Here is a 56108-nt window from a genome sequence, read left to right as displayed (position 1 = left end):
GATGATGACCGCCCACGGCGTGTTCGTGAGCCCGAGTTCGCTGAACAGCAGGAAGGTCGGCACGGCGAGCGCGGTTCCGGGCACGGCGACCGCGCCGAGCACGATCGCGAACACGGCGGGACGACCGGGGAACTTGTACTTCGCGAGTCCGTATCCGGCCATCGTCGCGAGCAGGGTTGCGCCTCCCGCGCCGACGACGACGTAGAGCAGGGTGTTACCGAGCCAGCGCAGGAAGATGCCGTCGCGGTACTGGAAGGTCGCCGCGAGGTTGTCGAAGAACGCGAAGTCGTCGGCGAACCAGAGGCCGAACGAACTGAACAGGCCCGACTGGGTCTTGGTCGCGCTGAACAGAAGCCACACGAGCGGAATGAGCGTGTACAGCCCGTACACGATCATGACGATCAGCAGGACGTTCGACTTGCGCGGGTTCTGCAGCGTGTTTCGCGTGCGAGAGGGGCGGGCGAGGGGGAGTGCCATGTCAGCGCACCTCCGACTTCGAGCCGCGCAGCTGCACGACGTAGGCGATGACGGCGGTGATGACGCCCATGATGATGGCGATGGTCGCCGCGTAGTTGAACTGCTGACCGGCGAACGAGAGGTTGTACGCGTACATGTTCGGGGTGAAGTACGTGGTGATCACGTTCGGTGCGAGCGGGCGCAGGATGTTCGGCTCGTTGAACAGCTGGAAGCTGCCGATGATCGAGAAGATCGTGGCGATCACGAGCGCACCGCGCACCGAGGGGATCTTGATCGAGAAGATCGTGCGCCACGTTCCCGCGCCGTCGAGCGATGAGGCCTCGTACAGCTCGGTCGGGATGGTCTTCAGCGAGGAGTAGAAGATCAGCATGTTGTAGCCGACGAACTGCCAGGTGACGATGTTGCCGATCGAGACGAGGATCATGTCCCGTGCGAACGGCGCGAACAGGTCGAACCCGAGGAAGTCGTTGATGTTGCCGGCGAGCCCGAACTGGTCGCCGTAGATGTACCCCCACATGAGAACGGCGACGACAGCGGGAACCGCGTAGGGCAGGAAGATCAGGATTCGGAAGAAGGATGCTCCGCGCAGGCGGGCGCTGTCGAGGGCGAGAGCCGCGCCGAGGGCGAGCGCCAGCATGATCGGCACCTGCACCACGAGGAAGATGACGACCCGGCCGAACGCCTCCCAGAACTGGGGGTCGGTGAGCGCGCGCACGTAGTTGTCGAACCCGACGAACGCGTTGCCGCCGACGAGCTTCTCCTGGAAGAAGCTGAGGTACAGCGCGTAGGCGAGCGGGGTGAGGAACACCAGGGCGAACACGACCATGAACGGGCCGACGAAAGCCCATCCCTTCCAGTCGCGCTTCTCGCGGCGGCGGATGCTCAACGCTCCGGGTGCCGCAGTGATTTCAGTCGTCATCGACGGGGTCTTCTCCAGTTCGGGCGTGAGGGGTACGCCATGTGTCTACGTCAACATATGCGACGGACTGCTAGTGTGTCAACGTCAACACATGAACGGATGTGATCGTGTCCTCTGAAGCACCGACAGAGTCGCCGCAGCGCCGGCGGGATCCCTCGATGGAGGACGTCGCCCGCGAGGCGGGTGTCTCGGGCCAGACCGTGTCGCGCGTCGTCAATGCGCGCGGATATGTGGGAGCCGCGACCCGCGAGCGGGTCGAAGAAGCGATGCAGCGGCTCGGGTACCGGCCCAACAGCGCCGCGCGTGCTCTGCGTTCGGGCAGGTTCCGCACCATCGGCGTGGTGATGTTCTCGTTCAGCTCGTACGGGAATCAGCGCACCCTCGACGCGATCGCTGTGCGGGCCTCTGAGCTCGGCTATGCGCTCACCCTCATCCCCGTGCAGTCCAGCGCAAGGGAGACGGTGGCCGGCGCCTTCCGGCGGCTCGAGGAACACGCGGTCGACGGCGTCATCATCGTGATCGAGGCGCATCAGCTCGACGAGGCCGATGTCGAGATCCCGCAGGGGCTGCCGGTCGTCTTCGTCGATTCGAACCGCGGTGGCGAGCATCCGTTCGTCGACACGGATCAGGCCCAGGGGGCCAGGCTCGCCACCGAGCACCTGCTCGATCTCGGGCACGAGACCGTGTGGCACGTCACCGGTCCCGCGCAGTCGTACTCCGCCGAGCGACGTCGTGAGGCGTGGCAGGCCACCCTCGAGGCGAGGGGGCGCGCGGTGCCTGAGGTGATCCCGGGGGACTGGAGCGCCGATTCGGGCTACGAAGCGGGCCTGCGCTTGCGCGAGGATCGCCAGGTCACCGCGGTCTTCGCGGCGAACGACCAGATGGCGATCGGTCTGCTGCGCGCCTTCCGCGAGGCGGGGCGCGATGTGCCGGGCGACGTCAGCATCGTCGGCTTCGACGGTCTTCCGGACGCGGCTCAGCTGTGGCCGCCGCTGACGACGGTGCAGCAGCATCCGGAGCGCGTCGGCGCGCTGGCGGTGGATGCGCTGCTCGCCGAGCTCGATGGAGGGTCACGCGTGGACACGCCCCTCGTCGGCACCGAACTCGTGGTGCGCGAGAGCACGGGGGCGCCCCGGCGCGACTGAGTGCTCTTCCGGTCGCCGCGCAGCGGAGGATTTCTGCGCTGCGGAGGTCGATTCCACCGATTCCGACCTCCGGAGTGCAGAAGACCTCCGAATCGCAGGGCTGAATTCTCGTGCACGGATGCCCGTTCTCGAAGGTTCTCCCCACTTCCCGGTCTCGTAGAGCACTCCGGGCTCGGTGCCCGAACGGATGCTGGCACGCTCGCTGCCATGGACCTGCACGAGTTGATGGCTCCCGACGATGTGGTTCGTACGACTTCTCTGGTCTCTCGCGGCGCCACGAGGCATTCGATCGCGAAGGCGGTCAAGGCGGGCACCGTTCAGCGAGTGCGTCGAGGCTGGCTCGCCGGACCGAAAGCGGATCCGCTACTGGTGTCGGCGGCGACCCAGGGAGTCGTGCTCACCTGCGTCACGCAGGCAGCGCGTCTCGGGTTGTGGGATGTGCACCCGTCGGTTCCGCACGTGGCGGCTCCGCGTCATGCCGGCAGAATCGCCGTGGCTGCGCACGTGCACTGGGAGCGTCCGCCTCTCGCGCGGCACCCGGATGCACTCGCCGATCCGATCGAGAACACCCTTGCGATCGTGGCGCGCTGTCAGCCGCACGACTTCGCGCTGGCGGTGTGGAACTCGGCGCTGCGCGCGGGAGCCGTCGATCTTGATGTGCTCCGCAGACTTCCCCTCTCACCCGCCGCACACGCGCTGATCGAGGAGGCGGAGCCCTTCGCGGATTCCGGACTCGAATCGATCATGGTTCCGCGATTGCGGTGGCTGAATCTCCCGCTGCGGAGGCAGATCTGGATCGCGGGGCATCGTGTGGATCTGCTGATCGGCGAGAGGCTGATCGTGCAGATCGACGGCGGTCATCACGTGGGCGCCCAACGCACGAGCGACATCGAACACGATGCGCAACTGATGCTGATGGGTTACCACGTGATCCGCGTCGGTTACGAGCAGGTGATGCACCGCTGGGCCGACGTGCAGGACCTGATCATGCGGGCCGTGGCCATGGGACTGCACCTGAGGCGCTGAGGAGCCGCGCCTCGGATCTGCGGTTCGGAGGAGATCGGCCTTCGGGAGGTCGGAGCCCTCCGTTTCGTCCTCCGCAGTGCAGATCTCCTCCGAAACGACGGCCGGAGAAGCCGGGTTCGGGGTGGACTCAGCGCCAGATGGCGGCGATCCCCGCGTTCACGAGGGTCAGGATGCCGACGAGCCAGAACATCGCCGACGGCACGGAGCCGGTCTTGCGCTGCTTCGAGGTGCCGATACCGAGCAGGGCACCGATCGCGAGCAGCACCACGAGCTTGGTGCCGATCTTCGCGTAGTTCATCTCGACACCGTCGGGGAGTCCCCACGGAGCTGCGAGAGCGAGGCCGGCGACCGCCGCGATCGACATGCCGATGCTCATCAGCCGCGTGAACTCCCGCTTGCCGCCGAAGGCCTGCACAGCCCAGGCGCCGAAGAGCACGGCGAAGCCGATGAGGTGGACGAACAGCACGATGTGGCGCAGGGTCTCCATGACCTCACGCTACGATTCACCGGCGTGTCGGCGCCACCAAGGACACCCTGACCTGCCGGATGTCAGCCGCGCAGCTCCCGGATGACGATCGCCATGCGCAGCGCAGCGTCCGCCGCCTCGGCACCCTTGTCCTCCTTCGACCCCTCGAGACCGGCCCGGTCGAGACCCTGCTGCTCATCGTCGAGCGTGAGCACGCCGAATCCGACCGGCTTGCCGGCGTCGAGCGACACCCGGGTCAACCCGTCGGTCGTCGCCGAGGACACGTACTCGAAGTGCGGGGTGCCGCCGCGGATGATCACGCCCAGTGCGACGACGGCATCCGCCCCACCCGCGAACGCGGCCTGCGCCGCCACCGCCAGCTCGAACGAGCCGGGAACCCGCACCAGGCGGTGCGAGGCCTGCGCGGCATCGAGCGTGCGCACCGCCCCGGAGATGAGTCCGTCGGTGATCACGTCGTGCCACGTGCCGGCGATGATGACGACGTCCAGACCGCGTCCGTCGATGTCGCCGGTCCGGGGTGCTCCTGCGCCGCTCATGCGTGGTCCTTTCCTTCGGCGAGAGCCTCTGCGAGCTCCGCCTCTCCGATGATGTGACCCATGCGGTCACGCTTGGTCTCGAGGTACTGGTGGTTGTTCGGCCCGACTCCCACGATCAGGGGGACCTGCTCGACGACGTCGAGCCCGAGTTCGCGCAGCTGCGCGACCTTGTCGGTGTTGTTCGTCAGCAGCCTGACCTTCGACACCCCGAGGTCGGTGAGGATGCCGGCTGCAGCCGCGTACTCGCGGGCATCGGCCGGCAGTCCGAGAGCGAGGTTGGCGTCGACCGTGTCGAGCCCCTCCTCCTGCAGGCTGTAAGCGCGCAGCTTGTTGATCAGGCCGATGCCGCGACCCTCGTGCCCGCGCATGTAGATGACGATCCCGCCGTCCTGCTCGATCGCGTCGAGAGCGGCATCGAGCTGCGGGCCGCACTCGCACTTGAGCGAGCCGAACGCCTCGCCGGTGAGGCACTCCGAATGCACGCGAACGAGCGCGGTCTCGCCGGGCTCGCCCTTCACGACCGCGATGTGGTCGGTGCCGCTCACGCGATCCTTGTACGCGAGGAATCGGAACGTGCCGTGCGAGGTCGGCACGGTGGCGTCGGCTCGCAGGCTCACGCGGCGACTCGCCGTGGCGACGGCGCCCTGCGGGTCGATCTCGTTGAGGTGGGCGATGAGCTGCTCGATCGTGATCACCGGCACGCCGTCGCGGGCACCGAGCCCGATGAGCCCCGGCAGGCGCATCATGCTGCCGTCCTCGGCGACGACCTCGGCGATCGCTCCGACCGGACGCAGACCCGCGAGCTTCATCAGGTCCACCGCGGCCTCGGTGTGGCCGCTGCGCTCGCGCACGCCGCCGTCGACGGCACGCAACGGCAGCACGTGCCCCGGCCGGATGAGGTCGGTCGGCACCGACTCGGGGTTCGCCAGCACGTTCAGCGTGTGGGCCCGGTCGTGCGCGCTGATCCCGGTCGTGACGCCATGCGCGGCGTCGACGCTCACGGTGTACGCGGTCGAGCGGGCGTCCTCGCTCGCGGCGACCATCGGCTGCAGGTTGAGGCTGTCGGCCAGGTCCGTGGGCATGGGCGCGCAGATGAATCCTGACGACCAGCGCACGGTCCATGCGACCCACTCGGGGGTCGCGAGCTCCGCCGAGAGGATCACATCGCCCTCGTTCTCGCGGTTCTCGTCGTCGGCCACGAGCACCGGTCGGCCGGCGCGCAGCGCCTCGAGGGCGTCGGAGATGGTGGACAGGCTCATCGTGAGCCTCCTTCCGTTGCGGTGTCGTTCCCGCGGAACGCGAGCAGGCGCTCGACGTGCCGGGCGAGGATATCGGTCTCGAGGTTGACGCGGTCTCCCACGGCCCGACCGCCGAGCGTGGTCGCCGCCAGTGTCTCGGGGATGAGCGAGACCTCGAACCACGGCTCGGAGGCGGAGGGTTCGCTCACCGCGCTGACCGTGAGAGAGGTGCCGTCGACCGAGATCGACCCCTTGTCGACCACGAGGGGCGCGAGGTCGGCGGGCAGCGAGATGCGCAGCACGCTCCACTCGGCGCCGGGGCGCACATCGACGACCGAGCCGACCCCGTCGACATGGCCCTGGACGATGTGACCGCCCAGACGGGCGCCGACCGGCATCGCCTTCTCGATGTTCACGCGGGTCCCGACGGATGCTCCGCCGAGGGCCGCGACGTCGAGCGTCTGCTTCATGACGTCGGCGTCGAACGTGTCCTCCGTGGACCCGACGACCGTGAGGCACACACCCGAGACCGCGATGGACTCGCCGTGCACGGCATCCGCTGCCGCCCTCGGCGCGCGCACCGTGAGCCGCCATCCGTCGCCTGATGGGGCGATCGCGGTGATCTCTCCGATCTCCTCGATGATTCCGGTGAACATCAGGCGTCTCCTTCTTCAGGGGTCTTCTCGGCGGGACGTGCGACGGCGAGCAGGTCGGCGCCGAGCGGCACCCATTCGTCGACGGTCAGCCGCCGAGCGGCATCGATCGTCGGCACGCCGATGTCGGTGAGGGCGAGGCGGTCGCCGCCGAGCAGAACGGGCGCGAGGTAGGCGAGCACGCGGTCCGCCAGGCCGGCGGCGATGAACGCGCTCGCGAGCGTCGGCCCGCCCTCGACGAAAAGGCTCTGGACGCCCTTCGTGTGCAGATCGGCGACGATGCTCGGCAGATCGTGCGTCGCGTAGAAGAGCGGAGCGTGCGGATGCCGACGCACGGCCGCGTCCGCGGGCGTCTCGCGCGCGCCGATCACGACGGGGATCGGCTGGTGGGCGTGGAGCGCGTCGCCGTCGCGCGCCGTGAGGGCGGGATCGTCGGCGAGCACGGTTCCGGTGCCCACCACGATGGCGTCGGCTTCGGCGCGTCGGCGGTGCACGTCGGCCCTGGCCCCAGGCCCGGTGATCCACTGGCTCGTGCCATCGGCTGCCGCGGCGCGTCCGTCGAGGCTCTGCGCCCACTTGACGGTGACATGCGGGCGGCCGAGGCGCTGGGCGGTGAGCCAGCCGGAGATGAGTGCGTACGCGGCATCCCGCTGTTCACCGGATTCGACGTCGACGCCGGCCGCCCGCAGGCGCTCGGCGCCTCCGCCGGAGACCGCTCCCGGATCATCGAGCGCATAGACCACGCGCGCGATGCCCGCGTCGATCAGGGCGACTGCGCAGGGACCGGTGCGCCCGGTGTGATTGCAGGGTTCCAGGGTGACGACGGCGGTAGCGCCCTGCGCTGCGCCGGGGGCGAGCTTCGACAGCGCGTCCACCTCGGCGTGCGGAGTGCCGGAGCCGCGGTGCCAGCCCTCGGCCAGCACCTCGCCGTCGGAGGAGAGGATGACCGCTCCGACCTGCGGGTTCACTCCGCGCGGCCCGTTCGTCGCGAGTGCGAGCGCGCGGCTCATCGCCTGGCGCTCCGCCTCGTTCACTGCCATCCGTCGTCCTCCTTCGAGGCTCCGGCATCATCGATGTGGGAGGGAGGAGGTCACGAAGGACGCACTGCTGCGCCCCGTGCTGCCTCCCTTCCGGACTAGCGAGATGTCTCTCGCATCACCGTCGGTACCGGAATTCCACCGGATCGGCATCTCGGCTTCGCCGAGACGCTCGCGGACTGTCACCGCCGGTTCGGATTCCCACCGACCCCGGAGCACGTGTGTTGATCTGAGTGTAGTCAACGCGTCGGAGCGCATTTCATTCCGCGACATGCAACGACGCATGACGCGGTCATTTCAGCAGCCGTGAGAGTCGTCGATCGGCGAGCACCTTGCCGCCGGTCTGGCAGGTCGGGCAGTACTCGAGCGAGCGGTCGGCGAAGAAGACGCTCCGCACGGTGTCTCCGCATACGGGGCATGCCTCCCCGCGACGGGCGTGCACCTGCATCCCTCGGCGCTTGGCGTCCTTCAGGTCGGCCGGTGGTTTGCCGGACGCAGCGGTCACGGCATCCGTGAGGGTCGCGTGGATCGCGGCATACAGCCGATCGACCTCCTCGTCGTCGAGCTTTCCCGCGATCGCATAGGGAGACATGCGGGCCGCGTGCAGGATCTCGTCGGAGTAGGCATTGCCGATGCCTGCGATCACGGCCTGATCGCGCAGCAGCCCCTTGATCTGCATGCGCCGATCGATGAGCAGCCCCGCGAAGACGTCGCGTGTGAAGCCGTCGTCGAGCGGATCGGGACCCAGCCGCGCGATGCCGGGCACGTCTGCGAGGTCGCGGACGACGTAGACCGCCAGCGACTTCTTCGTGCCCGCCTCGGTGAGATCGAAGCCGCTTCCGTCATCGAGCGCCACGCGAAGCGCGATCGGAGACTTGCCCGGCTTGATCAGGGTGGTGGGCAGCGTCTCGTACCAGCGCAGCCAACCGGCCTTGGCGAGGTGGAAGACGAGATGCAACTCCTCACCGAACGACAGCACGACGAACTTGCCGAGTCTCCTTGCGCCCGTGATCGCGGCGCCGTGGAGCGCATGGATCGGGGGATCGTAGGTCTTGAGTGCGGCGATCGACGCCACGGTCGCGCGTTCGACCGTGCGACCTGCGGTGCGCTCGTCGAGGAATCTGGTCAGGCCCTGGACTTCCGGCATCTCCGGCATGGGTTCATCCTGCCACCGGCCACGGACACTGTCATCGGCTGTCGGTCAGACGTCGACTTCATCGAGCACCTGCCAGGCGACCGGTTTTCGATCATCGGTCGCCAGGAGGCCGCCGATCCAGCCGTCGTGCCGGATCCGCGGGCTCGTGAAGCCCTGTCGGAGGAGCCCCTCGTAGCGGAAGCCGAGCGCCCGCGCGGCACGGGCCGACGGGATGTTGCCGACGAGCGCGCGCCACGTGATCCGCGCGAGCCCGAGCTCGGAGAACGCCCAGTCGACCACGGCCCGCGCCGCTTCGGTCAGGTAGCCGTGACCGCGGGCATCCGCCGCCACCCAGAAGCCCAGTTCGGCCTCGCCACCGGCGTGGTGTGACGTGATGCCGTGGAGCCCGATCGACGCGATGAGCTCTCCTTCGCGGTAGGCGCACCAGACGGTCTGGCTTCCCTCGGCCCACCACTCGCCGACGAGGCGGACGTACTCCTCGGCATCCGTTCGTCCGTAGGGGCTCGGGACGGTGGTCCACCGAGCGATCTCCGGATCCTGGCACGCACGCTCGATCGCGTCCACATCCGCTGCGCTCGGCGCGTGCAGGGTCAGTCGCGGTGTCGTCAGAGTGACCGGTTCCATCCGTCCACTGTAGGGCCACCCGCTTTCCCGGCAGGTCTCGATGTCCGAGGCTGCGGATAGGCTTGACCGGTGACTGTTCCGGGGATTCTGCGCGCCTTGGAAGAGGCGTCTCTGTACCGCGACGCCCTCTCCTGGGCGCGGACCGACGCCGACCTCGGCCTCGTCGACGGACTCGATGCGCCTGCGCTCGCCGGCCTGCTCGCGAGGCGCGCCGCAGACGGCCATCCTGCGGCGCTGCTCGCCGTCGTCCCCACCGGGCGCCGAGCCGAGAGCCTTGCGCAGGCGCTCGCCGCCTATCTGCCCGATGCCGAGGTGCTGACCTTCCCGGCGTGGGAGACCCTGCCGCACGAGCGGCTGAGTCCGAGCCCCGACACGGTCGGTCAGCGGTTGCAGACTCTTCGCCGCGTCACGAGCTGGTCGGGCGAGCATCCCCTCGTCGTCGTCGCCTCGGTGCGGTCCGCGCTGCAGCCCATCGCCGGCAACCTCGGCGACATCGAGCCGCTCGAACTGAGAGTCGGCGGACGAGGGCATGAGCTCGACACCGTCGCGGCGCAGCTCGTCGAGCGCGCATACTCCCGGGTGGACATGGTGTCGCGGCGCGGCGAGTTCGCCGTGCGCGGCGGCATCCTCGACGTGTTCCCGCCGATCTCGGAGCACCCGTTCCGCGTCGAGTTCTTCGGCGACGAGGTCGATCAGATCCGCGCGTTCTCGGTCGCCGACCAGCGCTCGCTGCCCGGAGATATCGACCTCGTCGATCTGCCGCCCAGCCGCGAGCTGCTGCTGACCCCGGAGGTGCGCGACAAGGCGCGCGCTCTGAAGGACGCGTTCCCCGCGATCGCCGGGATGCTGGAGAAGATGGCCGAGGGGATCCCGGTCGAGGGCATGGAGTCACTTCTTCCCGCGGTCGCCGGCCCCCTCGTCTCCCTGGCCGAGTACTTCCCCGAGGGCAGTGCGGCGGCGGTCGTCGACCCTGAACGATCGACCGCGCGCGCGATCACCCTGGGCGACACGAACCGCGAGTTCCTCGACGCCGCGTGGAGCGCCGCCACATCGGGGGCCTCGGCGCCCATCGATCTCGGCGCGGGCGACTTCCTCACGATCGCGCGCTTCCGCGAGGCGGTGCACGACCGCGGAGGCGTCGTCTGGCGGCTGAGTCCGTTCTCCATCGGCGACGCCGACGTCGACGCCTCCGATGCGGCCGTCATCCCGTCGTTCCACGGCAACGTCGACGGCGCGATCTCCTTCGTCGACGGCAGGGTCGCCGACGGGTGGCGCGTCGTGATCGTGGCCGCGGGCCCCGGACTCGTCGATCGCGCGCGCGACGTGCTGTCCGAGCGGGGGATCGGTGCGCGCATCGTCGCCGATCTCGTCGACGCACCGGATGCCGGGGTGGCGACGCTGACGACCGGCTCTCTCGAGGCCGGATTCCAGGTACCGGACGCGAAGCTCGCGGTGCTCACCGACAACGAGTTCTACGGCCGCACGATCGGCGGCGATCAGCGCGTCGTCAAGAAGCTCGCCTCGCGGCGCAAGAACGTCGTCGACCCGCTGCAGCTGAAGCCCGGTGACTTCGTCGTGCACTCCACGCACGGTATCGGCAGGTTCGTCGAGATGACGCAGCGCGAGGTGTCCACGGGGGGACGCAACGCGACGAAGTCCGTGCGCGACTACCTGGTGCTCGAGTACGCGCCGTCGAAGCGCGGTTACCCGGGGGACAAGCTCTTCGTCCCCACCGACCAGCTCGACTCGCTGTCCAAGTACGTCGGCGGCGAGGCTCCGACGCTGTCGAAGATGGGCGGCAGCGATTGGGCTGCGGCCAAGGGCAAGGCCCGCAAGGCGGTCCGCGACATCGCGGTCGAGCTGGTGAAGCTCTACTCGGCGCGCATGAGCGCCAAGGGCTACGCGTTCGGCCCGGACACCCCTTGGCAGCGCGAGCTCGAAGAGGCGTTCCCGTTCGCTGAGACGCAGGATCAGCTGCAGACGATCGATGAGATCAAAGCGGACATGGAGCGTCCGATCCCCATGGACCGGCTGCTGAGCGGTGACGTGGGCTTCGGCAAGACCGAGGTCGCCGTGCGCGCGGCGTTCAAGGCGATCCAGGACGGCAAGCAGGTCGCCATGCTCGTGCCCACGACGCTGCTCGTCAAACAGCATCTCGAGACGTTCACCGAGCGCTTCGCCGGCTTCCCGGTGAAGGTGCGTCCGCTGTCACGGTTCCAGACCGACAAAGAGGCGCGGCTCACGCTCGCGGGGCTGCTCGACGGCACGGTCGACATGGTCATCGGCACGCACCGGATCCTCACCGACCAGGTCATGTTCAAGGACCTCGGGCTCATGATCATCGACGAGGAGCAGCGCTTCGGCGTCGAGCACAAGGACGCCCTGAAGAAGATGAAGACGAACGTCGACATCCTCGCCATGAGCGCGACACCGATCCCGAGGACGCTCGAGATGGCGGTGACCGGCATCCGTGAGATGTCGACGCTCGCGACGCCGCCGGAGGACCGGCATCCGATCCTCTCTTTCGTCGGGCCGCGCAGCGACAAGCAGATCGCCGCCGCGATCCGTCGTGAGATCCTGCGCGAGGGACAGGTGTTCTTCGTGCACAACAGGGTGCAGTCGATCCAGCGGGTCGCCGCGGAACTCGCGGAGCTCGTACCTGAGGCGCGCATCGCGGTCGCGCACGGGCAGATGGGCGAGCACCAGCTCGAGCAGGTCGTCGACGATTTCTGGGAGCGCAAGTTCGACGTGCTCGTCTCGACGACGATCATCGAGACCGGGCTCGACATCTCGAACGCGAACACGATCATCATCGACCGCGCCGACAAGTACGGACTCAGCCAGTTGCACCAGCTCCGAGGCCGTGTCGGGCGAGGACGCGAGCGCGCCTATGCGTACTTCCTCTACGACGACGTCAAGCCGCTCAGCGAGACCGCGGCCGACCGCCTGCAGACGATCGCGGTGAACAACGATCTCGGATCGGGCATGCAGGTCGCGCTGAAAGACCTCGAACTCCGCGGCGCGGGCAACATGCTGGGTGCCGAGCAGGCCGGGCACATCGCCGGAGTCGGGTTCGACCTCTACCTGCGCATGATCGGAGAAGCCGTGTCGACCTTCCGCGGCGAAGAGGTCGAGAGCGGTCAGGAGCTGCGGCTGGAGCTGCCTCTCGACGCGCGCATCCCCGAGACCTACATCGACAGCGAGCGTCTGCGCCTCGAGGCGTATCAGAAGCTCTCGGCAGCGTCGGCGGCGACCGCCAAGGATGAGGCGATCGACCTGGTGATCGCCGAACTCGTCGACCGCTACGGTGCCCTGCCCGAGGAGGTCGAGGGTCTCATCGCGATCGCGCGCCTGCGCCGCCGTGCCGCCAGGGCGGGGCTCACCGACGTGGTGACGATGGGCTCGAACCTGCGGATCGCGCCGGCCCGACTCGAAGACTCGATCAAGGTGCGCATGCAGCGGCTGTATCCGAAGGCGAAGCTCGTGGGCGGGGGAGACGCGCTCGTCGTGCCGATGCCGACCGTGCCGGCCGCCGTGGGCGTCGGCCTCGAGCCGCTCGCGGACACGGCACTTCTCGAATGGGTCGGCCAGCTCTTCACCGCGCTGTTCCCGGAGCCGGTGGCTGCGCAATAGCTCAGCGACTGTTGCGCGTCAACGGGGTGGGACACCCCGCCGCGCCGCGCCAGGCTGACGGCATGTGGACGCTGCTGATCATCCTCCTGGTCATCTGGGCCGGGGTCTCGGTTCTCGGATTCGTCGTCAAGGGCCTGTTCTGGCTGGCGATCATCGGGATCATCCTGTTCATCGGGACCGTGATCTTCGGGATGCTGCGACGCGGCCGCGTGAGGAGCTGACGATGTCGATGAACACGAAGAAGCAGATCAGGAAAGCCGCGGAGCTGACGGCGTGGAACCCGCTGCGGCTGCTGGCGGGGTGGGGCGTGCGCAGCAGCCACGCCTACACCGCGGGCTTCATCTCCATCGGGATCTCCTTCCTGTCATGGATGATCTCCCGCAAGGCCGACGACCCCAAGGCGCAGTCCGACCGTTGGGGTCTTTTCGTCGGCGAGTGGGCCCCGACCTTCTTCGCGATCGGCCTCGCGCTGAAGCACGAAGAGGACTGATCGATCGGCGGATGCCGCCGGATAGGGCGTCCGCGGCATCCGCCGGTCGTTCGAACCCGCGCGCCCTCCAGTGCGCACCCCGCGCGTCGCGCCCCGCCACCCCGCACACGCCGGGTTCCGTGTCGAGCCGCGATCGGGAGACCCCGCGACCCCCGCCGGGGGCGGATGCTGCGCCTGGAGCGGGCGGCCCCACTAGTCTGGCCGCATGCTGTACGAGCACCTGGGGGCTCGGCCCCGGATCCATGACACCGCCGTCATCGCTCCCACCGCCGTCATCTCGGGCGATGTGGAGATCGGTGCGAACTGCCAGATCCTGCACGGCGCCGTGATCACCGCCGAGGGCGGCCCCATCACGATCGGCGACCATGCGATCGTGATGGAGAACGCGCTGATACGTGCGACCGCGGCCAACGCGGTGCACATCGGATCGCACACCCTCATCGGCACTCTCGCGAGCGTCGCCGGAGCCACGGTCGGTGACGAGGTGTTCCTCGCCTCCGGTGCCCGCGTCTTCAACGGCGCGGTGATCGGCGAGCGCTGCGAGGTGCGGGTGAACGCGATCGTGCATCGTAGGGCCGTGCTGCCCGCGGGCACGGTCGTCCCGATCGGCTGGGTCGCGGTCGGAGATCCGGTGCGTCTGCTCTCGCCCGATCGTGATGAGGAGATCGCCGCCGCACAGCCTGAGCTGGACTTTCCCGGCCACGTCTTCGGCGTCGACCGCGACACCCCCGACCTGATGGTGCAGCTCACCGAACGGTACGGCAGCTCTCTCGCACGCCATGCCCACGACACGAGGATCGGAGGCGCCGATGAGCGCTGAACAGGGAGGCGGCCTGGTCCGTCCGGACGTCGATGAGGCGGACGCCGCCACCATCGCGCGGGAGTGCTATGGACTCGAGGCCGTCGCGCGCGAGCTGGGCAGCAACCAGGACCGCAACTTCGTGCTCATCGAGCTGGACGGCGCCCGCAGCGTGCTGCGTGTCGACAACCCGGTCTTCGGCGACGAGGCCCGTGATGCCCAGCACACGGCCCTCGACGCCTACCGACGTGCCGGCGTCTCGGTCCCCGCCGTCCTCCCCGGTCTCGACGGGGAGCTGACGCAGCGCTGGCGAGGATTCGCCGTCCGGCGCAGCCAGTTCGCCGAGGGGGAGCCGATGGTCGACGCCGGGTACTTCGCTCCCGCGGTGCTCGCCGATTTCGGCACGCTCGCTGCGGCATCCGTCAACGCGCTGTCGCACCTCGAGCATCCGGGGCTCGACCGCCCGCAGATGTGGGACATGCGCGTCGCCCATGACGAGACGCTCGCGCTGGAGAACGCGATCACGGATGCCGAGCTCAGGGCTCGCGTGCGCTCCGCGGCCGACGATGCCCAGGCGGTGATCGCCGCCGTGGAGTCCGCGCTTCCGGTGCAGCCCATCCACGGCGACCTCACCGACGACAACGTCACCGGGGTGCGCGGCAGCGATTCGCGACTGCACCCGCGGACCGTGCTCGATCTCGGTGATCTGGGCCTGGGATGGCGGGTCGCGGAGCTCGCCGTCTGCGTCTCGTCGATGCTGCATCACGAGCCGGACCGCCCCCTCCGCGTGCTCGAGACGATCGCCGCATTCCACGCGGATGCACCGCTCAGCGACGCCGAGGCGCGGGCGGTGTGGCCGCTCGTCGTGCTGCGCGCCTCGCTGCTCGTCGCGAGCGGCTGGCGACAGCTCGAGATCGACGGCGACAACGACTATGCGCGCGAACGCATCGCGACAGAGCAGACGATCTTCGACGCCGCGACGCTGCTGCCCCTCGGGGAGATGACCGAGGCGGTGCTTGACCGCCTCGGCGTCGATGCGACGGCCGCGCCGTTCGCCTCCGCCCGAGATGCCGCGCCGCTCGGCCCGCTGCTGCCCGGACTGGACGGCCCTGTGACCGTCCTCGACCTCGGCGTCGAATCACCGGCCCTCGACGAGGGTCTGTGGCTGTCGTCGGATGCCGAGGCGGGGCTCGTGCGCACGGCTCTCGACGACGGCGCCGCAGCGGTCGTCCTCCCTTACGGTGCGTTCCGCCTGAGTCGAGCCGAGATCGACAGCGCCACGGCCGCGCCGACGTGGCCGGTCGAGACCGAGATCCACTTCCGCGCGGGGGGACGGATGCCGGTCGCTTCTCCGCATGCGGGCCGTGTGCAGCCGACCTCGGACGGCGTCCGCGTGATCGTCGACGACGCGTGGACGATCGAGATCCGCGGTGTCGCCGCAGACGCCGCGGCAGACGGAGCGGGAGCGGCACAGGTCGGGCGGGTGGTCGAGCCGGGCGAGGGGATCGGATCGGTGCCCGCCTCTGACGGCATCCGCACGATCGCCGTCGGTATCCGTCGGACGGATGCTCCGGCCGCGACAGGCAGCGCGGCCCAGCTCGTCGAGCCCGAACGGGTCGCCGCCTGGGCGCGGCTCACCGCCGATCCTGCCCCAATGCTCGGCCTCGAGTCGCGGGGTCAACGCGATCACGCGGCGGAGGAGCAGCGGCGACGCGAGCGGTTGTTCGCCTCGGCGCAGGAGCGCTACTACGAGCGCCCGCCCGAGATCGAGCGCGGCTGGCGACATCATCTCGTCGACACCACCGGCCGCGCCTACATCGACATGGTCAACAACGTCGCAGGGCTCGGACACAGTCATCCGAAAGTCGCCGACGCCGCGAACCGGCAGTTGCGCACGCTCGGGACGAACTCTCGCTTCCTCTTCCGCGACCTCGCCGAATACAGCGAGCGTCTGCTCGCGCTGATGCCGGAGGGCAGCGGTTTCGACACCGTGCTGCTGGTGAACAGCGGCTCGGAGGCCGTCGATCTCGCCATTCGACTCGCGCAGGCCGCGACCGGTCGCCGCACCGTGGTCTCGCTCCGCGAGGCGTACCACGGTTGGACGATGGCGAGCGATGCGGTCACGACGAGCGCCTATGACAATCCGTATGCTCTCGAGACCCGGCCCGACTGGGTGCACGTCGCCGATGTGCCGAACGCCTATCGCGGCACCCACCGCGGAGAGGGGGCCGCGGATCGCTACCTCGCGGATCTCGACGACGACATCGCCGGTCTCACTGCGGACGGGCGCGAGATCGCCGCCTTCCTGTGCGAGTCGATCCTCGGGAACGCCGGGGGAGTGCTCCTCGCGGACGGCTACCTGCCGGGCGCGTACGAGCGCATCCGGGCCGCAGGCGGTCTGTGCATCGCGGATGAGGTGCAGGTCGGATTCGGCAGGGTGGGGTCGTCGTTCTGGGGCTTCGAGGTGTCGGGGGTGATCCCCGACATCGTCACGATCGCGAAGCCGATGGGGAACGGCTACCCGATCGGCGGCGTCATCACCACGAAGCGCATCGCGGATGCTCTGGCGACTCAGGGACAGTTCTTCTCGTCGGCAGGAGGCAGCACGGTCAGCTGCCGGGTCGGGATCGCGGTGCTCGACGCCATGGTCGAGGACGACCTGCAGCGCAACGCCCTCGTGGTCGGTGAGCGTCTCGCGAACGGCCTGCGGGAGCTGACGACGCGGCATCCGCTCGTCGGCCCCGTTCACGGCGCCGGTCTCTATCTCGGGGTGGAGCTCGTCCGTGACCAGGACACACTCGAACCCGCCGCCGCCGAAGCCGCAGCGATCTGCGAGCGTCTGCGCGAACTCGGAGTCATCGTGCTGACGACCTCCGAGCGCTCGAACGTTCTGAAGATCAAGCCGCCGCTGTGTCTGACCCCCGAGAGCGCCGATCATGTCGTGCGGATGCTGGATTGGGTGCTGTCCGAAGGCTGGTGATACGCCGGAATCTTCGAATCGCGTATCGAACGTTCGTGTTAAATGCGCATTTCGAATCAGATTTGGGTCTAGTCCTAGGGATTACTCGGGGTACATACTGTTCGACAACGTCGGGCGATCAGAGATCCGACCCTTTCGTGGTCCGCGGAGGAGCAGACAGATGACGATGAAGACCAAGCCGCTCGCCCAGGGGGGTGGAACCCTCAAGCGCAACCTCGGCCTGTGGGCGATCGTCGGCCTCGGCCTGGGGTACATGACCCCGACAGTCGTGTTCGACACGTTCGGCATGGTGGCGCGCGACACCGACAACGCCGTGCCCGCCGCCTACTTCGTGGCGCTGATCGTCATGGTCTTCACGGCCATCAGCTACGGCAAGATCTCGGCAGCGATCCCGAGTGCGGGTTCCGCGTACACCTACGTGCGCGAATCGATCCACCCGAACGTCGGATTCATGGTCGGGTGGACTTCGCTCATCGACTACGTGCTGCTGCCGATGGTGAACTGCTTGATCATCCGCAGCTACCTGGAAGCCATGTTCCCCGACATCCCGGGCTGGATCTGGGTCGTGCTCTACTGCATCCTCGTGACGTCGGTCATCTACCTCACGATGCGTGGCACGTCGAACCTCAACATGATCCTGCTCGTGTTCTCGATCATCGTCATGATCGTGTTCGTCGTCCTGGTCGTGGCCCAGCTCGGCCAGGGGGAGGGCGCAGCGACCGCGATCTCGGCGGCTCCGTTCCTGCATGACGGGGTCACCATGGGCGCCGTTCTCATGGGCGCCACGATCGTCTGCTTCTCGTTCATCGGGTTCGACGCCGTCACGATGTATGCGGAGGAGGCGAAGGACCCGAAGATCATGCCGAAGGCGATCCTGCTCACCGTGCTCATCGGCGGTGGCATCTTCCTCGTCGCCTCGTACGTCTCGCAGTTGCGGTTCCCCGACTGGAACGAGTTCGCGCCGGGTGGCGACATGCAGTTCGTCGAGGACTCGACCCTGCCGATCATCGGTCAGCTCGTCGGCGGCGACGTGCTGATGGCGGTGCTCACCGCCGCCGGGTTCTGCGCGACGCTCGCCTCCGGCCTCGCCTCGCACGCCTCCGTCTCGCGGATGCTGCTGGTCATGGGCCGCAACAACGTGCTGCCGCAGAAGGTGTTCGGCTACATCAACCCGCGCACGCACACCCCGACGTTCAACATCGTGCTCGTCGGGGCCATCTGCCTGCTCGCGATCCCGTTCACCCTCGAGCTCATCGCCGCCTGGATCAACTACGGTGCCCTGATCGCGTTCACCTTCGTGAACATCTCGGTGTTCGCCTGGTTCGCCATCCGCAAGGGGCGCCGCCACACGCCTCGGGACATCTTCAACTACATCGTGATGCCGGCGATCGGAATGCTGCTGACCGGCCTGCTCTGGGTCAACCTGCACCCGGATGCGCTCATCGGAGGCATCACCTGGACCGTCCTCGGCGTGATCTACCTCGCGGTGATCACGAAGGGCTTCCAGCAGAAGGTCGTCGCGTTCGACGAGAACCAGGCGGTGACCGGGTACAACAAGGTCATCAAGGTGCCGATCGACGAGAGCTGACGGCCTCCCGCATGACGACGGCGGCCTCCCTGCGCATGCAGGGAGGCCGCCGTCGTGCGATCCGGTCGGATCAGATGACGCCCTGGGCGAGCATCGCATCGGCGACGCGCTCGAAGCCGGCGATGTTCGCGCCGGCGACGTAGTCGCCCTCGACGCCGTAGCGTTCCGCGGCCTCGAACGACGCGCTGTGGATGTCGGCCATGATGTCGCGCAGCTTCTGCTCGCTCTCGGCGAAGGCCCAACGCTGACGCGAGGCGTTCTGGCTCATCTCGAGCGCAGAGGTCGCGACTCCGCCGGCGTTGGCGGCCTTGCCTGGAGCGAAGAGCACTCCGGCCTGCTGGAAGGCCTCCACGGCCTCGGGGGTCGACGGCATGTTGGCGCCCTCGGCGACGGCGCGGACGCCGTTCGCGATGAGAGCGCGCGCCGAGTCGCCGTCGAGCTCGTTCTGGGTGGCGGCGGGCACCGCGATGTCGACCGGCACCTCCCACACGGTGCCGCCTTCGACGAACCGCGCGCTCGGGCGGCGCTTCGCGTACTCGACGATCCGAGCGCGCTCGACCTCCTTGATCTGGCGGAGCAACCCGAGATCGATACCCGCGTCGTCGACGACATAGCCGGAGGAGTCGGATGCCGTGACGGCGGTGGCGCCGAGCTGGGTGGCCTTCTCGATCGCGTAGATCGCGACGTTGCCCGAACCCGAGACGGCGACGCGCTTGCCCTCGAGGCTCTCGCCGTGCACGGCCAGCATCTCCTGCACGAAGAACACGGCCCCGTATCCGGTGGCCTCGGTGCGCACCTGCGCTCCACCCCAGCCGATGCCCTTGCCAGTGAGGATGCCGGACTCGTGACGGTTGGTGATCTTGCGGTACATGCCGAACATGTAGCCGATCTCGCGGCCGCCGACACCGATGTCACCCGCAGGCACGTCGGTGTGCTCACCGATGTGGCGGTAGAGCTCGCCGATGAACGATTGGCAGAAGCGCATGACCTCGGCGTCGCTCTTGCCGTGCGGGTCGAAGTTCGAGCCGCCCTTGCCGCCGCCGATGCCCTGACCGGTGAGCGCGTTCTTGAAGATCTGCTCGAATCCGAGGAACTTGATGATCGAGATGTTCACCGAGGGGTGGAAGCGCAGGCCGCCCTTGTACGGGCCGAGTGCCGAGTTGTACTGCACCCGGTAGCCGCGGTTGACCTGCAGCTTTCCGGAGTCGTCGATCCACGGCACCCGGAACAGGATCTGGCGCTCGGGCTCGACGAGCCGTTCGAGGATGCCGTTGTCGGCATAGTCCGAGCGACGCTCGAGCACGGGGCCGATCGAGTGCAGCACCTCGTGCACGGCCTGGTGGTACTCGGGCTCGTTCGGGTTGACGGCCAGGACCGTGTCGAAGACCGGCTGCGCCAGGTCGCTCAGGGGGTGGAAGTCGGCGGAAAGATCAGTCACGCGTGTGCTTTCTGACATGGGGGATGAAGGGAACAGCGATCGTGTCGCGTGAGAGCTCGCCGGATCGGGCGAAAGACACACTCTACCTGCCGGCTCGATGAGCCGTTGCGGTCACGCGACGCTCGCGCTCACCCGGTGTTCTGCAGTCCGGCGGCGACGCCGCTGACCGAGAGGAGCAGCAGTCGACGCTGTTCCTCCTCCGAGCCCGAACCCGTGGCCGTCTCCGGCGCGCGCAGTGCACGCAGGGCCCGAAGCTGCAGCAGCGAGAGCGCGTCGACGTAGGGGCTGCGCAGCTGGACGGCGCGCTGCAGGACGGGCTTGTTCACGAGCAGGCCCTCGCCGCCGGTGAGCCGGACGACCCACTGCCGGGTGAGAGCGAGCTCGTCGAGCACGAGCTGGGCGAGGTCGTCGCGGTCGCCGAGTGCGAGGTACTCGCGGGCGATCCGCTCGTCCGTCTTCGCGAGACTCATGGCGACGTTATCGACCATCGTCTGCAGCAGCGGCCATTCGCGGTACGCCTCGGCGAGCAGGGCCTCGTCGCCGACGGCCTCGAGTGCGGTGCCCAGACCGAACCAGCCCGCGAGGTTGATGCGGGCCTGGGTCCAGGCGAACACCCACGGGATCGCGCGGAGATCCTCGAGCGACTCGACCGACAGGCCGCGCCGGGCGGGCCGGGATCCGAGGGCGAGGAGTCCGATCTCCTCCATCGGCGTCACCGTGGCGAACCACGGGGCGAAGCCCTCGGCCTTCACCAGCGAGAAGAAGCGCTCACGCGACGACCGGTCCATGATCGCGGCGATCTCCGCGTAGCGGGCGGCCGCGCCGCTGGTGCGGTTCTCGACGGTCGGGGACGAGGCGAGCAGCGTCGCCGCGGCGACCTGATCGATGTGGCGCATCGCGATGGCCGGCTCGCCGTAGCGGGCGAAGATGACCTCACCCTGCTCGGTGAGCTTGAAGCGACCGTCGACCGAGTGCGGCGGCTGCGCGAGGATCGCCGAGTTCGCGGGACCTCCGCCGCGGCCGAGCGCGCCGCCGCGGCCATGGAACAGGGTCAGCACGATGCCGGAGTCCTTGGCCCAGAGGGCGATCTTCTCCTGCGCCTCGTAGAGAGCGAGGTTCGCGGCGACGGGACCGACGTCCTTCGAGGAGTCGGAGTAACCGAGCATGACCTCCAGGCGGTTGCCGGTGTCGGCCATGCGCGCCTGGAACTCGGGGAACGTCACGGCCTCGGCGAGGATCGCGGGCGCGGCCTGCAGGTCGGCGAAGGTCTCGAACAGCGGCACCACGTCCAGTACCGGGGCATCGTCGCCGAGTGCATGACGGGCGAGGCGGTGCACGTTCGCGAGGTCGGAGGCCGCCTGCGTGAACGACACGACATAGCGACCGGCCGCGCGCAGACCGCGATCGCGCTGGATCTCGGCGATCGCGCGGAACACTTCGAGCACCTCTTCGGTCTGCGCACTGACCGGCTCCCCGCTCTCGAGCTCGGCGAGCGCCTTCGCGTGCACCTGCGAATGCTGGCGCACCTCGAGCTCGGTGAGGTGGAAGCCGTAGGTCTCCACCTGCCAGATCAGGTGCTGCACGCCGCCGAAGGCGTGACGACGCGCACCCGCGTCGAGGAGGGAGGCCTGCACGGTGCGCAGGTCGTCGAGCAGTTCCTCGGGTCGCTGGTAGCCGCGCTCGTCGTTCCTGCGCTTCGCCGCCACGCGGCGGGCGAGCACGAGGAGGGTGCGGCGGTAGGGCTCGCCGGGCGAACGCTTCGCGAGGTCGGAGGCCGCCTCGGGCTCGTCCGCGGCGAAGGCATCCCAGATCGCGGTGACGCCGGCGGACGGCGGGGTGTCCTCCGCATCGAGCGTGAGCGTGCGGCCGATGCGCTCGAGGGCGTTCTCGAGGCCGCGCAGCACGTGGTCGGAGGCGATCTGCGATGCCTCGCGGGTGACGGATGCCGTGACGAACGGGTTGCCGTCGCGATCGCCGCCGACCCAGGAGCCGATACGCACGAACGGAGGGATGATCGGCGCGCTCGATCCGGACTCGTCTCCGCGCAGGGCGTCGTCGATGCGCCGGTAGACGTGAGGCACCGTGGTGAACAGCGTCTCGTCGAACACGGCCATGACGGTGCGCACCTCGTCGGTGGGCGAGGGCTTCTGCGAACGCAGCGGTGCCGTGCGCCACAGGGTGTCGATCTCCTCGAGCATCCGTCGGCGGGCTCGACGCTGCTCGGACCCGCCTTCGCTCGCGGCATCGTGCTGGGTGAGCAGCTCCGACAGGCGGCGGATGCTCGACGACACCGCGCGGCGGCGGGCCTCGGTCGGGTGGGCGGTAAACACCGGGTGGAACCGCAGCCCCTCGAGACGGCGCTGTGCTTCGTCGTCGCCGATCTCCGAGCGCAACTGCGCGTACGCGCCTGCGACGGTGTCGGTGGCGCCGGCGCGCCCCGGCTGACCGGCGCGTTCCCGGAGCACGCGGATGCGCTGGTGCTCCTCGGCGAGGTTGACGAGGTGGAAGTAGCAGGTGAACGCTCGGGCGACCTCGTCCGCTCGATCGACGGTGAACGACTCGGCGATCGCGGCCGCACGCCCGAACGCATCGGAGGTCTCCTCGTCGTACGCCTGGATGGTCGCGAGTCGCAGGCGCTCGACGTCCTCGAAGAGGTCGTCGCCGCCGGACTCGCGCAGCACCTGGCCGAGGAGGGACCCGAGCATGCGGACGTCGGAACGCATGGCATCGGGAATGCCCTGGCCGGCTTCGAATCGTCCGATCACGCGGATCGCCTCGGTGTTCGTGGGCTCGGGGAAAGGCTGTGCGGAGGTCACCCTTCGAGCGTAGCCGGACACGTGGGCGTCTCCGTTCCGCATGACGTACGGCGACGACGTGCGGATGCCGCGCCTAGCATGGAGGCGATGCGCATCTCGGCGAACCCCCTCCGCGGACAGCGGTTCCCGGCTGTCCTGCTGCTCCTCGCTGCGGGGCTCGGACTGCTCCTGGCCAACCTGCCGACGCGCGATGCGGTCTCCGGTGTCCTCGAGACCCACCTGGCGCTTCCCGGCACGGCACTGGACCTGTCGGTGTCGCACTGGATCTCCGACGGCCTGCTCGCCGTCTTCTTCCTCGTCGTCGCGATCGAACTGCGCCACGAGCTCACGCACGGCGAGCTCGACTCCTTCGGCAAAGCGATCCAGCCGGCCGTCGCCGCGACGGGAGGGGTGCTCGTGCCGATCGCGGCGTACCTGCTGATCGCCGGAGGGCCGAGCACGGGGACCGGCTGGCCGATCCCGACCGCGACCGATATCGCGTTCGCACTCGGCGTGCTCGCGATGTTCGGCAGGGGGCTGCCCTCGAATGTCCGCGTGTTCCTGCTGGCCCTGGCGATCCTCGACGACATCATCGGCATCGTCTTCATCGCCGTGCTGTTCGCCCACGACGTGCAGTGGGTCCCGCTGCTGCTCGCTGTCGCAGCCGTCGTCGTCTTCTGGTTGCTGAGCCGCGCCCTGCATGCGGTCGGCCACCCGCTGATCGCGATCGCGATGGCCGTGGTCGGCGTCATGGCCTGGGGGCTCGTCGCCTCGTCCGGCATCCATGCGACGATCGCCGGAGTGGCGCTCGGGCTCGTGATGGCACCGGTTCCGGCGGCACGGATCCGCCATGCCCTCGAACCGATCGTGAACGGCGGCATCCTCCCGCTCTTCGCCTTCACCGCGGCGTTCGTCGTGATCCCCGCCGTCGCGCCGAGTGAGCTGTCGCCGGCGTTCTGGGGCATAGCCGTGGCGCTGCCCGTGGGCAAGATCGCGGGGATCGCCGCGTTCGGCTGGCTCGCGATGCGTCTGCGCCCGCGGGGTGCTGCACCGACGCTCGTCTTCGCCGACCTCCTCGCGGCGGGGGCGCTCGGGGGGATCGGGTTCACGGTCTCGCTGCTGCTCGCGAACCTCGCGTTCGCCGGTGACGCCGGTACCCGGGACCAGGCGATCCTCGGAGTGCTGGTCGGCTCCGCAATCGCGCTGCTGCTCTCGGCCGTTCTCGTGTCGCTGAGGGCAGGATGGTACCGACGGGTCGCCGCGGCGACCTCCTGATGCGAAGGAGCCCCGATGACCGCACCGACCGATCCGCTCCGGCAGGCCGTCGATCCGCTGCGCGCGGCGGCCGAGACCATGCGCGCGGTCCGTGAACGCTGTGTGTGGTCGCAGCGCATCACTCATCGCGACCTCGTCCCGTACCTCATCGAGGAGTCGCACGAGGTGATCGACGCCGTCGAGAACGGCACGCGCGCCGATCTGCGTGAGGAGCTGGGCGATCTGCTGTGGCAGGTGCTGTTCCATTCCGCGATCGCCGCGCAGGACGCCGACGAGCCCTTCGACATCGACGACGTCGCGGCGACGCTCACAGAGAAGATGGTCCGGCGGCATCCGCATGTCTTCGCGGACGCGGTGGCGACGACTCCCGAGGAGGTCCTCGTGCACTGGAACGCGGCCAAAGCGGCGGAGAAGCGCACGCGTCGCAGTGCGTTGGACGGCATCCCGCGCGGCATGCCGGCGCTCGCGCTCGCTCAGAAGATGCTGGGCCGGGTCGGCGAGTCCGCACCTCGTCCTGCGGCGCGGATGACACGTCAGCCCGACTCCGAAGAGCAGCTGGGGGAAGAGCTGCTCGCGCTCGTGTCCCACGCGCGCGAGCGCGGGTGGGACGCGGAGCGCGCCCTCCGCGAGCGCCTGAGGCGGCTCGAGGAGGACGCGACGGCGGCCGAGCGGCGCGGTTAGCGCCGGGCGATGCGGAAGGCGACGGCGGAGATCGCGGTGGCGACGACCATCACGATGCCCAGGGGCAGAGCCGAGTCCTCCCCGCCGATGCTGACCAGGGGCGAGACGACGGCGGCGAGTCCGAACTGCAGCGCGCCGAGCACCGCGGATGCGCTGCCCGCCGCCCCGGGAACGGCGTCGAGGGCGAGCGCGGTCGCGTTGCCGAACACGGTGCCCAGAGAGGCGACGGCGAGGAACACCGCGACGCCGAGCGTCCAGGCGGGCGCCGCGATCAAGGCCAGCACGAGGAAGCCGACGGCGCCCACAGCGACCCCGCCGAGGCCGATCGCGATGAGTCGGCGCGGATGCACCCGCTCCACGAGCTTCGCCGAGACCGCGCTCGATACCATCAGCGCCAGGGCGTTCACGCCGAAGAGCAGACCGTACTGCAGTTCGTTCACGCCCATGAGTGACTGGTAGAGGAACGGCGAGGCCGAGATGTAGGCCATCATCACGGTGAACGCGAAGGCGAACGTGAGGGTGTAGCCGATGTAGTCGCGCGAGAGCAGAGCGCGCAGCGGGGAACCCGCGGACCGCTTCAGCAGAGCCAGCTCCTCACGGCGCGAGCGGGGGAGCGACTCGCGGATGCCGAACGAGACGGCCACGAGCATGAGCACCGCGATGCCGAGGACGACCGCCAGCACGCCGCGCCAGCCCAGGGGCGCGGTGATCGCCCCGCCGACCAGGGGAGCCACGACGGGGGCGACGCCGCCGACGATCATCATGAGGCTCATGGCCCTGGCCACCGCGGGTCCGGTCGCGAGGTCCGAGATCACCGCGCGACCGAGGACCATCCCCGCGGCCCCCGACAGCCCCTGCAGCAGGCGAGCCGCGATCAGGACCTCGAGAGTCGGCGCGAAGATGGTCGCCACGCTCGAGGCGACGAAGACGAGGGCACCGATGAGAAGGGGGAGGCGACGGCCGACCCGATCCGAGAGCGGGCCGAACACGAGCTGCCCCAGCGCGACGCCGATGAGGAAGGCGGTGAGCGTGAGCTGCACCCCGGTCGCGTCGGTGCCGAGCTCCGCGGCCATCACAGGGAACGCGGGCAGATACAGATCGGTTGCGAAGGGCGCCACCGCGGAGAGCAGGGCGAGGATCGCCAGGAGCCCGGCCGTGATCGCCGAGCGGTTCGTCGTGGGAAGAGAGTCTGTCGAGGGAGAGGAAGTCGTCGTCACAATATGTCTATAGTAATAGAACTAGAACTACTTTTCCGAATCGGACCTACGATGGGCGGGTGAGCATCGACGAGGAGGCGCGGAGCGAGGAGAGGCTGGCCGACCTCGCCGATGTCGTGCTGGCTCTCGCAAGAGAGCTCGACTTCCGGCATCCGACCGAGGGCGTCGTCCCGCTGACGGTCAACGAGCGGCTCGCACTCAGAGCACTCGATCGGGAGGGCGAGAGTGCTCCGAGCGCCCTCGCCGCTCGCCTCGGTCTGCAGAGGTCGAATCTCTCCACCGCGCTGCGCGGGCTCGAGAACAAGGGCCTGATCACCCGCGTGCACGAAGGCGTGGACGGGCGGGGAGTCGTGGTGCGCCCCACGGAGCAGTCGAGTGCCAACCTCGCCCGGCTGCGTGCGCACTGGGCGACGACCCTTTCGGGCGCGCTTCCTTCCGGCGCCGACATCGAGACGGCCGTGCGGCTGCTGCGCGCGGCATCGGACGCCCTCGTCGACGATCGCCGGGCCGAGGACTGACGCGCGACCTGGGAAGATGGTCGGGTGGCTACTGTGAACCCGCCGCGCGGCATGCGCGACATCCTCCCCGCTGACAAGGCCCGCCGTGAGCGGGTGCTCTCCGTCATCCGCGACCGCTATCGCTCGCACGGATTCGACGAGATCGAGACACCGGCGCTCGAGGAGTACTCGCGGCTGCATGCGGGGATCGGCGGCGACAACGAGAAGCTCGCCTACAACGTGCTGCGCCGAGGGCTCGATGCCGACACGGTCCGCGGGGCTGCGGACGATCCCGCCGCTCTCGCCGACCTCGGCCTTCGGTACGACCTCACCGTCCCGCTGGCCCGCTTCTACGCGAGCAACCGCGCACAGCTCCCCGGCGTGTTCCGTGCCATCCAGATCGGCCCGGTCTGGCGCGCCGAGCGCCCGCAGAAGGGGCGCTACCGGCAGTTCGTGCAGTGCGACATCGACGTGATCGGCGACGACTCCTCGCGGGCCGAAGCGGAGCTGCTGGTCGCCTCGCTCGACGCGCTCGACGCGCTCGGGCTCGAGGGGGCGACGGTGCGCATCAACGATCGCCGCGTGCTCGACTGGATGCTGGAGAGCTTCGGCTTCTCGGTCGACGAGCGCCCCGGGGTGCTGATCACGATCGACAAGCTCGACAAGATCGGTCCTGAGGGCGTCGCCGCAGAACTTCGCGAGCGCTCGGCCACGGGCACCGCGGTCGATGCGTTCGAGGCGTTCCTGACTCGTCCGCAGACCAGGGAGTTCCACCCCTACGGAGAGCGGCAGATCCGCAAGGCGCTGCCCGAGGCGGCGCCGGACGACATCGTCGCGCACCTCGTCGGCATCGGCGAAGCGGTCGCGGCAGGACGCGGCAGCGATGAGGTCCCTCTGGCCTTCGACCCGTTCCTCGTCCGTGGCATGGGCTACTACACGGGCACGATCGTCGAACTCGCGCATCCCTCGGTGGGCTACTCGCTCGGCGGCGGCGGACGCTACGACGGAATGATCGGCCGGTTCCTCGGCCAACAGGTGCCCGCCGTCGGCTTCTCGCTCGGGTTCGAGCGTCTCGTCGACCTGGTCACGGCAGAGACGGATGCCGTGTCGCGCGCTGTCGTGCTCATCCACGACGCCGACGTCCCGGTCGGCGAGCTCGTCGCGCACAAGACCGCTCTCGTCGCCGACGGCGCACGGGTGCGTCTCGAGCGGCGGACGAAGAACCTCAAGGCATTGCTCGAGCGCTCGGCGGCAGACGGCTATACGTCGTTCGCGACCGTGTCGGCGGGAGCGGATGCTCTGGAGCTCAAGCCGCTCTCCTGAGTCCGCCTGCGCGACGTCTCGTCACTTCGATTCGCTGCGCTCTTCGCTCAACGACCCGGCAGCCCTGGTCGTTGAGCGAGCGCAGCGAGACCCCTGGTCGTTGAGCGAGCGCAGCGAGACGAAACGCCCTACCGTCGAGTTCACGATGCGTTCACGCGGATAGGGTCGAATCGACGCGTGAGCCGCATCCGTCTTCTCACCCTGCTCGTCGTCGGCATCACCGCGTCCGCTGTCGGCGCGCGCGTGCTGCTGACCCGACAGGCGGCGATCGCTCGACGCCGCATCGGAAAGCCGCTGGGGGAGGACTCCGTCGACGCCGACCGCGTCTGGCGCCGAGCACTGGAGGGCGAGCCCCTCGAGCTGCTGCTGCTCGGCGACTCGCTCGCGGCGGGGCTCGGCGCCCAGACCCGCAAGCAGACGCTCGGCGGGCGCCTCGCGAAGACGCTCGGTGCGCGCATCCGCCGACCCGTCCGGCTGCGCACCGGCGCCGTGGTCGGCTCGGAGTCCTCCGACCTCGCGGCTCAGCTCGACGGGCTTCCGACGGACTACCTTCCCGATGTGGCCGTGATCGTCGTCGGCGGGAACGACGTCACGCATCGCATTCCGGTGGCGACCTCGGCGACATACCTGCGAGAGGCGATCGAGAGGCTGCGAGAGCGCGGGGCGCAGGTGGTCGTCGGGACCTGCCCCGACCTCGGTGCGCTGCGCCCGGTGCCGCAGCCGCTGCGTCGCCTGGCGGCGAGCATGTCGCGGCGACTGGCCGAGGCGCAGGCGGACACCGCGCGGGCGACCGGTGCGGAACCGGTCGACCTGCGCCGCGCCGTCGGGCCGATGTTCTTCGACGAGCCGGAGGCGATGTTCAGCATGGACCGCTTCCACCCGAGTCCGCTCGGCTATCGCCGCACCGCGGAGGCGCTCCTTCCCGCGGCGAGCCGTGCGGCGGAACGGGTCACTCCGCGCCTGCGCTGAACGAGGCCGCCCATTCCGCGACGCGGCGCGCGCTCTCCTCTTCCGAGATGTCCTCGACCCTCGTCATCACCGACCAGCGGACGCCGAACGGGTCGCGGATGCTCGCGTAGCGGTCGCCCGAGACGAAGTCCGACGGCGCCTCGCGTACGGTCGAGCCCGCGGCCACCGCCTTCTCGACGACGGCGTCGACATCGGGAACGTAGAGGCCCAGGGAGTAGCAGTCGTCGTCGCCTTCGGGCGCGGGGACCAGGTGGTACTGCGGGTTCGGCTCGCCGATCTGCAGCAGCCCGAGACCGAAGTCGAGGTCCGCGTGCACGACGACCCCGTCGAACTCGGTGATGTCGACGACCCGAGCGCCGAACACGTCCCGGTAGAACTCGATGGCCTGCGTCGCGCGGGGAATGGCCAGGAAGGGCGTGAGCGAGGTCGCGCCGTTCGGGCGACCATCTGTGGTGTGAATGCCTGTCATGACTCCGAGGTTAGGAACGCGATGCCGCCCGCGCTTGAAGATCTGCGACAGGTTCCGCTGCCTAGGCTGGTGGAATGGTCGACCCCACCCGCGGTGTGCTCTATCCCGGTCGCCTCCCGCTGCTCCATCGGCTGCCGGCGGATGAGGAGGCGCGTGACCTCATCGCGTGGTTCTGGGTCCCCGAGTGGGATCTCGAACCCGGGATCGTCTCCCGCCAGCACGTCGTCGGGTATCCGGCGCTCAACCTCGTCGTGGAGCCCGAGGGGGTGACCCTCAGCGGCGCGACGTCGATCGCCACGCACCGGGATCTGGAAGGACGCGGATGGGCGGTCGGCGCTCTTCTCCGGCCGGCGGCCGTCCGGACGCTGACCGAGGCACCGGCCGAGCTCGTCGATCGTGAGATCGCGCTCGCCGCCCCCGAACTGCACACGGCGGTCGTCGCGGCGATGACGACCGACCCCGAGCGTCATCGCCGCGCCACACGTGTCGTCGCGGACTGGCTCCGGCTCCGGAGCGGGCCCATCACGGATGCCGCTCGGCAGGCGAATGCCATGGTGGACGCGCTGGTCGGCGAGGACGCCGCGCGTTCACCGGAGGAGGCGGCGTCGCGCCTCGCCGTGTCTGTGCGCACGCTGCAACGGCTCGCCCACCGGTACGTCGGGGTGGCTCCCGCGGCCATGATCCGCCGACGGCGGCTGCAGGACGCCGCCGACCGACTGCGTGCCGATCCCCGGCAGGACCTCGCCGCGCTCGCCGCGGAGCTGGGCTACGCCGACCACGCCCACCTCTCGAGGGACTTCACGGCCGTGCTCGGGATCGCCCCGAGCGCGTACCGGGTCGTCCCCGCAGGCCGATCAGGCGTGCGCGAGTCGTAGGCGCAGGGCTCGAGCGGCGATGCCGAGCACGACCGCACCTGTTCCCACCAGAGAGGCGAGCACCGGGAGAGTGCTCACGAGCAGCAGGCAGCCGAGAGCCCCCGCGACCTGCAGCGCCCGCGGGTATCGCCGCGCCTCGCCGTGCTGACGGAACGCCGCCGCGTTCGCGATCAGGTAGTAGAGCAGCACTCCGAAAGACGAGAACCCGATCGCATCGCGGACGTCGGCGACCAGAACGATCCCGATCACGATCACGGCGATCGTGATCTCCGCGCGTCGAGGGACCTGCCATCGATCGTCGATCGCCGCCAGGAACCTCGGAAGGTCCGACTCGCGCGCCATCGCGAGGGTCGTCCGGCCGATGCCGGTCAGGAGCGCCAGCAGCGCTCCCAGCGATGCGGCTGCGGCCGCGACCCGCACCACCGGAGCGACGGCATCCCATCCGGCTGCGGCGACGACGTCGGCGAGGGGTGCCGGGCTCGACACAGCACCCGCTCCCAGAACGCCGACGACGGTCAGTGCGACGATCGCGTAGACGGCGACGGCGCCGCCGAGCGCCACGACGATCGCGCGCGGGATGGTGCGCGCGGGGTCGACGACTTCTTCGCCCATGGTCGCGATGCGCGCATACCCCGCGAACGCGAAGAAGAGCAGCCCCGCTCCTTGGAGCACGCCGTAGGCGGTGGCATCCGGCAGGGGTGCGGCAGACGCCGCGTCGTTCGAGACCGCACCCGCGGCGACGACGGTGGCGAGACCCAGCAGGGAGACCACGACGAGGATCCGCGTGAGCAGCGCCGTGCGGGTCACGCCGACGCAGTTCACCGCGCAGAGCGCGGCGACGGCGAGCACTGCCACCGGGGTCTGCCAGCCATCAGGAGCGGCGTAGGCGGCGAACGTCATCGCCATGGCCGCGCAGCTCGCGATCTTGCCGATCACGAAGCACCACCCCGCGATGTAGCCGGACCACGGCCCGATCTCGGCCCGCGCGTAGGCGTAGGTGCCACCGGCCACCGGATGCGCTGCGGCGAGCTGCGCCGAGGAGGTGGCGTTGCAATAGGCGACGACGGCCGCGATCGCCAGCGCGATGGGCAGGCCGCTGCCCGCGACGGCGATGGCGGGGCCCCAGACCGCGAACACGCCCGCGCCGATCATCGATCCCAGACCGATCGCGACGGCATCGCGGAGCGTCAGTCGTCGGGCGAGAGGCATGCATCGATTCTGGCGCGGCGAGGTGAACGCGCGGTGACGTCACGAGTCTCGCGCCGACGTCACCCGTCTCTTCTCGCGGATGTACACCTCGCGACGCACCTTCGCGACGACATCGCCGTCGCGATCGGTGATGATCGTCTCGAACCATTCGAGCACCTTGGCCCCGCCCTGCGCACGCTGTCGGATCTCGGCTGCGCGCTCCCGGCTGACGACGAACTCGGCGGTGAGAACGCCGCGGCACGGTTTGAGGAACTCGATCTCGCCCTTGGTGTCCCAGACCACGTAGTCGCGCCCGAGCTGGTGCATCACGAGCATGAAGAAGTACGGGTCGGTCATGGCCGACATCGAGCCGCCGAATGCGGTCTTCACGTAGTTGCGCGTGAACACGTTCACGTGGAGCTCGACGGTCGCCGTCGTCCAGTCGTCGGCGAATCGCCGTACCCGGATGCCGCTGAACAGGTTCGGGATCCACAGACTCATGCCGATCGCGAGTCGTCGAGGTGTGATGCGCATGATCCCAGTGTCCCGGCCGAGGGGGTGTGAAGGAATTCGGTACCAGAGACTGCACAATTGTTCTATTTGAAATAGAATAACTAGAACTAGGAGGTGGGAATGCTGATCAGGATCGACGCCGACAGTTCACGACCGCTGTTCGAGCAGGTCGCCGCCTCGGTTCGTGCGGACGTGCTCACCGGACGGCTCGGGCCGGGAGATCGCCTGCCGGCGGCGAAGGAACTGGCAGGCGCGCTCGAGATCAACCTTCACACGGTGCTGCGCGCGTACCAGCAGCTCCGTGATGAGGGCCTCGTCGACCTCCGCCGGGGGCGCGGTGCCGTCGTCTCGGCATCCGCCGCTCCGCTCGCCGAACTGTCCCACGACATCGCGGCGCTCGTCGCCCGCGCTGCCGCGTTGGGGCTCTCACCCGACACTCTGGCCGCTCTCGTGAAGGAGACCCCCGTATGAACGCCGACGCACGTCGCGCCCGCACCGCCTACATCTGGGTAGGGGTGATCGCGCCCCTGGTGATCCTGCTGCTGTCCGCGGTCGTGGTCGCGGCCTGGCTGCCGTCCATTCCGGAGCCTGCGGCGATCCACTGGGGCCCCGGCGGCGTCGATGGATTCGGCCCGGGGTGGACCTACCTCGTGATCGGGCTCGGGCTCGGGGGAGCCATCATCCTGATCTCGGCGTTCTCGGTCTTCGCGGGGGAGCGGCCCCGTCGTTCGCGGCCCGTCGCCGCAGAGGCACGAGGATGGTCGGCGACTTCGCGCTTCATCGGAGCGACCATGCTCGGTCTGTCCGTCATGCTCGCGCTGCTGTCGCTCCTCGGCGTCGGCGTGCAACGCGGACTCGCCGATGCGGCCGATGCTCCGGACATCACGCCGTGGGTGCTGCTGGGGCTGGCGCTCATGGCGGGCGTCGCGGCGCTCGGCTGGTTCCTGCAGCCGGATGGACGCGTGGCCTCGGGTGAGGGCACATCGCCCGCGCCCCTGGCGCTCGCCGACTCCGAGCGGGCGGTGTGGATGGGTACGGTGTCGACCGCGACCGGCGGTCGGATCGTGCTGGGGATCAGCGTGTTCGTCATGTTCGGCCTGACCGTGGTGCTCGCCGCGACGGGCTCGTCGGTGTGGTGGCTGACGGGCGTCCTCGCGATCGTGCTCGCGCTGCTGACGGCGACGATGCTCGTGTTCCGCGTCCGAGTGACCGCGGACGGTCTTCAGGTGCGATCGGTGGCGGGCTGGCCGCGATTCACGATCCCGGCGGACAGGGTCGCCTCGGTGAGCGTGGTCGATGTGAACCCGTTCGCCGAGTTCGGCGGGTGGGGATATCGCATCGGCACGGACGGGCGACGCGGCGTCGTGCTCCGCTCCGGCGAGGCGCTGCAGGTCGCCCAGCGCAACGGCAAGGTCTTCGTCGTCACCGTCGATGACGCCCGGTCCGCGGCATCGCTCCTCGCGGCGTCGGCCGACAGCGCGGGAGGTGCAGCATGAGTGTTCGCATCCGACCGATGGTGACGATCGCCTTCGTGGTCCTGGCCTGCGGGCTGGCCTGGCTCGTCGCACTCCCGCTCTGGCTCGGACGAGGTCTCGCCGAGCCGATCGCAGGTCTCCTGCTGCCGGTGATGATGCTCACACCGGCGATCGCGGCGATCATCGTCACCTTCGCGACCCGCGTGCCTGGTGCGGGGGACCGCGCGCGCTTCCTCGGTCTCTGGCCGCTGCGACCGGCCAAGCGGGTCGTGTGGCTGATGGTCGTCGGCTGGCTCGTGCCGCCCGTGCTCGTCGCCGCCTGCGTCCTGGTCGCCGCGGCTCTCGGTTTCGTCGAGCTCGATCTCGCCTTCGGCGGGTTCGCCGCCGAGATCGAGCGCGCCGTGCCGCCGGGCACACCGCTGCCGCCGGTCGAGGTCCTCGTGATCGCCCAGCTCGCGATGCTGCCGCTCGGCGCGCTGTTCAACAGCCTGCTGGCTTTCGGTGAAGAGCTGGGATGGCGGGGATGGCTGCTGCCCGCGCTCCGCCCGCTCGGCACCTGGCCCGCGCTTATCCTGAGCGGTGCGATCTGGGGGCTCTGGCACAGCCCGGTCATCCTCCTGGGGTACAACTTCGGCCGCACCGACATCACCGGCGTCCTGTTCATGGTCGCCGGGTGCATCGCGTGGGGCGTGCTGCTCGGATGGCTGCGCCTGCGCTCGGGATCCGTCTGGCCCGCGGTGCTCGCGCACGGATCGCTGAACGCCGCCGCAGGTCTCATCCTCCTGGTGGCCGCGTCCCAGCCCGACCTCGCGCTCGCCGGCCCGCTCGGTGTCGCCGGTTGGATCGTCGCGGCGGTCGTCGTCGCGGTACTCCTGGCGACCGGCCAGTTCCGCCGCCAGCCCGCGCTCGCCGCGTCGCGGGGCACGGATGCCGGGGCCTCCGGGCCGGGTGAATCCTCGGCCCCTTGACGCCTCGGAAGGCGCGGGGTTGGCTGAGCACATGGACTCGACACCTGACACCTGGGCCGCAGCGGACGTCTTCCTCGTCGACACGCTCGTCGGTCACGACCCCGCCCTCGAAGCGGCGCTCGCCGCGCAACGTGAGGCGGGACTGCCCGAGATCGAGGTCGCGCCGGTCGGCGGGAAGCTGCTGAACCTGCTGACACGCATCAGCGGCGCTCGCCGGGTGCTCGAGATCGGGACGCTCGGTGGCTACTCGACGATCTGGTTGGCGCGGGGCGTCGGAGAGCAGGGGCGTGTGGTGACCGTGGAGGCGGAGGCGGACAACGCCGCCGTGGCGCGGTCCAACGTCGACGCCGCAGGCGTCGGTGACCGCGTCGACATCCGGATCGGGCGTGGCGCCGACGTGCTGCCGACGCTCGTCGGCGGGTTCGACTTCGTCTTCATCGATGCCGACAAGGAGTCCAACACGATCTACCTCGACTGGGCGGCGAAGCTCGGTCATCCCGGAACGGTGATCGTTCTCGACAACATCGGACGTGAGGGGGAGATCGTGCGGGTGGACTCCACGGATCCCAAGGTGGTCGGCACCCGGGACGGGCTGCGGATGCTGGGGGAGGACCCCCGCTTCGATGCGACCGCTCTGCAGACGGTCGGAGTCAAGGGGTGGGACGGCGTCGCGCTCGCGGTGGTGGTCTGACCCCGACAACGGGGGTGTCGAGCGCGCGGGCTAGACTGGGGCGCGGATCGACGACGCTCCACACAACCTTTTCTCTGAGCAAGGAGCACATCAGTGGCACTGATCGAGGCTGTAGGCGCACGCGAGATTCTCGACTCGCGTGGAAACCCGACCGTCGAGGTGGAGGTGCTCCTCGATGACGGCGTCGTCCAGCGGGCGGCCGTCCCCTCCGGCGCATCCACGGGTGCCTTCGAGGCGTACGAGCTGCGCGACGGAGACAAGAGCCGTTACGGCGGCAAGGGCGTGCTCAAGGCCGTCTCCGCCATCATCGATGAGCTGGGCCCGGCGATCGAGGGCGTCGAGGCGAGCGAGCAGCGCATCGTCGACGAGATCCTCACCGAGACCGACGGCACCGAGAACAAGTCGCGCACCGGTGCCAACGCCATCCTCGGCGTGAGCCTCGCCGTGGCCAAGGCCGCCGCCGACTCGGCCGACCTCCCGCTGTTCCGCTACCTCGGTGGACCGAACGCGCACCTGCTGCCCGTTCCGCTGTTCAACGTCATCAACGGCGGCGAGCACGCGGACAACGGCATCGACATGCAGGAGTTCTTCCTCGCTCCGATCGGCGCCGACACGTACTCGGAGTCGCTCCGCTGGGGCGTCGAGACCTACCACGTGCTGCGCAGCGAGCTGAAGGCCGCGGGCTACGCCACGGGCCTCGGTGATGAGGGCGGCTTCGCCCCCGACCTGCCCAGCAACCGCGAGGGCCTCGAGTTCCTCATCAAGGCGATCGAGAAGGCCGGTTTCACCCCCGGCAAGGACATCGCCCTCGGTCTCGACGTCGCCGCGACCGAGTTCTTCACCGACGGCGTGTACCGCCTCGACAACAAGGACTGGACCGGCCCCGAGCTGATCGAGTACTACCAGGGCCTGGTCAACGACTTCCCGATCGTCACGATCGAGGATGCTCTCGCCGAGGACGACTGGGACAACTGGAAGCTCCTCACCGAGGCACTCGGTTCCAAGGTGCAGCTCGTCGGCGACGACCTGTTCGTCACCAACCCGCAGCGCCTCGCGGACGGCATCCAGCGCGGTGTCGCGAACTCACTCCTGGTCAAGGTCAACCAGATCGGCACCCTGACCGAGACCTTCGACGCGGTCAGCCTCGCTCAGCGCTCGGGCTACACCGCGATGCTGTCGCACCGTTCGGGCGAGACCGAGGACACCACGATCGCCGACCTCGCCGTCGCCACCAACGCAGGTCAGATCAAGACGGGTGCGCCGGCCCGCTCCGAGCGCGTCGCGAAGTACAACCAGCTGCTGCGCATCGAGGAGGAACTCGGCGACGCCGCGGTCTTCGCCGGTCGCTCGGCGTTCCCGCGCTTCAGCGCCTGAGCGTCTGACGCGCACCCAGTACTGAGATAACGACGGAGCCGCCCTGCAGCGGCCGGCGGAGGAGGAGCCCATGGCGCGACGTCCGGCTCCTCCTTCGCCGTCTCCACGCGGGCAGATCACCGAGCCGCGCTCCGGCTCAGGAACGGCCGCGCGGCGCGTCGACGTCCGTGAATGGGCATCCGGCATCCGGCTCTCCGCATTCTCGGTCATCATGCTCTCGCTCGTTGTTCTCGGCGCCTGGGTGCTCGTGCCGACGCTGGGCACGTTCATCGACCAGCGGCAGAAGATCGCCGCTCTCGAGTCGTCGATCCAGGTGTCCGAAGACCGGATCGCCGCCCTCGAGGACGAGCGCGAGCGCTGGAAGGATCCGGCGTACATCACGACACAGGCGCGGGAGCGCCTCTACTACGTCAAGCCCGGTGAGGTCGTCTACCTCGTGGACAACGACCTCGACCCCGCGGCTCTGCCGCAGGAGCAGACCGCCGTGAGCGACGATCTGGAGGAACGGCCCGCTGACTGGATGCAACAGTTGCTGCGCTCGGTGGCGGCCGCGGGTCTCAGCCAGAACGCGGTCCCGGCGGAGTGACGCGCCCGACGCGTCGGCGTCCAGCTTCCGCTCCGTCGCACTCCCGTACCCTGGGAGGGTGACCACGCCCCCCTTCGCCGCGCCCACTCCCGCCGAACTCGCCGTCGTCTCGGCGCAGCTGGGGCGTCCCGCGCGGGGGGTGGTCGGTATCGCCGCCCGCTGTGTGTGCGGCAACCCGACCGTCGTCGCGACCACACCACGGCTGCCCGACGGGACGCCGTTCCCCACGTTCTACTACCTGACGCATCCCGCCGCCACCGCCGCCATGTCGACCCTCGAGGCCACACAGGTGATGCCCGAACTCGCGGCGCGACTCGATGACGCGGACACCGCGGCGGCGTATCTGGCGGCGCATGAGGCGTACCTCGCGGATCGCCGGCAGTTCGGCGAGGTCGCCGAGATCGACGGCATCTCCGCGGGCGGTATGCCCACACGGGTGAAGTGCCTGCACGCTCTCGCCGGACACGCCCTCGCGGCGGGTCCGGGAGTGAACCCGATCGGCGACGAGGCGTTGTCCCGTTCGAGCTGGAGCCCGGACCAGTGCCGGTGCGAGGACCCGGGCGCCGCGTTGCGCCCAGCCCCGGCGGCATGAGGCCCGGGCGGATGCTGCGCGGAACCGTCGCCCTGGCGATCGTCGCGGCATCCGTGCTGCTCACCGGCGCCACCGCGACGCCCACACCCGGGCCGGTGCCGGACGATCCTGCGGACCCGGTGCGGGCGGCGGAGTACTGGCTCGATGCCGCGAACATCCGTGAGGCGTGGAACACGACCCGCGGTGACGGCGTCCGCATCGCCGTGATCGACACGGGCGTCGGCCGCGTCGCCGGGACGCTCGATGACGCGGTGGTCGACGGCACCGACGTCTCGGGCAGCGGAACGGCGGACGGTCGGACTCCGCTCGGCGCCATCGACGGCAACCACGGTTCCTGGGTGGCGTCGCTCGCAGCGGGCCGTGGCGCAGCCGACGGCACCGGGATGGTCGGCGTGGCGCCTGAGGCGGACATCCTGTCGATCTCGGTCGGCTTCGGTGCTGCAGCATCCGTCCCGTTCGTCGAGCAGGTCGCGAACGGTATGAAGTGGGCGGTCGACCACGGGGCCGACGTCATCAACCTCTCCTTCACGACGAACACCCTGGAATGGGACCCGAGCTGGGACGAGGCGTTCCTCTACGCCTTCGATCACGATGTCGTCGTGGTCGTCGCCGCCGGCAATCGAGGCAGTGGCACCAGCATCATCGGTGCGCCGGCCACGATTCCCGGTGTGCTCACGGTCGGCGGCGTCGACCAGACCGGAAACGCGAGCCTGGAAGCGTCGACCCAGGGCATCACGATCGGCGTGTCCGCGCCCAGTGAGGGGCTGCTGGGAACATCCGCCGACGGAACCGTGATGCAGTGGGACGGCACCAGCGGAGCGGCTCCCATCGTGGCAGGCATCGCCGCACTCGTGCGCTCGGCCCATCCCGATCTGAGCGCGGCGAACGTCATCAACCGGATCATCAAGACCGCCGTGCCCGCCGCCGGAATGACCTCGGTCCCCGATCCGCTCTACGGCTACGGTCTGATCGACGCCGCCGCTGCGGTGACGGACGAGGTGCCGTCGACCGACAAGAACCCGATGGGTGATCTCGCGGAATGGGTCCGGCTGTACCGGCGCGCCGAGACCGTGCCGGTACCGGAACCGACCGTCGCCCCGGTGGAGGTTCCGCCGCTCCCGGATGCCGATGCGCCGACCGAAGCGGGTTCACCGCTGCTTCCCAGCGCTGATTCACTGCGCTACGGTACCCTCCCGCTGATCGCACTCACAGTCCCTGGTATCGTGGTAGCGCTTGGCGTCACCGCTGCTGCCCGGCGCATCCGATCGGCGCGCGCTCGCACGCCACATTCCTGACTCCGAGGAGTTGTCCCCCTGTGCCTCAGAACAGCACTGTGCCCAAGATTCTGATCGTCGGTGGAGGCTATGCAGGCTTCTACACGGCGTGGAAGCTCGAGAAGCACCTTCGCAAGGGCGAGGCCGACGTGACCATGGTCGACCCGCTGCCGTACATGACGTACCAGCCGTTCCTCCCCGAGGTCGCCGCCGGCTCGATCGAAGCCCGCCACTCGGTCGTCGCGCACCGTCGTCACCTCAAGCGCACGAACGTGATCACCGCCAAGATCACGGGCATCGACCACGCGAACAAGGTCGCCACGATCACGCCGCCGTCGGGCGACTCGTACGAGTTCGCGTACGACCAGATCGTCGTCACCGCTGGTGCCGTCTCGCGCACCTTCCCGATCCCGGGCATCGCCGACAACGCGATCGGGCTCAAGACGATCGAAGAGGCCGTCGCGATCCGCGACCGCCTGATGTCGAACTTCGACAAGGCGTCGACTCTGCCCGCGGGCCCCGAGCGCGACCGTCTGCTGACCGTCGTCGTCGTCGGTGGTGGCTTCGCCGGCATCGAGGTGTTCGCCGAGCTGCGCTCGCTGGCGTCGTCGCTCGTGGGCAAGTACCCGCAGCTGCGCTTCGAGGACACGCACTTCCACCTCATCGAGGCGATGGGTCGCATCATGCCTGAGGTATCGCTCCCCACGAGCGAGTGGGTGCTCAAGGATCTCGCGAAGCGCGGTGCGAACGTGCACCTCGACACGCAGCTCCAGAGCGCCGTCGATGGCATCGTCGAGCTCTCCACGGGCGAGTCGATCCCCACCGACCTGATCGTGTGGACCGCCGGTGTCATGGCGAATCCGACCGTCGTGCGCGGCGGCGACCTGCCCGTCGAGGAGCGTGGACGCATCCGCACCCGTGCCGACCTGCGCGTCGGCACCGCCGAGGAGTTCGTCGAAGGCGCCTGGGCCGCTGGTGACGTCTCGGCCGTCCCCGACCTCTCCGGCGGTGGTGTCGGCGGCATGTGCGTGCCGAACGCACAGCACGCCGTCCGTCAGGCGAAGCTGCTCGCGAAGAACCTCGTCGCCGTGCTGCGTGGCGAGACCCCGAAGGACTACGTCCACAAGAACCTCGGTGCCGTTGCCGGCCTCGGTCTCTACAACGGCGTCTTCCAGTCCGGCAAGATCGCCCTCAAGGGCTTCGTTGCCTGGGTCGCGCACCGTGGCTACCACGGTCTCGCGATGCCCACGTGGGAGCGCAAGTGGCGTGTGCTGTGGGGCTGGTGGAACAACCTGTGGCTGGGTCGCGACCTCGTGAACCTGCAGACCGTGCAGAACCCGCGCTACGTCTTCGAGGAGTTCGCCGCTCGTCCGCGTCCGGCGGCGGATGCTCCCGCTCCGGCCGTCACCGCGCCCGCCGAGCAGGCGAAGGCCGTCGAGAAGGATGCCGAGAAGAAGGCCGAGCCCGCAGCGGCCAAGTAAGCCCGTTCTCGTTCGAACGCCCCGATTCCGCACGGAGTCGGGGCGTTCGTCGTCTCGCTCCGAGCCGACTCATAGCGCGGTTCGATAGATTGCGAAGGGCAAGGGGAGTACTCCCGTCTGCGGTGAGGTCGTCATTACGGACATGTCGTCGTGTCCCGGCCCACCGGCCCCATCCGGGGTGGAGGAGACCAGGCGTCCGCACGTGTGGATCGCTGTGGCACCCTTCGCCCTTCCGGAACGGTGTCCGCGCTCCGCGCCCGAACCGAAGGCAGCACCATCATGGGCATTCTCGACCGTCTCCTCGGCCGCGCGAGCCACGCTCTCGACCTCGACGAGGGGAGGAAGGGCGACGGGCGCAGGAACGATGCGCGCATCAGCCCTGACCCCGCACCGGGACAGCCTCGCGCACAGCACTCGCCAACCGTCTCCGCACGCGACCCCTACTCGCCGCCGCCCGCACATGCTCCGAATGCTGGCGCTTCGCGCGCGGATCGTGGTGCGATCGCACGCTACGACTACCTTCTGCGAACCGGCGATCAGCGCCAGATCGAGCAGATGCACCGTGACGGCTTCTCCCGACTCGGCGCGGAGCAGCGTGGCCGGGTGCGCGATCGGATGAACGCGGAACTGCCTCCGACCGCGCGGCCCGCGTCAGCCTCGGCCGACGATCTCGCTCGTGCAGCGGGACGTGCGGAAGGTGCGCGGCCGGGACGCATGCGCGGGACACTCTCCCGGGTGCGTGGCGGGGGAATCGCAGGAACCGCCGCAGGCGTGCTCGGCGTCGTCGCCGCGGGTGCCGTGGGCAGCGCCGTCGCGGCGCCGCTCCTCGAACAGGCGGCGACGTTCGGAGTGGATTTCGACGCACTCGCGCAATCGGTCGACGTCGAGGCGATCGCCGCCGAGGGGATGGCCGCTGTGTCGGACGGGGTGACCGGAGCAGCGGACGGTCTCACCGGTCCCGCAGACGGCCTCATCGGTGAGGCGGACGACCTGATCGGAACGGCCGGTGACACGGTCTCGGGTCTCGGCGACGCCGTCGGTGAATGGGGGCAGAGGCTCGGAGATCTCGGCATCCCCGGCGTCCGGGATCTGTTCGGCCGTTGAGCGGTACCCCCGGTCGGACTCGAACCGACACTGCAGCGAGTTTAAGTCGCCTGCCTCTGCCAATTGGGCTACGGGGGCGTGCCTGAGCCAGCTTAGCCGTGGCCTCGGCCGAGCGACTCGGTGCCGCAACACCTGACCCCGAGTCCCTGGCGTCGTAGGGTGGGGGAGTGCTCGACCTCACCGTAGAACAGCGCCCGTCGACGGTCGTCCCCGCGTGGGAGGACCCCGCCCAGTGGTGGCCGCGCCTCTCCGCGGCGACCGCTCACCTCCCGGCGCCGGTCGCGGCGATCGATGTCGATGCGCTGCGTCACAACGCGATGGACCTCCTCGTGCGTGCCGGCGGGCTGCCGATCCGCGTCGCCTCGAAGTCGGTCCGTGTTCGGGGGATCCTGGATGCGGTGCTCGCCCTTCCCGGCTTCCGCGGCATCCTCGCCTTCACCCTGGCGGAGGCCCTCTGGCTCTCCGCGGACCACGACGACATCGTGCTCGGATATCCGACGGTGGATCGCGCCGGCCTCGCCCGCCTCGTCGCCGATGAGCAGGCCGCATCCCGTATCACGCTCATGGTCGACGACCCGGCGCAGCTCGACCTCATCGACAGCGTCGCCGCCCCCGGCGCCCGCCCGGTGATCCGGGTCGCGATCGACGTCGACGCGTCGTGGCGGTCGTCGCTGCTGGGCCACATCGGGGTGCGGCGCTCGCCGCTCTTCACCGCCGGCGAGGTGGCCGCGTTCGCACGCAAGGTCGTCGCGCGCCCCGGGTTCTCGCTGGTGGGCCTGCAGATGTACGACGCGCAGATCGCGGGTCAGGGCGATGCCGCGGGTGCGGATGCTCCGCTCATCCGCACCGTGCAGGCGCGGTCCCGGGCGGAACTCCGGATCCGCCGGGCCGAGATCGTCGAGGCGGTCTCCCAGGTCGTGCCGCTCGAGTTCCTCAACGGCGGCGGAACCGGATCGCTCGAGTTCACCGGGAGCGACGAATCGCTCACCGAGGCGAGTGCCGGCAGCGGGCTCTTGGGTGGCCACCTCTTCGACGGATACCGCTCGTTCCGCCCCGCACCGGCTGCGGCTTTCGCGTTCGATGTCGTCCGCCGCCCGGCGCCCGCCATCGCGACGGTTCTGGGCGGTGGATGGATCGCGTCCGGACCCGCCCTCGCCTCGCGCCAGCCGCGTCCGGTGTGGCCGCAGGGCCTTCACACGATGCCGAGGGAGGCCGCCGGCGAGGTGCAGACACCGTTGCAGGGACGGGCCGCGGCCGGCCTGGCGATCGGCGACCGGGTCTGGTTCCGGCATGCGAAGAGCGGCGAGGGCGCCGAACGGACGGACCGCTACCACCTGGTCTCGGGCGACGAGGTCATCGACGAACTGCCGACGTACCGCGGCGACGGGAAGGCGTTCCTGTGACGAGAATCGGCGGCACCTGGCAGAACTGGGGCCGATCGGCATCCGTGAAGCCGCTCAGGGTCGAACGGCCGCGCACACCGGAAGGTGTGCAGCGCGCAGTGATCGCGGCGCGCGCGCAGGGGCTCACCGTGAAGGCCGTGGGCGCCGGGCACAGCTTCACCGGGATCGCCGTCGCCCCCGGCGTGCTCCTCGAGCTCGACGATCTGCAGGGACTCGTGTCGGCCGACGCCGAGACCGGGCTTGTGACGCTGCTCGCAGGCACGAGGCTCCACCGTATTCCTGGGCTCCTGGCACCCTACGGCCTCGCGATGGAGAATCTCGGCGACATCGACCGGCAGTCGATCTCCGGCGCGATCTCGACCGGTACGCACGGCACGGGTGCGCGGTTCGGCGGCCTCGCGACCCAGGTCGTCGGGGTGACGATGATCACCGCCGCGGGCGAGTTCCTTCGTGTCGACGAGCACGAGAACGCCGAGCTCCTGCCCGCCGTCGCGCTCGGTCTCGGCGCACTCGGCATCATCGTCGAGGTCACGCTCCGGTGCGTTCCGGCGTTCGTGCTGCGCGCGATCGATGAACCCGCGCCGCTCGAGGATGTGCTGGCGACGCTGCACGATCGTGTCGCGGCATCCGACCATTTCGAGTTCTACTGGTTCCCGCACACCGAGGTGGCGCTCACGAAGCGGCAGACCCGCGTGCCCGAGTCCACACGCCGAGAGCCGCTGCCCGTGCTCGGCCGGTGGGTGGACGAGACTCTGCTGTCGAACGGCGTCTACCGGGCGGTGTGCGCCACCGGACGGATCGCGCCGGCCATCACCCCGCCGTTCAACCGGCTCGCGGTCCAGTTGACGGGCGATCGGCAGTACACCGATCGTTCGCATCGCGTGCTGACGCAGAGTCGCACCGTGCGCTTCCGGGAGATGGAGTACGCGCTGCCCGCCGAGAACGTCGTCCCCGCGTTCCGCGCCATCCGCGCGCTGATCGCGAAGCGCGGCTGGCGTATCGAGTTCCCGGTCGAGGTGCGCTTCGCGCAGGAGGACGACAGATGGCTGTCGACCGCGCACGGTCGCGCGAGCGCGTACATCGCGGTGCACCGCTACTGGCGTGTGGACCCGACCGAGTACTTCGCGGCTGTGGAACGGATCATGCTCGAACACGGTGGGCGCCCGCACTGGGGCAAGCTCCACACCCTCGGTACCGACGAGCTTCGCGAGCGGTATCCACGCTTCGACGACTTCCTCGCGGTGCGCGAGCGGCTCGATCCGGATCGACGCTTCACGAACCGCTACCTCGAGCGCGTGCTCGGCGTCTGAACGACGTCGGTCGCGTCCAGTCGACGTGCAGCGAGCGTCGATAGGATGGGACAAACACGAGGAAGGGTGGGCCTCTGATGGAATGGCTCGTGCCAGTGCTGATCGTCGTCGCTCTGGTTCTGATCGTCGGCATCTACCTGTGGGCGACGTACAACTCGCTGGTGCAGCTGAACGTACGGGTCGACGAGGCCTGGAGCGGCATCACGGTGCAGCTGAAGAGGCGAGCCGACCTCATCCCCAACCTGATCGAGACCGTCAAGGGCTACGCCTCCCATGAGAAGGCCGTGTTCGAGAACGTCACCCGGGCGCGCGCCGAGACCCTGTCTGCCGGCGGGCCCGGCGAGGCCGGGATCGCCGAGGGGCATCTGCAGCAGGCGCTGCGCAGCCTGTTCGCTGTGGCGGAGGCCTATCCGCAGCTGCAGGCGAGCACGAACTTCCTCCAGGTGCAGCACGCCCTTGTCGACACCGAGGACAAGGTCCAGGCGGCCCGGCGCTTCTACAACGGGGGCGTCCGCGAACTGAACACGAAGATCAAGGTCTTCCCGAACAACCTCTTTGCCAAGGGGCTGGGATTCACCGAGAGCGAGTTCTTCGAGGTCGCCGACAGCGGGGCCATCTCGGAGCCGCCGCGCGTCCAGTTCTGAGCGTCGCAGCGGAGCGATCGATCACCAGACCTCGACGGTCACGATGTCATCCACGACGATGATGTCGCCTCGCACTGCCCAGTCCTCGGTGCGGTAGGTCTCCCTCCGGCCAGATCCGTCCTGACTCGTGCCTGTCACCGTGGCGACGAGCACTCCGCCGGCAGCGGTGAACGAGTCGCCGTCGAGCACGAGCACCGGTAGCGCCTCCACTCGGAATCGCACATCCGTGACCGACGCGAACTCCGTGCCCCAGGGGATCCGGATGCCGCAACGCTCCGGAGCCCGATCACCGGAGCTCTCCGCACACGCCGTGAGATGCTCGTCGAGCGAGTCCTGTGCCTGTTCCTGCGGCGATGGCAGGGGAGTGGCGCTCGGCGTCGCTGTCGGCACGCCCGGCGTCGCCTCATCGTCCGGCACCGTGGACAGCCAGATCGCCGCAGCGACGGCGCCGAGGATCACCGCAGCGGCTCCGCTGGCGATCCATCGGCCACGCCTACTCACCCCACCGCCTCGCTGAGGTGCACGTGCCGGGCCACCGGAGTGTCGGTGATTCCCTTCAGCGCGTCGTGCAGGCGGTCGGCCGCCGTGCCCCAGCCGGAGACCGAGATGCTCTCGAGGCCCTGCCAGCGTGCGGCCAGCGCCAGCTCGACCGCTATTGCGTCGGAGTCGTCCTCGGGGAGGGCCGATGGCTCCCACCAGGCAGACTGCACCTGCAGGGTCGACGTCGCCCGATCGGCCTTGAGGTCCACTCGGGCGACGATCCGGTCTCCCACCAGCACCGGCAGCGAGTAGTAGCCGTAGCGGCGCTTATCCGCCGGCACGTAGATCTCGATGCGGTAGTCGAGCCCGAAGGCCCGCAGCGCCCGGTCGCGGAACCACACCACGGGATCGAAGGGGGTGAGGAGAGCCGCGGCGGTCACGCGGCGCGGCAGGACAGCATCACGGTGGCGCCATGCGGCCAGGGGGCGTCCCTGACGTTCCCAGCCGCGGACCTGCGTGGGCACGAGCTCGCCGGCATCCGTCAGTTCCTGCAGCGCCGTCGTCACTGCGGCTCGGTCACGGATGCGGTAGTAGTCGGCGAGGTCGGATGCCGTCGCGACACCGCTCGATCGTGCGGCCCGGCGCATCAAGTCCCGGATGGCATCGGGGATGGAGACCTCGTGCGCGAGCACGTCCGTGGGGATCACGTGCTCGGCGAGGGCATAGGTGCGCTCGAACCCGCGGCGGCCGCTGATCGCGACGTCGCCGGTGCGCCACAGGTGCTCGAGGGCGAGTTTCACATCGTCCCAGTCCCACCAGGTGCCGCGATCGCGCGGCTCATCCGCCCGGATGTCGGCCGGGCGCAGCGGTCCGCGGCTCCGGAGTTCGTCGGTGACCCAGGCGAGCGTGCGGGGGTTGCTCGCCGCCCAGGAACCAGGTGTGGCCAGACGCCGCTGGAAGTGCTCCCGTCGGAATCTCCACAGCGGCCAGTCCTCGACCGGCATGAAGGTCGCCTCGTGCGCGAGGTACTCGACGTAGTGGGTGGTGCGTGAGAGGAAGAGCCGATCGAGGAGCGCGGGATCGTAGGCGCCGAGGCGCGAGAACAGCGGCATGTAGTGCGATCGCGCGAAGACGTTCACCGAATCGATCTGGAGGATGCCGAGTCGCGCCATGACCGAGTGCACATGCCGTGCAGAGACCTTCGCGGGGCGGGCACGAGTGAATCCCTGCGCCGCCAGGGCGATGCGGCGGGCCTGAGCGGCGCTGATCGTGTCGGTCACCCCGCCAGCGTAACCGCGGGCGCCGACATCGCCTCAGGAGGCGCTCAGGCAGAGCCCGCCGGAGTCATAGACTTGGCAGATGAGCGAAGAGCAGCGTCCGCGGCTGAGGGATCTCTTCCGCCCGCGACCGATCATCACCGACCGCACTGTCACGACCGAGGCCGATGAGGCCGTCCCGATGGGCCTCCGCGTCACCGCGGGCTACGCCTGGCGGCTCCTGCTGATCGCCGCCGTCGTCGCCGGTTTCATCTGGATCGTGATCCAGCTGAAGCTCCTGGTGATCCCGCTCATGGTCGGTATCCTCGTCACCGCCCTCCTGTGGCCCGCCTTCGAATGGATGCTGCGGCACCGGTTCCCGCGCTGGGCGGCCGTGACGATCTCGCTGGCGGGGACCATCGCGATCGTCGGTGTGCTCCTCTGGCTCGTCATCTGGCAGGTGCGCGAACAGCTCGGCGACGTGCAGGACCGCAGCGCGCAGGCCGTCGAGGACTTCCGTCAGTTCCTCCTCACCGGTCCGCTGCATCTCAGCGACTCGCAGATCCAGGACTACATCGACCAGGGCCTGGAGATCATCAACGAGCAGACCCAGCTGCTGCTCAACGGTGCACTGGCCGTCGGCACCACCGCGGCCCATGTCGTCACCGGGGCCGTGCTCTCGCTCTTCATCCTCATCTGCCTCCTCGCCGACGGTGCGGGTATCTGGCGCTGGACGCTTCGTCTCTTCCCGCGCGCGGCACGCCCCGCGGCGGACGGCGCCGCGCGCAACGGCTGGCAGACCATCGTCAACTACGCGCGCACGCAGCTGCTCGTCGCCGCGATCGACGCGGTCGGCATCGGCGTGGGAGCAGCTCTCCTCGGCGTCCCGCTCGCGATCCCCGTCGCCGTGCTCGTGTTCCTCGGTTCGTTCATCCCGATCGTCGGTGCCGTCGTGACCGGCGCGCTCGCCGTGCTGCTCGCCCTCGTCTACAACGGCCCGTGGATCGCGCTCGCGATGCTCGCCGTGGTCCTCGGCGTCCAGCAGCTCGAGGGACACGTCCTGCAGCCGATCCTCATGGGCTCGGCCGTGAAGGTGCACCCGCTCGCGGTCGTTCTCGTCGTCGCCGGAGGCTCGATGATCGGCGGCATCCCCGGAGCCCTCTTCGCGGTCCCGCTGGCGGCCTTCGTGAACGTGGCCGCCGTCACCATCAGCACGGGGTCCTGGCGCACCGGCGACAGACCCGAGGCAGACCTTATCTGGAGTACGGTTCCGCGGGAGCGGAGAAGGAGAAGTCGATGAGCGAAGTCCCCAGCCTGGCCGAGTTCCAGCAGGCGGCCGAGAGTCTGGCTGAGGTGATCTCGCACACTCCGACGCTTCCGTCGCGTGCGCTGTCCGACATCCTCGGTGCCCCGGTGCTGCTGAAGATGGAGAACCTGCAGCGCACCGGGTCTTTCAAGATCAGGGGCGCCGCGTACCGGCTCTCGCGTCTGAGTGCCGAGGAGCGCTCTCGCGGCGTGGTGGCCGCCTCGGCCGGCAACCACGCCCAGGGCGTGGCCCTCGCCGCCCAGGCGCTGGGCATCCCGGCCACGATCTTCATGCCTCTGGGCGTGCCGGTCCCCAAGCTCCTGGCCACCCGTGGCTACGGCGCGGAGGTCGTGCTCGAGGGCGAGACCGTGGCGACCTCGCTGCGTCTCGCCGCGGAGTTCTCCGAACGGACCGGTGCCGTGCTGATCCCGCCGTTCGATCACCGCGATGTCGTCATCGGGCAGGGAACGCTCGGTCTGGAGCTGCTGCAGGATGCCCCCGATGTCGACACGATCCTCGTGGGCATCGGCGGAGGCGGCCTGATCGCCGGTGTCGCCGCCGCGGTCAAGGCGCGTGCGGCCGAGGTCGGACGCACCGTCCGGATCATCGGTGTGCAGGCCGAGAACGCCGCCGCGGTCCCGCCGTCGCTCGCCGCCGGTCATCCCGTCGACATCGTGACCCGGCCGACCATCGCCGACGGCATCCTCGTCGCCCGCCCCGGCTCCATCCCGTTCGAGATCATCAAAGACCTCGTCGACGAGGTCGTCACGGTCACCGACGACGACCTCGCCCGTGCCATCCTCATCCTCCTCGAGCAGGCCAAGGTCGTCGCCGAGCCCGCGGGCGCAGCGGGGGTCGCCGCGATCCTCGCCGGCAAGGTGAAGGACACGGGGACGACGATGGCCGTGCTGTCCGGCGGCAACATCGACCCGCTGCTGCTGCAGCGCGTCGTCTCGCACGGTCTCGCGGCATCCGGTCGGTATCTCACCATCCGCATCCCTCTGCCCGACCGCCCCGGTCAGCTCGCGCGGGTGTCGGAGCTCATCGCCGAGGCCGGTGCCAACGTCATCGAGGCGATGCACACGCGCCACGGCCATGGCTTGCAGATCAGCGAGGTGTTCCTCGAACTCAGCGTCGAGACCCGTGGCGCCGAGCACTCCGAGCACACGCTCGACACGCTGCGGCGCGCAGGCTTCGCGCCGATCGTCGTTCCGGACTGACCGGTGGATGCAGAGGAGGCCCTGTCCGAGAAACGAACAGGGCCTCTCTGCGTGAGAGCGGGCGTTCAGCCCGTGAAGGTCTCGACGTTGACGATCTCGACCGGGATCGAACGGCCGTTCGGAGCCTCGTAGGTGGACTTCTCGCCGACCTTGAGGCCGAGGATGGCCGTCCCCAGCGGGCTGGCCTCGCTGAAGACGTCGTAGTCACTGCCGACGGCGATCTCTCGACTGCCGAGCAGGAAGACCACCTCGTTGCCCGCGACGTTCGCGGTCACGACGGTCCCGGGCTCGACGATGCCGCGGCTCGCGGGGGCTTCGCCGACCTTGGCATTCTTGAGCAGGCCCTCCAGAGTGCGGATGCGCGCCTCCTGCTTGCCCTGCTCGTCCTTGGCGGCGTGGTATCCGCCGTTCTCCTTGAGGTCGCCCTCTTCGCGCGCGGCCTCGATGCGCTTGGCGATCTCTTCGCGACCCGTCGTGGACAGGTGCTCGAGCTCGGCGGCCAGCCGGTCGTACGCCTCCTGCGTGAGGAAGGGAACCTGAGCATCGATGGACATGACGAAGCTCCTTCTTTCGGATCCCCGACGTGTCACGCGGGGGATATGCCAAGACGCCCCGGCTCGTGCCGGGGCGTCGTCTGTCTGCGTCGAGTCTAGGCGACCCAGCAGGTGTTCACCAAACCTGTGGTGGCGTCCGCGACCGTGGGCACGCGGGTGGAGAGCGCCTGCGTGTGGCTGTCTCCGGCGGGGATGTCCACGAGCTTCCAGCCGACGACGCCGAACTCCACGTCGAGCGCCTCGACGATGCAGGTGACGTCCTTGCCCTGGACTCCGGTGACCTGGAAACGCACGTCGACGGAGTGCGAATCGACCAGGTCGAAGCCCAGATCGTCGACATCGACCGACTGCATCTCCCTCGACGCGATGGTCCACGCGAAGGCGCCGACCGCGATCACCGCGACGATGATGGCGATGATCCAGGGGGTCCGCCTCCGCCGGGTACGGCCATAGCGTTCGTCGAGCTCTTGTGCGGTCGTCACGGGGTGGGTCTTCCGGTCGTTAGGCTTGTATCCACCAGGTTATGCGACCTGGATATGAAAGGCCGACACATGCTCGCTCTGACCGAGACCCCGATGCCCACGCCCACGATGACCGTGGCCCCGGAGTCGGTCACCCCCGGATTCGTCGGATTCGCGTTCGTCGTCGTCATCCTCGTCGCGGTGATCCTGCTGATCGTCGACATGAACCGCCGCATCCGGCGGGTGCGCTACCGCGAAGAGGTGCGCGAAGAGCTGGACGCCGAAGAGGCTGCACGCGCTGCACAGCTGGCGACGGAGACGGATGCCGACATCGAGGCCGACCCGCAGGGCGAGGCGGACGGCGACGGCCGTACGAGCTGACACCCTGGTGTCAGGCCCCCAATGACGGGCTGAGCGGCTCGAGGGCGATGAGCAGGCACGCGGTCCAGTGGCACAGGAACGCGAGCACCGTGCACACGTGGAAGATCTCATGGAACCCGAAATGGCCGGGCCAGGGGTTCGGCCTCTTGAGGGCGTAGATCACCGCGCCCGCCGTGTAGAGCAACCCGCCGACGATCACGAGCACCATCATCGCGACGTTCGCGTCGAGCAGGTCGACGATGTACATCACTGCCGCCCATCCCAGCAGCAGATACAGCGCCACGTATAGCCAGCGCGGGGCTCCGATCCAGAAGACCCGGAACAGGATGCCGAGCAGCGCTCCGCTCCACACCAGGATGAGCAGCAGTGCGCCCTTCTGAGGCGGCAGCGCGAGCACCGCGAGGGGTGTGTAGGTCCCGGCGATCAGCAGCAGGATGTTCGCGTGATCGATGCGTTTGAGGACCATCTTCGTCTTCGGCCCCCAGTCGAAGCGGTGATAGACCGCGGAGTTGCCGAACAGGAGCAGCGACGTCGTCATGAACACCGCTGCGGCCCACTTCGCGGCGCCGCCCTGCGCGAACACCATGAGAACGATGCCCGCGGCGATGGCGACCGGGAACGTCCCCGCGTGGATCCATCCGCGCCAGGACGGTCTGAGCTCGACCTGCGCGTCCTCGGCGGCCGCCTCGAGGAGCGGGAGCTGGGGGAGGTCTGCCGACGAGTTCTCGGGGGTGCTCACACGCCCACTCTAGGCGGGCGCTCATTCCGGCGGCCGTACATATCCACAGCATCCGCACTGATCGCGCCGGGAACGGCACGGTAGCGTAGGGAGGTGATGTCACGGGAGAACCAGGGGCGAGGGCCGCTGTATCGGCTCTACACCAGTCGACTTCGACGCCACCTGAATCCTGCCACGATGCCACACCACGTCGCGATGATGATCGACGGCAACCGGCGGTGGGCCAGACAGCTGGGCTACACGAGCCCCGCGGAAGGCCATCGCGCGGGCGCCGCCAAGATGCGCGAGTTCCTCGGCTGGTGCGACGAGCTCAGCATCCGCGTCGTGTCCCTGTACCTGCTTTCCAGCGACAATCTGCGCAAGCGGGATTCGGCCGAGCTCGCCGACCTCATCGAGATCATCGCCGAACTCGCCGAAGCATTGTCGCAGGAGGGGAACTGGCGTGTGAAGCACGTCGGACGCAGCGAGCTGCTTCCCCCCGAACTGGCGCGCGTACTGGCGGATGCCGAGGAGCGGACCAAGGACCACACCGGCCTCCACGTCAACCTTGCGGTCGCGTATGGCGGTCGCAACGAGATCGTCGATGCCGTGCGCAGCATCCTCGTCTCGCACGAGGCCTCCGGTGGCACCATGGAGGATCTCGCCGCACACCTCACACCGGAGATGATCGGTGAGCACCTCTACACCGGAGGCCAGCCCGATCCCGATCTCGTCATCCGCACGAGCGGCGAGCAGCGCCTGAGCGACTTCCTGCTGTGGCAGAGCGCGCACAGCGAGTTCTACTTCGTGGAGGCACTCGGCCCCGACTTGCGTCAGGTCGATTTCCTACGCGCGATCCGCGACTTCGCGGATCGGGATCGGCGCTTCGGTCGATGAACGCATTCGACGACTACCAGGGCTCCTTCGACCTCGCGCCCGGCTATCTGGACTGGGCGGCGTTCGGGCCGTTGTCGCCGTCCGTCCGCGCACGGTCGGCCGCCGACGTCGATCTGCTCGCCGACGGCCGCGCGTCGTCTATCGCAAGAGTCGGCGAGTCGGTGGCGCAGTCGCAGCGGCTGATCGCCGAGCTGATCGGAGCGGATGTCGCGGACGTCACCCTGCAGCCGTCGTCGACGCACGCGCTGATGCACGCCCTGTTCGGCCTCAGCGGCACCGTGATCGCGGGCGTGGGGGAGTTCCCGAGCGTCAGCCTCACACTGCACCGCGCGGCGACCGCGTCGCGCGGTGATCTCGTACCGCGCTGGCTCGCCCCGGCCGACGGACGCATCACCACGGATGCCGTCGCGGACGCGCTCGACGAGGATGTGACCGCACTCGTGGTCAGCCACGTCGACTTCCGCACCGGCTATCGAGTCGACCTCGCCGGCCTGCGAGCGCTGATCGGCCCGCATCGACTTCTCATCGTCGACGCCGTTCAGTCCTTCGGGGTCGTCGACGACGACTACGCCGCGGCTGATGTCGTGGTCGGACACGCCTACAAGTGGATGCGGGCGGGGCGAGGAACCGCCTTCGCCCGGTTCGCGCCACGGGCACGCGAGCGAATCGTGCCGCTTCTCAGCGGCCGCACCGGCACGCCAGGCAACCGGCTCCCGGTCGACGAACTGCCCGCTGCGGCGGCATCCGCTCAGGCGTTCACCGTCAGCACGCCGGACACCTTCGCGCCCGGTCGCCTCGCGGCGGGTCTGCGCGATGTGCGCGACGCTGGTGTCGCGACGATCGAGTCCCGGCTCGCCGACAACGTCGATCGCGTTCTCGAGATCGTCGACCGGGCAGGGATCGCGGTCGTCTCATCGCGCGACCGCGCGCGTCGGGCGGGCATCGTCTCACTCGCACCCGAAGACCCTGCGGGGCTGTCCGCTGCGCTCGCCGATGCCGGCGTGGCCGTGACGACCCGCGGTGCGGCGATTCGGATCGCGCCGCACGCGGGAACGGATGCCGACACCCTGCAGCTCCTCGATGAGGCGCTCACCGCTTTCGGCAACGAGACGTTCATCAGCGCGTAACGAATGGCGGCGTGTCGAGCCGTCGTTAAGTCGACGGCTGGACGTACGGTCAAGGCATCGGGCAAGGAGCCCGGTCGGGTCGGCCTCAGGTTGACGACTCGTGACCCCCTGGTCGACTCGTTCGCAGAGCCGGGTATCACCCGGGTGTCGGGAGTGGTCGTGACCTCATCTACGCAGCAGACCCCCAGTGTCGCGCAGCAGCAGTCCACCCGTAAGACGACGCGATCCGCGTCCCCGTCAGGTCCTGACCAGGACCTCCGCACCTACGTGCTCGACACGTCGGTGCTGCTGAGCGACCCGCAGGCGTTCTTCCGCTTCGCGGAGCACTCCGTGGTCCTTCCCGTGGTCGTGATCAGCGAGCTCGAAGGCAAGCGCCACGACCCCGAGATCGGCTACTTCGCCCGACAGGCGCTGCGCCACCTCGACGATCTGCGCGTCGAGCACGGACGACTGGACTTCCCCGTCGAGGTCGGCGACGGCGGCACCCTGCGTGTCGAGCTCGCCAACACCGACATGTCGGTGTTGCCGGCCGGCATCCGTCTGAGCGACAACGACAGCCGCATCCTCTCCGTCGCGATGCATCTCGCCGCCGACGGTCAGGATGTGACGATCGTCTCGAAGGATCTGCCGATGCGGGTCAAAGCGGCGTCCCTCGGGCTGCGGGCGGAGGAGTACCTCGCCGAGCAGGCCGTCGACTCCGGGTGGACGGGCATCACCACGCTCGATCTCTCGGGCGACGAGATGAGCGACCTCTACGAGAGCGAGGTCGGCATCAGCGATCAGGCTCGGGGCCTGCCGGTCAACACCGGTCTGATCATCCACTCCGAGCGCGGTTCGGCGCTGGGGAGGGTGACCGGCGACGGCGAGTACCGTCTGGTGCGCGGCGACCGCGACATCTTCGGTATGCACGGCCGGTCGGCCGAGCAGCGCATCGCGATCGATCTGCTGAGCGACCCCGATGTCGGGATCGTCTCGTTGGGCGGTCGTGCGGGCACCGGCAAGTCGGCGCTCGCGTTGTGTGCGGGACTCGAAGCGGTGCTCGAGCGTCAGCAGCAGAAGAAGATCATCGTGTTCCGGCCGTTGTTCGCGGTGGGTGGGCAGGATCTCGGCTACCTCCCCGGCGACCGCGACGAGAAGATGGGGCCGTGGGGGCAGGCGGTGTTCGACACACTCGGGTCGGTCGTGTCGGGCAACGTCATGGAGGAGGTCGTCGAACGCGGCATCCTCGAGGTCCTTCCGCTCACGCACATTCGCGGACGTTCGTTGCACGACGCGTTCGTGATCGTCGACGAAGCGCAGTCGCTCGAGCGCAACGTGCTGCTGACGGTGCTGAGCCGGATGGGCCAGAACTCCCGGGTCATCCTCACGCACGACGTGGGCCAGCGCGACAACCTGCGCGTCGGGCGCCACGACGGCATCGCCTCGGTGATCGAGACGCTGAAGGGCCACGACCTGTTCGCGCACGTGACCCTGATGCGCTCGGAGCGCTCGGCGATCGCGGCGCTCGTGACCGAGCTGCTGGAGGGCGGCGAGCTCAGCTAAGCGCCTCGGTCTGCTCCTGCGGCCGCGACGCGCGTTCCACTTCGGGGGCCGACACGCCAGATTCAGGATGCCGGGGGTCGTCACGGCCGAGATGTGGCGTGTCGGCCCCCGGACTGGGGTGGCACGGGGCGTCACGGCGTTGCGGGCGCGGGTGAGGCCTAGTGCCGCGGGAGGCGTTGGTCAGGAGAGTTCGGCGAGGCGCGCGAGCGCCGCGAGGATGGCGGCCTGCACAGCGGGCCAGTCATGCACCACCTGTGCGTAGTCGAACCTGAGGGTCTCGTAGCCGAGAGCGGATGCTGCGGCGTCTCGCACCAGATCCTTGTGCCGTCTGCTCTGGCCATCATGGTTCTGGCGCCCATCGACCTCGATGATCAGGCGTCCGCCCACGACGAAGTCGGCTCGTCCGACCCCTGAGATCGTGACCTGGGTGGCGAGAACCAGCCCCAGCAGATGCAGGCGCAACCGCAGCAGTGATTCCAGACCGCTCTCTGCTGAAGCGTCGGCGAAGTCGACGAGCCATCGGGCGTAGGCGGGGAGCGCGGCGCGGATGCGAAGAAGCGCGGGTCGGGTGAGTCGGCCCAGGTGCAGCGCGGATTCCAGTGAAGCAAAGAACGATTCATCGCCCTCGCACTGGAAGAGGTGGACGAGCGCGGTCTCGACGTTCACGCACCCGAGCGGAACAGGCCCCCGGAAGTAGTGGCTGTGGCAGCGGCATCCCTCGTGTTCGTACGCTCGTCCGCGGCGCCCCACCCAGACGTGGGCCTGCCCTTCGTCGGCGAGCACCCAGATCCCGTGCGCCCGTAACGCACCGCTGCACGTGAGAGCTCCGCCGTGCGAGGCCGCGTGGCGGACCGTATCGGGCAGGTGGGGGGACGCGAACAGACCGGGGCGGATGCGGTCGATCCGACCGGCCCGTGCCGCCTTGCTGAGGGTCGGTCGGTCGATGCCGAAACCCTGCAACTGTGCGCCGTGAGCGATGCCACCGAGGCGCTCGAGGATGGTCTCAGGATCGAACATGCAGTTCAGCGTGGCCGACGCCATCCGAACGATGTCGTCCGTCCCAGCCGAAGCCCGGCATTTGTGCGAAACACCTGGACAACGCTTTTGTGGACGAGGCTTTCTCCGCACACCTTTGGGGGCCGACACGCCAGCTGTAGGACAGGCATACGTGTGGCGTCCGACTTCTGGCGTGTCGGCCCCCAAAGTGGTGCGGGAGGACGGCGGACGAGGAAGGCG

The 56108-nt window shown here is 69.2% G+C and carries 54 protein-coding genes and 1 tRNA gene (1 of these 55 running past the window's edge); 33 read left to right on the top strand and 22 right to left on the bottom strand.

Annotated elements, in window-relative coordinates; translation table 11 throughout:
* On the bottom strand, positions 1-477 hold the 5' portion of the coding sequence (locus tag ACI3KS_RS13865) for a carbohydrate ABC transporter permease (RefSeq protein WP_404919127.1). Its footprint begins 411 nt before the window's first position; only the first 477 of its 888 coding nucleotides appear in the window; the start codon lies at positions 475-477; its stop codon lies beyond the left edge, outside the window.
* 1 nt (position 478) lies between these two features.
* On the bottom strand, positions 479-1396 hold the full coding sequence (locus ACI3KS_RS13860) for a carbohydrate ABC transporter permease (protein WP_404919126.1): 918 nt from the start codon (positions 1394-1396) through the stop codon (positions 479-481).
* Between the two features lie 158 nt (positions 1397-1554).
* Between ACI3KS_RS13860 and ACI3KS_RS13855 the strand changes: the two genes are divergently transcribed.
* Both ACI3KS_RS13855 and ACI3KS_RS13850 read left to right on the top strand, forming a co-directional pair.
* On the top strand, positions 1555-2541 hold the full coding sequence (locus ACI3KS_RS13855; RefSeq protein WP_404919131.1) for a LacI family DNA-binding transcriptional regulator: 987 nt from the start codon (positions 1555-1557) through the stop codon (positions 2539-2541).
* Between the two features lie 207 nt (positions 2542-2748).
* Positions 2749-3567 (top strand): DUF559 domain-containing protein, encoded by an 819-nt coding sequence (locus ACI3KS_RS13850; RefSeq protein WP_404919125.1) that lies wholly within the window; start codon positions 2749-2751, stop codon positions 3565-3567.
* A 127-nt stretch (positions 3568-3694) separates the two neighbouring features.
* On the opposite strand, the gene ACI3KS_RS13845 is transcribed toward ACI3KS_RS13850, so the two are convergent.
* The 7 genes from ACI3KS_RS13845 to ACI3KS_RS13815 all read right to left on the bottom strand — a co-directional run bounded on the left by ACI3KS_RS13845 (position 3695) and on the right by ACI3KS_RS13815 (position 9298).
* Complete coding sequence (locus ACI3KS_RS13845) at positions 3695-4054, bottom strand: Fe-S protein (RefSeq protein ID WP_404919124.1); 360 nt, start codon at positions 4052-4054, stop codon at positions 3695-3697.
* A gap of 62 nt (positions 4055-4116) precedes the next feature.
* On the bottom strand, positions 4117-4590 hold the full coding sequence (gene ribH / locus ACI3KS_RS13840; RefSeq protein ID WP_404919123.1) for a 6,7-dimethyl-8-ribityllumazine synthase: 474 nt from the start codon (positions 4588-4590) through the stop codon (positions 4117-4119).
* Complete coding sequence (gene ribA, locus ACI3KS_RS13835) at positions 4587-5849, bottom strand: GTP cyclohydrolase II (protein ID WP_404919122.1); 1263 nt, start codon at positions 5847-5849, stop codon at positions 4587-4589. The genes ribH and ribA overlap by 4 nt, the downstream gene beginning before the upstream one ends.
* Positions 5846-6484, bottom strand: a complete 639-nt coding sequence (locus ACI3KS_RS13830) for a riboflavin synthase (protein ID WP_404919121.1) — start codon at positions 6482-6484, stop codon at positions 5846-5848. The genes ribA and ACI3KS_RS13830 overlap by 4 nt, the downstream gene beginning before the upstream one ends.
* Entirely contained in the window at positions 6484-7521 is a 1038-nt protein-coding gene (ribD, locus tag ACI3KS_RS13825; protein ID WP_404919120.1) for a bifunctional diaminohydroxyphosphoribosylaminopyrimidine deaminase/5-amino-6-(5-phosphoribosylamino)uracil reductase RibD, read from the bottom strand. Before ribD ends, ACI3KS_RS13830 begins: the two co-directional genes overlap by 1 nt.
* Before the next feature lie 289 nt (positions 7522-7810).
* The gene (locus ACI3KS_RS13820) at positions 7811-8674 is read right to left on the bottom strand and encodes an Fpg/Nei family DNA glycosylase (RefSeq protein WP_404919119.1); all 864 of its coding nucleotides are present in this window, start codon (positions 8672-8674) and stop codon (positions 7811-7813) included.
* A 45-nt stretch (positions 8675-8719) separates the two neighbouring features.
* Positions 8720-9298 (bottom strand): GNAT family N-acetyltransferase, encoded by a 579-nt coding sequence (locus ACI3KS_RS13815; protein WP_404919118.1) that lies wholly within the window; start codon positions 9296-9298, stop codon positions 8720-8722.
* Positions 9299-9367: 69 nt separating this feature from the next.
* Here ACI3KS_RS13815 and mfd point away from each other — a divergent pair, with 69 nt between their 5' ends.
* The 6 genes from mfd to ACI3KS_RS13785 all read left to right on the top strand — a co-directional run bounded on the left by mfd (position 9368) and on the right by ACI3KS_RS13785 (position 18788).
* The gene (gene mfd / locus ACI3KS_RS13810) at positions 9368-12931 is read left to right on the top strand and encodes a transcription-repair coupling factor (protein WP_404919117.1); all 3564 of its coding nucleotides are present in this window, start codon (positions 9368-9370) and stop codon (positions 12929-12931) included.
* Between the two features lie 62 nt (positions 12932-12993).
* A complete protein-coding gene (locus tag ACI3KS_RS13805; RefSeq protein WP_404919116.1) occupies positions 12994-13152 on the top strand; it encodes a hypothetical protein in 159 nt (52 codons plus the stop codon).
* Between the two features lie 2 nt (positions 13153-13154).
* A complete protein-coding gene (locus ACI3KS_RS13800; RefSeq protein ID WP_404919115.1) occupies positions 13155-13421 on the top strand; it encodes a hypothetical protein in 267 nt (88 codons plus the stop codon).
* A 205-nt stretch (positions 13422-13626) separates the two neighbouring features.
* A complete protein-coding gene (locus tag ACI3KS_RS13795; protein WP_404919114.1) occupies positions 13627-14241 on the top strand; it encodes a gamma carbonic anhydrase family protein in 615 nt (204 codons plus the stop codon).
* The gene (locus tag ACI3KS_RS13790; RefSeq protein WP_404919113.1) at positions 14231-17200 is read left to right on the top strand and encodes an aminotransferase; all 2970 of its coding nucleotides are present in this window, start codon (positions 14231-14233) and stop codon (positions 17198-17200) included. The genes ACI3KS_RS13795 and ACI3KS_RS13790 overlap by 11 nt, the downstream gene beginning before the upstream one ends.
* A 160-nt stretch (positions 17201-17360) precedes the next feature.
* A complete protein-coding gene (locus ACI3KS_RS13785; RefSeq protein WP_404919112.1) occupies positions 17361-18788 on the top strand; it encodes an APC family permease in 1428 nt (475 codons plus the stop codon).
* 70 nt (positions 18789-18858) lie between these two features.
* On the opposite strand, the gene gdhA is transcribed toward ACI3KS_RS13785, so the two are convergent.
* Together gdhA and ACI3KS_RS13775 are read right to left on the bottom strand one after the other, a co-directional pair.
* Entirely contained in the window at positions 18859-20244 is a 1386-nt protein-coding gene (gene gdhA / locus ACI3KS_RS13780; RefSeq protein WP_404919111.1) for an NADP-specific glutamate dehydrogenase, read from the bottom strand.
* Between the two features lie 110 nt (positions 20245-20354).
* Entirely contained in the window at positions 20355-23042 is a 2688-nt protein-coding gene (locus ACI3KS_RS13775) for a phosphoenolpyruvate carboxylase (RefSeq protein WP_404919110.1), read from the bottom strand.
* An 87-nt stretch (positions 23043-23129) separates the two neighbouring features.
* Here ACI3KS_RS13775 and ACI3KS_RS13770 point away from each other — a divergent pair, with 87 nt between their 5' ends.
* Both ACI3KS_RS13770 and ACI3KS_RS13765 read left to right on the top strand, forming a co-directional pair.
* Positions 23130-24296, top strand: coding sequence for a Na+/H+ antiporter NhaA (locus tag ACI3KS_RS13770; RefSeq protein WP_404919109.1), 1167 nt, complete (start codon positions 23130-23132; stop codon positions 24294-24296).
* Positions 24297-24311: 15 nt separating this feature from the next.
* On the top strand, positions 24312-24977 hold the full coding sequence (locus tag ACI3KS_RS13765) for a MazG family protein (protein ID WP_404919108.1): 666 nt from the start codon (positions 24312-24314) through the stop codon (positions 24975-24977).
* Here ACI3KS_RS13765 and ACI3KS_RS13760 read toward each other — a convergent pair.
* On the bottom strand, positions 24974-26194 hold the full coding sequence (locus ACI3KS_RS13760; protein ID WP_404919107.1) for a multidrug effflux MFS transporter: 1221 nt from the start codon (positions 26192-26194) through the stop codon (positions 24974-24976). The genes ACI3KS_RS13765 and ACI3KS_RS13760 overlap by 4 nt on opposite strands.
* Positions 26195-26253: 59 nt before the next feature.
* On the opposite strand from ACI3KS_RS13760, the gene ACI3KS_RS13755 reads away from it, so the two are divergent.
* The 3 genes from ACI3KS_RS13755 (at position 26254) to ACI3KS_RS13745 (ending at position 28983) form a co-directional block, all read left to right on the top strand.
* Complete coding sequence (locus ACI3KS_RS13755) at positions 26254-26712, top strand: MarR family winged helix-turn-helix transcriptional regulator (RefSeq protein ID WP_404919106.1); 459 nt, start codon at positions 26254-26256, stop codon at positions 26710-26712.
* A 51-nt stretch (positions 26713-26763) separates the two neighbouring features.
* Positions 26764-28014 (top strand): histidine--tRNA ligase, encoded by a 1251-nt coding sequence (locus ACI3KS_RS13750; RefSeq protein WP_404919130.1) that lies wholly within the window; start codon positions 26764-26766, stop codon positions 28012-28014.
* A gap of 177 nt (positions 28015-28191) precedes the next feature.
* The gene (locus tag ACI3KS_RS13745; protein WP_404919105.1) at positions 28192-28983 is read left to right on the top strand and encodes an SGNH/GDSL hydrolase family protein; all 792 of its coding nucleotides are present in this window, start codon (positions 28192-28194) and stop codon (positions 28981-28983) included.
* On the opposite strand, the gene ACI3KS_RS13740 is transcribed toward ACI3KS_RS13745, so the two are convergent.
* The gene (locus ACI3KS_RS13740; protein ID WP_404919104.1) at positions 28964-29452 is read right to left on the bottom strand and encodes a VOC family protein; all 489 of its coding nucleotides are present in this window, start codon (positions 29450-29452) and stop codon (positions 28964-28966) included. The genes ACI3KS_RS13745 and ACI3KS_RS13740 overlap by 20 nt on opposite strands.
* A 74-nt stretch (positions 29453-29526) precedes the next feature.
* On the opposite strand from ACI3KS_RS13740, the gene ACI3KS_RS13735 reads away from it, so the two are divergent.
* Positions 29527-30327, top strand: a complete 801-nt coding sequence (locus ACI3KS_RS13735; RefSeq protein WP_404919103.1) for a helix-turn-helix domain-containing protein — start codon at positions 29527-29529, stop codon at positions 30325-30327.
* Here the strand turns inward: ACI3KS_RS13735 and ACI3KS_RS13730 are convergent.
* Together ACI3KS_RS13730 and ACI3KS_RS13725 are read right to left on the bottom strand one after the other, a co-directional pair.
* Positions 30307-31536 (bottom strand): APC family permease, encoded by a 1230-nt coding sequence (locus ACI3KS_RS13730; RefSeq protein WP_404919102.1) that lies wholly within the window; start codon positions 31534-31536, stop codon positions 30307-30309. The genes ACI3KS_RS13735 and ACI3KS_RS13730 overlap by 21 nt on opposite strands.
* 39 nt (positions 31537-31575) lie before the next feature.
* Positions 31576-32049 carry a PaaI family thioesterase gene (locus ACI3KS_RS13725; protein WP_404919101.1) on the bottom strand — a complete coding sequence of 158 codons (474 nt, stop codon included), beginning with the start codon at positions 32047-32049 and terminating at the stop codon, positions 31576-31578.
* A 99-nt stretch (positions 32050-32148) separates the two neighbouring features.
* Here ACI3KS_RS13725 and ACI3KS_RS13720 point away from each other — a divergent pair, with 99 nt between their 5' ends.
* The 10 genes from ACI3KS_RS13720 (at position 32149) to ACI3KS_RS13675 (ending at position 41573) form a co-directional block, all read left to right on the top strand.
* On the top strand, positions 32149-32499 hold the full coding sequence (locus tag ACI3KS_RS13720; RefSeq protein WP_404919100.1) for a GntR family transcriptional regulator: 351 nt from the start codon (positions 32149-32151) through the stop codon (positions 32497-32499).
* Positions 32496-33524, top strand: a complete 1029-nt coding sequence (locus tag ACI3KS_RS13715; protein ID WP_404919099.1) for a hypothetical protein — start codon at positions 32496-32498, stop codon at positions 33522-33524. Before ACI3KS_RS13720 ends, ACI3KS_RS13715 begins: the two co-directional genes overlap by 4 nt.
* The gene (locus tag ACI3KS_RS13710; RefSeq protein ID WP_404919098.1) at positions 33521-34471 is read left to right on the top strand and encodes a CPBP family intramembrane glutamic endopeptidase; all 951 of its coding nucleotides are present in this window, start codon (positions 33521-33523) and stop codon (positions 34469-34471) included. The genes ACI3KS_RS13715 and ACI3KS_RS13710 overlap by 4 nt, the downstream gene beginning before the upstream one ends.
* 31 nt (positions 34472-34502) lie before the next feature.
* A complete protein-coding gene (locus tag ACI3KS_RS13705) occupies positions 34503-35162 on the top strand; it encodes an O-methyltransferase (protein WP_404919097.1) in 660 nt (219 codons plus the stop codon).
* A gap of 93 nt (positions 35163-35255) precedes the next feature.
* Entirely contained in the window at positions 35256-36536 is a 1281-nt protein-coding gene (eno, locus tag ACI3KS_RS13700; protein WP_404919096.1) for a phosphopyruvate hydratase, read from the top strand.
* A 70-nt stretch (positions 36537-36606) separates the two neighbouring features.
* Positions 36607-37122 (top strand): septum formation initiator family protein, encoded by a 516-nt coding sequence (locus ACI3KS_RS13695; protein WP_404919095.1) that lies wholly within the window; start codon positions 36607-36609, stop codon positions 37120-37122.
* Between the two features lie 58 nt (positions 37123-37180).
* Positions 37181-37714, top strand: a complete 534-nt coding sequence (locus tag ACI3KS_RS13690; RefSeq protein ID WP_404919094.1) for a DUF501 domain-containing protein — start codon at positions 37181-37183, stop codon at positions 37712-37714.
* An 11-nt stretch (positions 37715-37725) separates the two neighbouring features.
* Entirely contained in the window at positions 37726-39009 is a 1284-nt protein-coding gene (locus ACI3KS_RS13685; RefSeq protein ID WP_404919093.1) for a S8 family serine peptidase, read from the top strand.
* Between the two features lie 38 nt (positions 39010-39047).
* Entirely contained in the window at positions 39048-40469 is a 1422-nt protein-coding gene (locus tag ACI3KS_RS13680) for an NAD(P)/FAD-dependent oxidoreductase (RefSeq protein WP_404919092.1), read from the top strand.
* Between the two features lie 279 nt (positions 40470-40748).
* Positions 40749-41573, top strand: a complete 825-nt coding sequence (locus ACI3KS_RS13675; RefSeq protein ID WP_404919091.1) for a cation-transporting ATPase — start codon at positions 40749-40751, stop codon at positions 41571-41573.
* 4 nt (positions 41574-41577) lie between these two features.
* On the opposite strand, the gene ACI3KS_RS13670 is transcribed toward ACI3KS_RS13675, so the two are convergent.
* A tRNA-Leu gene (locus ACI3KS_RS13670) sits at positions 41578-41651 on the bottom strand.
* An 89-nt stretch (positions 41652-41740) separates the two neighbouring features.
* On the opposite strand from ACI3KS_RS13670, the gene ACI3KS_RS13665 reads away from it, so the two are divergent.
* The 3 genes from ACI3KS_RS13665 to ACI3KS_RS13655 all read left to right on the top strand — a co-directional run bounded on the left by ACI3KS_RS13665 (position 41741) and on the right by ACI3KS_RS13655 (position 44930).
* Positions 41741-42976 carry an alanine racemase gene (locus ACI3KS_RS13665; RefSeq protein WP_404919090.1) on the top strand — a complete coding sequence of 412 codons (1236 nt, stop codon included), beginning with the start codon at positions 41741-41743 and terminating at the stop codon, positions 42974-42976.
* On the top strand, positions 42973-44286 hold the full coding sequence (locus ACI3KS_RS13660; RefSeq protein ID WP_404919089.1) for a D-arabinono-1,4-lactone oxidase: 1314 nt from the start codon (positions 42973-42975) through the stop codon (positions 44284-44286). Before ACI3KS_RS13665 ends, ACI3KS_RS13660 begins: the two co-directional genes overlap by 4 nt.
* Before the next feature lie 77 nt (positions 44287-44363).
* Positions 44364-44930 carry a LemA family protein gene (locus ACI3KS_RS13655; RefSeq protein WP_404919088.1) on the top strand — a complete coding sequence of 189 codons (567 nt, stop codon included), beginning with the start codon at positions 44364-44366 and terminating at the stop codon, positions 44928-44930.
* A 21-nt stretch (positions 44931-44951) separates the two neighbouring features.
* Here the strand turns inward: ACI3KS_RS13655 and ACI3KS_RS13650 are convergent, their stop codons facing one another.
* On the bottom strand, positions 44952-45431 hold the full coding sequence (locus ACI3KS_RS13650; protein WP_404919087.1) for a hypothetical protein: 480 nt from the start codon (positions 45429-45431) through the stop codon (positions 44952-44954).
* Positions 45428-46690: a winged helix-turn-helix domain-containing protein gene (locus ACI3KS_RS13645; RefSeq protein ID WP_404919086.1), complete on the bottom strand. Its 1263-nt coding sequence runs from the start codon at positions 46688-46690 to the stop codon at positions 45428-45430. The genes ACI3KS_RS13650 and ACI3KS_RS13645 overlap by 4 nt, the downstream gene beginning before the upstream one ends.
* Positions 46691-46769: 79 nt before the next feature.
* Between ACI3KS_RS13645 and ACI3KS_RS13640 the strand changes: the two genes are divergently transcribed.
* Complete coding sequence (locus tag ACI3KS_RS13640) at positions 46770-47966, top strand: AI-2E family transporter (RefSeq protein ID WP_404919085.1); 1197 nt, start codon at positions 46770-46772, stop codon at positions 47964-47966.
* Positions 47963-49192 carry a threonine ammonia-lyase gene (ilvA, locus tag ACI3KS_RS13635; RefSeq protein WP_404919084.1) on the top strand — a complete coding sequence of 410 codons (1230 nt, stop codon included), beginning with the start codon at positions 47963-47965 and terminating at the stop codon, positions 49190-49192. Before ACI3KS_RS13640 ends, ilvA begins: the two co-directional genes overlap by 4 nt.
* Before the next feature lie 65 nt (positions 49193-49257).
* On the opposite strand, the gene greA is transcribed toward ilvA, so the two are convergent.
* A complete protein-coding gene (gene greA, locus ACI3KS_RS13630) occupies positions 49258-49746 on the bottom strand; it encodes a transcription elongation factor GreA (RefSeq protein ID WP_404919083.1) in 489 nt (162 codons plus the stop codon).
* Positions 49747-49841: 95 nt separating this feature from the next.
* The gene (locus ACI3KS_RS13625) at positions 49842-50228 is read right to left on the bottom strand and encodes a DUF4307 domain-containing protein (protein ID WP_404919082.1); all 387 of its coding nucleotides are present in this window, start codon (positions 50226-50228) and stop codon (positions 49842-49844) included.
* Between the two features lie 69 nt (positions 50229-50297).
* Here ACI3KS_RS13625 and ACI3KS_RS13620 point away from each other — a divergent pair, with 69 nt between their 5' ends.
* Positions 50298-50588 (top strand): hypothetical protein, encoded by a 291-nt coding sequence (locus ACI3KS_RS13620; protein ID WP_404919081.1) that lies wholly within the window; start codon positions 50298-50300, stop codon positions 50586-50588.
* Positions 50589-50598: 10 nt separating this feature from the next.
* On the opposite strand, the gene ACI3KS_RS13615 is transcribed toward ACI3KS_RS13620, so the two are convergent.
* Positions 50599-51327, bottom strand: coding sequence for a hemolysin III family protein (locus tag ACI3KS_RS13615; protein WP_404919080.1), 729 nt, complete (start codon positions 51325-51327; stop codon positions 50599-50601).
* Between the two features lie 96 nt (positions 51328-51423).
* Here ACI3KS_RS13615 and ACI3KS_RS13610 point away from each other — a divergent pair, with 96 nt between their 5' ends.
* The 3 genes from ACI3KS_RS13610 to ACI3KS_RS13600 all read left to right on the top strand — a co-directional run bounded on the left by ACI3KS_RS13610 (position 51424) and on the right by ACI3KS_RS13600 (position 54872).
* Complete coding sequence (locus ACI3KS_RS13610) at positions 51424-52203, top strand: isoprenyl transferase (RefSeq protein WP_404919129.1); 780 nt, start codon at positions 51424-51426, stop codon at positions 52201-52203.
* Entirely contained in the window at positions 52200-53330 is a 1131-nt protein-coding gene (locus tag ACI3KS_RS13605) for an aminotransferase class V-fold PLP-dependent enzyme (RefSeq protein WP_404919079.1), read from the top strand. The genes ACI3KS_RS13610 and ACI3KS_RS13605 overlap by 4 nt, the downstream gene beginning before the upstream one ends.
* Before the next feature lie 159 nt (positions 53331-53489).
* Positions 53490-54872, top strand: a complete 1383-nt coding sequence (locus ACI3KS_RS13600) for a PhoH family protein (protein WP_404919078.1) — start codon at positions 53490-53492, stop codon at positions 54870-54872.
* Positions 54873-55052: 180 nt separating this feature from the next.
* On the opposite strand, the gene ACI3KS_RS13595 is transcribed toward ACI3KS_RS13600, so the two are convergent.
* Positions 55053-55889, bottom strand: a complete 837-nt coding sequence (locus ACI3KS_RS13595; protein ID WP_404919077.1) for a DUF559 domain-containing protein — start codon at positions 55887-55889, stop codon at positions 55053-55055.
* Positions 55890-56108 lie beyond the last annotated feature (219 nt).

It is taken from the genome of Microbacterium sp. ZW T5_45 (assembly GCF_044987415.1).
Taxonomy (GTDB): Bacteria; Actinomycetota; Actinomycetes; order Actinomycetales; family Microbacteriaceae; genus Microbacterium.
The sequence above is the reverse complement of the archived record's forward strand: the minus strand, read 5'-3'. Positions and strand labels throughout refer to the sequence as shown.

Excerpts from the sequence above, each read along its gene's own strand:
- ACI3KS_RS13860 (WP_404919126.1), bottom strand. The coding sequence starts at position 1,396 with ATGACGACTGAAATCACTGCGGCACCCGGAGCGTTGAGCATCCGCCGC.
- ACI3KS_RS13855 (WP_404919131.1), top strand. The coding sequence starts at position 1,555 with ATGGAGGACGTCGCCCGCGAGGCGGGTGTCTCGGGCCAGACCGTGTCG.
- ACI3KS_RS13850 (WP_404919125.1), top strand. The coding sequence starts at position 2,749 with ATGGACCTGCACGAGTTGATGGCTCCCGACGATGTGGTTCGTACGACT.
- ACI3KS_RS13845 (WP_404919124.1), bottom strand. The coding sequence starts at position 4,054 with ATGGAGACCCTGCGCCACATCGTGCTGTTCGTCCACCTCATCGGCTTC.
- ribH (WP_404919123.1), bottom strand. The coding sequence starts at position 4,590 with ATGAGCGGCGCAGGAGCACCCCGGACCGGCGACATCGACGGACGCGGT.
- ribA (WP_404919122.1), bottom strand. The coding sequence starts at position 5,849 with ATGAGCCTGTCCACCATCTCCGACGCCCTCGAGGCGCTGCGCGCCGGC.
- ACI3KS_RS13830 (WP_404919121.1), bottom strand. The coding sequence starts at position 6,484 with ATGTTCACCGGAATCATCGAGGAGATCGGAGAGATCACCGCGATCGCC.
- ribD (WP_404919120.1), bottom strand. The coding sequence starts at position 7,521 with ATGGCAGTGAACGAGGCGGAGCGCCAGGCGATGAGCCGCGCGCTCGCA.
- ACI3KS_RS13820 (WP_404919119.1), bottom strand. The coding sequence starts at position 8,674 with ATGCCGGAGATGCCGGAAGTCCAGGGCCTGACCAGATTCCTCGACGAG.
- ACI3KS_RS13815 (WP_404919118.1), bottom strand. The coding sequence starts at position 9,298 with ATGGAACCGGTCACTCTGACGACACCGCGACTGACCCTGCACGCGCCG.
- ACI3KS_RS13805 (WP_404919116.1), top strand. The coding sequence starts at position 12,994 with ATGTGGACGCTGCTGATCATCCTCCTGGTCATCTGGGCCGGGGTCTCG.
- ACI3KS_RS13800 (WP_404919115.1), top strand. The coding sequence starts at position 13,155 with ATGTCGATGAACACGAAGAAGCAGATCAGGAAAGCCGCGGAGCTGACG.
- ACI3KS_RS13795 (WP_404919114.1), top strand. The coding sequence starts at position 13,627 with ATGCTGTACGAGCACCTGGGGGCTCGGCCCCGGATCCATGACACCGCC.
- ACI3KS_RS13790 (WP_404919113.1), top strand. The coding sequence starts at position 14,231 with ATGAGCGCTGAACAGGGAGGCGGCCTGGTCCGTCCGGACGTCGATGAG.
- ACI3KS_RS13785 (WP_404919112.1), top strand. The coding sequence starts at position 17,361 with ATGACGATGAAGACCAAGCCGCTCGCCCAGGGGGGTGGAACCCTCAAG.
- gdhA (WP_404919111.1), bottom strand. The coding sequence starts at position 20,244 with ATGTCAGAAAGCACACGCGTGACTGATCTTTCCGCCGACTTCCACCCC.
- ACI3KS_RS13770 (WP_404919109.1), top strand. The coding sequence starts at position 23,130 with ATGCGCATCTCGGCGAACCCCCTCCGCGGACAGCGGTTCCCGGCTGTC.
- ACI3KS_RS13765 (WP_404919108.1), top strand. The coding sequence starts at position 24,312 with ATGACCGCACCGACCGATCCGCTCCGGCAGGCCGTCGATCCGCTGCGC.
- ACI3KS_RS13750 (WP_404919130.1), top strand. The coding sequence starts at position 26,764 with ATGCGCGACATCCTCCCCGCTGACAAGGCCCGCCGTGAGCGGGTGCTC.
- ACI3KS_RS13740 (WP_404919104.1), bottom strand. The coding sequence starts at position 29,452 with ATGACAGGCATTCACACCACAGATGGTCGCCCGAACGGCGCGACCTCG.
- ACI3KS_RS13735 (WP_404919103.1), top strand. The coding sequence starts at position 29,527 with ATGGTCGACCCCACCCGCGGTGTGCTCTATCCCGGTCGCCTCCCGCTG.
- ACI3KS_RS13730 (WP_404919102.1), bottom strand. The coding sequence starts at position 31,536 with ATGCCTCTCGCCCGACGACTGACGCTCCGCGATGCCGTCGCGATCGGT.
- ACI3KS_RS13725 (WP_404919101.1), bottom strand. The coding sequence starts at position 32,049 with ATGCGCATCACACCTCGACGACTCGCGATCGGCATGAGTCTGTGGATC.
- ACI3KS_RS13720 (WP_404919100.1), top strand. The coding sequence starts at position 32,149 with ATGCTGATCAGGATCGACGCCGACAGTTCACGACCGCTGTTCGAGCAG.
- ACI3KS_RS13715 (WP_404919099.1), top strand. The coding sequence starts at position 32,496 with ATGAACGCCGACGCACGTCGCGCCCGCACCGCCTACATCTGGGTAGGG.
- ACI3KS_RS13710 (WP_404919098.1), top strand. The coding sequence starts at position 33,521 with ATGAGTGTTCGCATCCGACCGATGGTGACGATCGCCTTCGTGGTCCTG.
- ACI3KS_RS13705 (WP_404919097.1), top strand. The coding sequence starts at position 34,503 with ATGGACTCGACACCTGACACCTGGGCCGCAGCGGACGTCTTCCTCGTC.
- ACI3KS_RS13695 (WP_404919095.1), top strand. The coding sequence starts at position 36,607 with ATGGCGCGACGTCCGGCTCCTCCTTCGCCGTCTCCACGCGGGCAGATC.
- ACI3KS_RS13685 (WP_404919093.1), top strand. The coding sequence starts at position 37,726 with ATGCTGCGCGGAACCGTCGCCCTGGCGATCGTCGCGGCATCCGTGCTG.
- ACI3KS_RS13675 (WP_404919091.1), top strand. The coding sequence starts at position 40,749 with ATGGGCATTCTCGACCGTCTCCTCGGCCGCGCGAGCCACGCTCTCGAC.
- ACI3KS_RS13655 (WP_404919088.1), top strand. The coding sequence starts at position 44,364 with ATGGAATGGCTCGTGCCAGTGCTGATCGTCGTCGCTCTGGTTCTGATC.
- ACI3KS_RS13640 (WP_404919085.1), top strand. The coding sequence starts at position 46,770 with ATGAGCGAAGAGCAGCGTCCGCGGCTGAGGGATCTCTTCCGCCCGCGA.
- ilvA (WP_404919084.1), top strand. The coding sequence starts at position 47,963 with ATGAGCGAAGTCCCCAGCCTGGCCGAGTTCCAGCAGGCGGCCGAGAGT.
- greA (WP_404919083.1), bottom strand. The coding sequence starts at position 49,746 with ATGTCCATCGATGCTCAGGTTCCCTTCCTCACGCAGGAGGCGTACGAC.
- ACI3KS_RS13620 (WP_404919081.1), top strand. The coding sequence starts at position 50,298 with ATGCTCGCTCTGACCGAGACCCCGATGCCCACGCCCACGATGACCGTG.
- ACI3KS_RS13610 (WP_404919129.1), top strand. The coding sequence starts at position 51,424 with ATGTCACGGGAGAACCAGGGGCGAGGGCCGCTGTATCGGCTCTACACC.
- ACI3KS_RS13605 (WP_404919079.1), top strand. The coding sequence starts at position 52,200 with ATGAACGCATTCGACGACTACCAGGGCTCCTTCGACCTCGCGCCCGGC.
- ACI3KS_RS13595 (WP_404919077.1), bottom strand. The coding sequence starts at position 55,889 with ATGTTCGATCCTGAGACCATCCTCGAGCGCCTCGGTGGCATCGCTCAC.